Below are 57,671 nucleotides of genomic sequence, written 5' to 3'. Positions count from 1 at the left end.
TCCAAAGAGTTATTTAAGCGTGTTGTTGAATACAATTCGTTTCAACTTAAAGAAAATGCCACTCTGCTGCTCACTCAAAACATGGTCCAAGCCATTGCCGCTGTTCTTGAGTGGGAGCGTGATTGGCATGAACTTCAAAACACATTTCCGGAGCATTATGTTGCGCATGTGTTTAAATTATTGGAGCCACAAACTCAATTAAGTGGTTTTTCATTCCTCATGTTACGAATAGCGACTATATGCTTGGAATTCACTGTTGCTTCCTTATTGGCTAAACTTTATATGCTCAGGCCATGGGCGCCAGCAACAGAGTCATTTGAAGCAATAACAATTTTTATGTTCATGATTATTAATATTGGTGCCATGACTTCAGAAATAAGCTTGTCTATGGTTCAGTATGGTGTTGGTTTAAGGATATACGATAAATATTTGAATTTAACCGATTCAAGCACCGATAAACTAAGGGCATTGGTGTTTCATTTACTTATGACGCCACTTTATTTCATTTATTATGACAGCACAATTTACCTTTCGATGATGCTGCCTGTAGTTGCAGTTATATTGGTAATAAACTTGTTCTGTTGGTGGAAGAATAAGCAACTATTTCATGATTGGGTTTCTGGCACAATAATGGTGAAATAAACCCCGCAAAGCTTGAGATTGTATAAGCAAACCATTAGAATACGCCCCACATCTGAGCTGTGCGACAGTCCGACGGCAGTTCGGTTTTATTAACGGGTTTAAATCATTGTATTGAGGCCCCTTCGACGAGCGTAATTATGATTACAGTTGAACAAAGACAAGAAATTATCAAAGACTACCAAACCGGTGACAACGATACCGGTTCACCAGAGGTCCAAGTGGCTTTATTGACTGCTCGAATCAACAACTTGACTGAGCACTTTAAATCACACAAAAAAGACAAGCATTCTAGACGTGGTTTAATCAAATTGATTAACCAACGCCGTAAATTATTGGCCTACACCAAGCGCAAAGACAACGAAAGGTATCAGAACCTGATCAAACGCCTTGGCCTACGCCGATAAGCCAAATAAAAAAACCCGCTGATTTGCGGGTTTTTTTTTAATTGTAATCTGCTGATGCTGACGCATTGATTGATCATTGGTAGAACAATCAGGGCACGTCCAAGGGGATGTGTCTGTAGGAAAGTAAGAAAATAACAGGCCAAATGGCCAGGAAAATATAAGTGAAAAAACAAGTAAAACAATTTCAATACGGTCAGCATACCGTAACTTTAGAAACCGGACAAATCGCTCGCCAAGCAACTGGTGCTGTAAAAGTGTCCATGGGCGACACCATGTTGTTGGTGACAGTGGTAGGTAAAAAAGAAGCCAAACCAGATGCCAGTTTCTTCCCATTAACGGTTAACTACCAAGAGAAATTTTATGCGGCAGGCGCCATTCCTGGCGGCTTTTTCAAACGAGAAGGCAGACCGACAGAAAAAGAAACACTGATATGTCGTTTGATTGATAGACCCATCAGACCCTTGTTCCCGAAAGGTTTCAAGAACGAAGTTCAAGTCATTGCTAATGTGATTTCATTCAGCAAAGAAATTGATTCTGATATTCCTGCTTTGTTGGGTGCCTCAGCGGCATTGGCCATTTCAGGTATACCTTTTGATGGTCCCATTGGTGCGGCCAGAATTGGTTATGCCGACGGTGAATATTTATTGAACCCTTCATTGGAAGCACTTGAGACATCGAAATTGGATTTGGTTGTTGCTGGTACTGATGAGGCGGTATTGATGGTTGAGTCTGAAGCTGATTTGTTGAGCGAAGATGTGATGTTAGGCGCCGTTAACTATGGACACGAGCAAATGCAAGTGGCCATTGAAGCAATCAAAGAGTTTGCTGCTGAAAATGGTAAACCACGTTGGGATTGGGAAGTTGAAGCGGTTAACGAAGAATTGTTAAATACCATCAACAGCGAATTCGGTGCTGACATTGAAGCGGCATTTGCCAACCAAGTCAAAGAAGACCGCTATGCGGCTTTGGATGCAATGCGCAACAAAGTGATGGCTCACTTCTTTCCAGAAGGTGAGGAAGAGCCCAAATATGATGCCAAAGAAATTTCGGCATTGATCAGTAAATTAGAAAAAGACCACGTGCGTGGTAAGATTATTTCTGGTGCGCCTCGTATTGATGGTCGTGACCCGACTCAAGTTCGTCCTATTTCAGTGGAAGTGGGCATCTTGCCTCGTGTGCATGGCTCAGCTTTGTTCACCCGTGGTGAAACCCAAGCCATTGTAGCAACTACATTGGGTACAGGCCGTGACGCACAATTGATTGATGGTATCGAAGGTGAAACCAAAGATGACTTCATGTTCCATTACAACTTCCCGCCATTCTGTGTCGGTGAAGCTGGCTTTATGGGTGGCCCTAAGCGTCGTGAAATTGGTCATGGTAGATTGGCCAAACGTGGTTTGATGGCAGTGGTTCCTTCAGAAGAGGAGTTCCCATACGTTAAACGCATCGTCTCTGAGATTACTGAATCAAATGGATCAAGTTCTATGGCTTCAGTTTGTGGTTCATCATTGTCTATGATGGACGCTGGTATTCCTTTGAAAGAACCAGTGGCAGGTATTGCCATGGGTTTGATTAAAGAAGGCGATAACTTTGCTGTATTGTCTGATATTCTGGGTGATGAAGATCATTTGGGTGACATGGACTTTAAAGTGGCTGGTACTGAAGGTGCCATCACTGCATTGCAAATGGACATCAAGATTCAAGGCATCACCCGTGAAATCATGGAGATTGCTCTGAAACAAGCCACAGCGGGTCGTCAATTCATCTTGGAAGAGATGAACAAAGTGATTTCAACGCCGCGCAAAGAAATGTCAGCATATGCGCCTCGATTAGAGACCATCAAAGTTAACCCTGATAAAATCCGTGACATCATTGGTAAAGGTGGTGCAACCATCCGCGCATTGACTGAGGAAACCAATACCACCATCGATATCAATGATGATGGTACGGTGACTATTGCGTCAATCAACCAAGAAGACGGTGATTTAGCTAAGAAACGCATCGAAGATTTGACTGCTGAAGTTGAAGTGGGTGCGACCTATGAAGGTAAAGTGGTAAAAATCATGGATTTTGGTGCTTTTGTGAATTTGTTACCAGGCCAAGACGGCATGGTTCACATTTCTGAGATTTGTCATGAACGTGTGGCTAAAGTCACTGACAAAATCAAAGAAGGTGAAGTGGTTAAAGTTAAAGTACTTGAAGTAGATAAGCAGGGCCGTGTGCGCTTATCAATGAAAGCGCTTGAACCCAAGCCGGAATAAATCACTGAAAGTGATAAATAAAAAAACCCGCTTTTTAAGGCGGGTTTTTTTGTGCTAAAGCATTTTTGTCTCTATGAGTCGTTAAATTTCCCAACCCAATTTTTTAGCCAGTTTGTTGGCTCTTTTCATTTCCTTTTTAGCTTTTTTTGGTTGGTTTTCAAGTGTATATAGTTGAGCCATGGTCTGGTGGTATTTCACTGACTTATCTCGTTGTTCAAGGTAATTATCTAAATAATCTTTGGCAGCGTTGATGGCTTTTTGACTCTGTTCTTTGAACAGCAAATGGTTGGCATAAGCCAATAGAGACTCTGGATCACCCGCTTCGGCGGCTTGCTTGAGCCACAGCTCAGGCGCGGTGTCAGAATGGTTTTCAAAAGATTGTTTACTGGCCAGTTTATAGGCTTGACGTGCTGATTTTGGGTGGCCATTATCCGCGGCTTGAACCAACCAATTAAAGCCTTTTTGTTTATCTATACCACACCCTTCTCTGCCATACATGATGTTAATGCCTAATTGGTATTGCGCATCGAGGTGTCCATTTTGAGCTGCTTTGAACAACCAATCGTTACTAGAAATATCAGTCATCGGAACGTAGTTGCTGATGACTGAATTGGAACTGGCTGCCAGTGCATAATAGTATTGCGCTTCTGGATGACCTGCATGGGCCGTTTGTTTTAATTCTTCTAAGTGTTGCTGAAACAGTTGGGTCATTTCAGACTGATCTGTTTTTCCCATTTCAAAAGTGATGGTTTGGATCCGTTGAATGGGGTAGGGTTCGATACCGTCTTTGAATTGGACATCAAATTTAAATTTGGCAACCGCATCAATGGTGGATTGATCAAATTCACCAACTGGCATTGAACTGATGACTTCGATGTCTCTGGTTGAACCATCTGGATGAATATAAAAACTTACAGTGCTCCAGCCTTGTAGTTTTTTTCTGTATTGTGCACGGGTGATTTGTGGTGGTGTTCGTTGGATAATATTCAGTTCATAATCATTGTTGTTCTGAGTTTTATCCGATTCGAGGGTGATGGGAGTGTATTTGTTTTCAATCGCCGCATGACCATACATTGATTCAAATTGTTCGGCCAATAATTGAGCTTGGGAAAAATCTTCGGTTGTGAGGTCTTTTGTAATGCGCTCAGTGAGGGTTGTTTTGCCTGAAGTGTCCTTAATCAAAGTGGACCAAGCGTAAGCTTTGATTAAATCTTTTTGCGTTCCCTCGCCATTGATGTGCATGTGAGTGAGGCGACGAATCGCTTGTTGATTGCCCAGTTGGGCCAGATCTTGATAGCTACTGAATGCTTGTGAAAATTGTTGTTGCTTGTAAGCCTTGTTGGCTTGATTGATATCAGCCCAACATACTGTGCTGATTGCCAACAGGCATGAAAATAATATGACAGGTAGTTGTGTGTGTGATTTCACTTTAATCTCCTTTAAAAGTAAATGTTTTGAGTTGTTAGTTTAACAAAAGTTCTGCTGAGTTGTTATTATTTGTACTTTAAGTGTTTTTTAATCACTCACTCATATCAAGAAATGCCTGAGTTAATTGTCAATTAGATGTTGAATTTTGACTGTTTTAACACAGCCAATTGCTATAATTTGTGATTTTAGTACATAATTACCTATGGCCAAAAAAGCAGTTGTTTTTACCCCATTACGCATCCTTTTAATTGTCAGTATCATCATATTTAACCTGTTGGGTGTTTTTACCATGATCAATGCTGAAGCCAGTTGGGCAGAGTTTGTCGGTGTCTTGTCAGTGGTCTTCATCATGTTGTTTGTTTTTGTGATTTTACTGGAATGGACATGGCTGCATCATCGGGGCAAATTGGTTGAAGATGCTAAAATCCGTTCCCAATATCAATTAGCTAAATGGATCTATGCGGTGTTATTTGTAATTGGTTTTGTTATCAGTTATGTGGTTTTGAGCTGATATAATTAATCTTGTTATGGTAAATTCATGCGACTGAAACGTTGAGGCTGGGCCCATAACGATTATTAATTAAACCGTGGAGCTGTATATGAAAAAGATTATTTTTGTTGGTGTTGTGTTGATGCTATCAGCCTGTGCCACCACACCCAGTGGTGACAGACGCTTGATTTTGGTCAGTACCGATCAAATGAGCCAAATGGGCGCAACGGCTTTCAGCCAGATGAAAACTTCACAGAAAATATCTACCAACACCCGCAAAAATGATTACGTCCAATGTGTTTCATGGGCCATCATCAATGCCTTGCCCGATGAGCACCGCAACCGCCAATGGGAAGTGGTGGTTTTTGAGGATGATTCTGCCAATGCCTTTGCGCTACCGGGTGGCAAAGTAGGCGTACACACTGGGTTGTTGGATGTGGCTGAAACACCTGATCAATTGGCCGCGGTGATAGGTCATGAAATTGCCCATGTGTTGTGGCGGCATGGGGCACAAAGGATGTCTGCTCAAATGCTGGCACAAGCCGGTTTACAAGTTGCTGATGTGGTCAGTCAGCAAACAATGGAAGGATCGGCTGGACGTCAAACGTTGATGACGGCATTGGGCTTGGGCGCTCAAGTAGGCGTGATGTTACCGTTTTCACGAGACCATGAGAAGGAAGCCGACCGTTTTGGTTTATTCTTTATGGCCGGCGCTGGTTTTGACCCCACTGAGAGTGTTAACTTGTGGCAAAACATGGCCGCTGCTTCTGCCGGTCAGCGTCCGCCAGAATTTTTATCGACACACCCAGAACCCGCCAATCGAATCGCTAAATTACAAAAATTCATGGGGCGGGCATTGGCCATTGAAAAAGAAGCGCAAGCCTTGGGCCTTAAGCCACAATGCGCCTTGTGATGTTTGTATGACTCCTGCTAAATCATTCTTCCGCAGCTTCTGCGACTTTACTGGTGTGTGATTGCCGGATGCTGTGTAGTTGCTCTAAACTGGTCTGAATCGCTGAATCAGCGAGGTTGGTTGATTGCCAGACATTTTGGTGTTGTATGAAATTTTCATCGGCAAAATTGAGCATGTCGACCAAGTTTTTCTGTGTTTGAAAAGCTGATCTAAAAAATTGCATGTCTACCAGCCTCTCTTGGCCATTGATGGCGGCATGTAACTTGGCATCCGCTGCCAACAAGTGTGGATAGAGACCTGTTGCCATGCGTTCGAGTAGTTTGCGATGTGTGATGAAGTCAAAAGTGGCTCTGGATAGGGCAGAGTCATTGCTGCGAGATATGTTGTTGGCGATTAATTTACGGTATATTTCTTGTTGTAGGTCATTGGCTTGTTGTAAAAAAGCGTCATTCAGTGTTGATCTCACCTCATTCATTTCATCAAAATAAACAAAATTATCTTGGCTGTTTTGAAGGCTGTTTAACCAGCTTTGCCAATTATTATCGATCACTGCATTGACATCAACTTTAGCTGCCGTTAAGAAAGTCAGTCGATTGGGTAATAAACCAAAAGTACCGCGGTCCAATGTGGTGTTGATTTGTTTACCAATAAGCTTCAACGGACAAGCCGTATCGAGCACTTCAGTGTTGTTCTCACCAAATAAGTAGATGTGACTTTGCTCACTGACGAATTGTTTGGTGAAGACATCTTTTTCTTGGTATTTACCAGTCAATTGTAAAGCCAACTGGCCAGAAAAATTGGCAATTTTGTTGTTATCTAGATGCGTGGGAGCCGTTTCCCTATTGACCCATTGCACTTCCTCATAGCAGATTGCTAACTTGCCGAGACCAAACTGCTCAGCCAGTTTTAAATGGTTTGGGAATAAGTTAAGTAATTCAATGCTTGGCTCAAGGGTTACGAAGGCCCCACAAGACTGAGCCACATCACATGGGCCAATGGTTAAATCTTCTGGCACATACTGGGTTACTTGATCGATTGATTTAAACAAGTCAACATCACTGTTGGGAGTCAAACGCTCAATCATGAATTGATTCACATGGGTTATGATTTCTTGTTTCAGTCGTTGCCATTTGTTCAAGACCACTTCGAATTGTGTCTGTAAGGGCGCATTGTCGGCAATGCAAGCTGAATAATCGAAAATGTTTTCCCCAGCACGTAGCATGGGTTCGAGTATTTGATTGGTTTGCTGAGTCGCCATTAAAGCTGGCCAACGGTCGTTGAACCATGCCAGTGTGGCTGCAGCCATCGACCATTCGACCCAATTACTTCTGTTTTTGGTTTGTTGCTTACAACTGACATCACCGGCTGCATGGATTGCGAGGTTGTTAATGATTTGTACAGCGGGTAATTCCACCGCTCGGTTGATACTGGCTGGGTTGTCTAATTTGATCAGGTTGCCGGCAAAATCAGCACTTTTAGATAAGTTACTGCCCCAATTAATGAACTCATCCAAACAAGATTCAAATTGACTGTCAGCAATTGGTAAAGGTGGTTCGGGTCTTTGTTGGGCGCTTAAGTTCAAACATACTTCTAAATTTTCTTGAATGTCTTGTCGCAATGGATGAGCGAAATATGTGTTGGGGTTTTGGATGCCAGTAATGAAAGAGAATATGGCATTATTAAGCCCTTGATCAGAATGATCAGGGTTTTTAAATTTATTCGGCAACGCGATAAAAACTTGATTCAATAAAGTGAACAAGTCAGGATTGATTAGGTTGATGTTTGCCTCATTGGATTGCCACTGTGTGGTGGTGCGTGACAGGATGTTGGCCAGTTGGTTTTGTTGCTCAGCGGTTAACAGACGAGGGCTGAGTTCTAGCAATTGATAAATCTCAATCCAGTCATAGGCCATTGCCAGTGGATGCGCTGTTTCATGGTGAAACTGTTGCCTGATAAGCGCCACAGCCAGTGGGTCTGCCTGCGCAGTTTGTAGGCTTAATTGATTGATGTTAGCTGCATCAATACTGTTCTCATCCAGCAATAAGTTCAATACCAAAGATACCGAATTGTTGTCTCCTTCAGATTTTGTGTCTGCTGTTTTTTTGTTGCTTTCATTTAAGCTTGCTGTTTCAACCACCCATGGGTTCCATGAGGCTATCTTGGCTCTTTTGTCGTTCATTAAATACTGCCAATGGGCATTCAAATTGAGCCATGTGGTGAAGGTGTCAGTGTCTGGTTTGAATTGTTGAGGCTTGTTAAAGCGCATTTGAGTGGGTATATTGATTTGACGCCAACGGTTCAACGTCATGCCATTGGTGTGCTGGATCAGACTTTGAACCATCAGGGCATGTGAGTTGATGCGGGCGAAATTCAGTGGTTCTGCAACAGTTAATTCCAGCGCTTGCAGCCATTGTTGTTGCAGTTGTTCTTTGGATGCAAAGGATTCACTTAATTGCTCAGCCAATTGCGTCAGATAAACAGCTTTGGCAATGCCATATTCGCTGCGCAGGTGGGCGGCTATTTGGTTGCCATTGTCAAAGCTTAACACTTCAGTTGCGGTTTCAGCTGCGGTTTCAGCTGCGATTTCTTGGGCAATGCTCGGTGCTGTTTGGGCCAACAAAAACAGGCTTAAAAGAAAATATCTCATGTCGACATTGTAACAAAATCAACAGCAAATGCTTAATGCTGATTTCAATGAAGTTTGTGGGGCGCATAAGGCGCACGTAAATAAATCAACACAGTCAGAATCAGCACAATCAATGATGCCGTTAATAAAGTACGCCAAATACTGGTCATAGAATCAATGATACCAATTGCTTCAACCCAAATGGTTTCACAAGCCCCATTTCCGGTATCAGTCCTAACAACACTGGTGCCACGCTCACCACCTAATGGGTTGATGTAGTGCGCTAATTTGCCCTTGATGTGGATGACATCGCCTATGTTTATTTCATCAATTGTCTCGCGCAAATGCTCATCTACAGCCAATAAATGATTGTTTGAAATTTGGTTTTGGTTGAATGCCTCCCAAGCTTGGTTACTTTGGGTTTGAAAATTACAGGTAAACTGTCCATTGCTGAAGCTGAAGTGAGCCAGAATGGAGGCATCGGCAGATGCACCCCAAACCACACAATAATCAGCCACGTTGATGTGATCTTTATTTTGTGCATGAATCATCCAGCCGCCGTCAGAGTCATGCAGCCGATAAGAAACAACCAGGCCGAAAAGTTCATAGTCATATTTTGGCATGATGGTGAACGTCTCTTGCTGGTATTCAATGTTGTAAGGCTGTTGATTGATGGATTGTTGAATGGGTTCATGCTTCAGCAGGGGATGTGGCACAAAGTCAGCAGTGAAATCGTTGCGTTTGGTGAAGGAGACCATTGCCAGTAAAAAACTCAATACCAACAGATAATTATTAATTTTCAGCATAGTCTTATTATAACTGCTCAATTCACCCATAAAAGGCGCTAAAATAGGCACTGAAATAAATAATCAACAACATAATGAACAACTTAAAAATCATAACCACTGGTGGCACCATTGATAAATTGTACTTTGATGATTTGAGCGATTATCAAATCGGCAAACCCATCATTGGTGAATTATTGAACACTTACCACGTGGGCTTTGATTTTGAAGTGGTGCCGTTATTAAAAAAAGATTCCATTTACATCACAGATGAGGATCGCTCATTGATAAAAAGTGTGATTGAGAAATCAGATGAATCACATTTTTTAATCACCCATGGTACAGACACCATGGTGGAGACGGCTCAGTATCTGCAAAACATTCCAGGTAAAACCATCGTCATGACCGGTGCTTTGACACCCGCCAGGTTCAATGCCACTGATGCCATATTTAACATTGGCTGTGCTGTGGCAGCGGTGCAGACCCAACCCAATGGTGTTTGGGTGATCATGAATGGTTTGGTTTGGGATCCAGCGCATGTGCGTAAAAATCGCAAAGCCAACCGTTTTGAGGAAGTTTGATTATGGCTAATATCCTGCGGGTACATCCCGATAATCCACAAGCCAGATCAATCAAGGCAGCGATTGATACTTTGAGGAATGGTGGCTTGATTATTTACCCGACTGATTCTGGCTACGCCATCGGCTGGAGCTTAGATAACTTAAAAGCACCCAAAGTGGTGGCACAGATCAAACAAATAGATGCACAACATCATTTCACCATGATGTGTCAAAACATCTCACAAATGACTGATTTTGTATTGGTGGATAACGTTGCTTTCCGTTTGATAAAACAACACACACCTGGTGCATACACTTTTATTATGCCAGCTACCAGAAGGGTGCCGAAAAAGCTACAACACCAAAAACGCAAAACCATTGGGGTGCGAATTGCTGATCATGCGGTGGTTGATGCTTTGCTGGAAGAGTTAGGTGAACCCATGATGACCTCGACCTTAGAGTTTCCGGACATTGATATGTATGAACTGGATGTGGATGATATAGAATTGCGCGTGGGTAATCGAGTGAATTCGATCATTGATGCTGGATACTGTGCACAAGAACCTTCCACGGTGGTTGATTTATCGATGGGCGAAGTTGATATCATCCGACAAGGCAAAGGAGTGATTGACTTTGTCTGAACAAGAAGTCAAATCCAACCCGGTGGTCAAACAGGCTGAGATGCCTTTTGCGGTGGTTGAGGGTAAACCTTTCACCAGCATGCCAACTGACTTGTATATCCCGCCAGATGCATTGGAAGTGATCTTAGAGGCATTTGAGGGACCACTGGACTTGTTGTTGTATCTGATTCGACGTCAGAACCTGGATATTTTAAACATCCCCATCTATGACATCACCAAGCAATACGTCGAGTACATTGAGCTGATGCACAAAATGAATTTTGAATTGGCTGCAGAGTATTTGGTGATGGCAGCGATGTTGGCCGAAATTAAATCCAGGATGTTGTTACCTAAAACACATGATGATGAGGACTCGGAGGAAGACCCGAGGGCAGAACTGATCAGGCGCCTACAAGAGTATGAAAGATTTAAACAAGCAGCAGAGGACATTGATGGCCTACCGCGGGTTGGCAGAGAAGTCTGGGTGGCACATGCTTATTTAGACAAACAAGCAGACATTGAAAGCATTGTCGACATCACTGTCAAAGACTTGGTGATGGCATTCAAGGAAGTCATGATGCGTGCAGACTTAAAAGTTTCTCATGCCATTGAACGTGAGGTTTTAAGTGTACGTGATCGGATGACGGTGGTGCTTGACAGCTTATTAAAAGCCAAAACCGTGAACTTCAAATCACTGTTCAGTAAAACTGAAGGCAAGCAGGGCGCCTTGGTGACTTTTTTGGCGGTACTTGAACTGTTGAAAGCACACACCATCGAGCTGGTACAAAGTGCCCCTTTTGCAGACATCTACCTACAATCAAGTATGAGTGAGGGATAAACTGTGGAATTAAAACAAGTAAGGAATGTGGTGGAGGCCGCTTTGATGGCCTTTGATGAGCCAATGAGCATGAAAGCTTTGGTAGGTCTATTCCCAGATGAGGAAATAACCGCCAATGATATCAATCAGGTCTTGAACGATTTAGATGCGAGTTACCAAGACCGTGGCATTGAATTAAAAAAATTATCCAAGGGTTACCGCTTACAAACCCGTGAATCAGTTCAACCTTGGCTACAAAACATGTGGCAACAAAAGCCCAAAAAATTGTCCAGGGCCTTGTTAGAGACATTGGCACTGATTGCTTATCGACAGCCCATCACCCGAGGTGAGATTGAAGACATCCGTGGCGTGGCTGTATCCAGTAAAATCATCCATTACATGATGGACAAAGAATGGATCAGAATTTTAGGGTACCGCGACGTGCCAGGAAAACCAGCTATGTTAGGTACCACCAAAGAATTTTTAGATTATTTTAATTTGGCTTCACTTCAAGACTTACCTTCTTTGGCAGAAATCAAAGACATTGAGACTTTAGAGCAGGAACTGCAATTCGGCGAAGCCAATAATGAAAACACCAACGAGGCTGCTGCAGCAGACTCACAATCAAAAGAAGTACAAAATAATGAGTAAAGAAACATTTGAAGTTCAGCCCACTGAGCGCATCCAAAAAACTTTGGCCCGCTGTGGACTGGGTTCAAGAAGACAAATTGAAGCAGCCATCAAACTGGGCCAAATAAGTATCAACCGCAAACCGGTCGTGTTGGGTCAGAAGTTACAAGCTGGCGACAAAATCACCTGGAAAAATCGTGCTTGGGTGGTAGAGACCGAGCATGTTACGCCAAAGGTTTTGATGTACAACAAGCCACTGAGTGAGGTGACCACCCGCCAAGATGAAAAAGGGCGAAAGACAGTGTTTGATTCATTACCAAGAATCAAAGGCCAAAAATGGTTGAACATAGGTCGCTTAGACATCAACACCACAGGCTTGCTATTGTTCACCACTGATGGTGATTTTGCCAACCACTTGATGCACCCCAGTGCCAATATTGATCGTGAATATGCCTGTCGGGTTTTTGGCGAGGTAACCCCTGAGGTGATTGAGAACTTGCTCAATGGTGTGGAATTGGAAGATGGCATGGCCAAATTTTCAGACATCCAAGCAGCGGGTGATGAGGATCGTGGCTCCAACAGTTGGTTTCATGTCGCCATTATGGAAGGTAAGAACCGCGAGGTCAGGCGCCTGTGGGAATCACAAAACATCCAAGTCAGTCGCTTGAAAAGGGTGCGCTATGGGCCTGTGTTTTTGCCCAAGAGTTTGCGCAAAGGTCAAATGAAAGAACTCAACGCCAAAGAGCTGGATATTTTATTCAAAGACACCCAGTACGAACCGGCAGTATCAACCTTGGTGGTTAAATCAGTGAAAAAAGGCCGCCGTTGATACAGGGCTTGTTTACCATTTAAAGGGTGGTTTTTTGCGCCAATATTGAATCAATAAAAAGCCCGTGATGGCGCCTCCCAAATGGGCAATATGAGCAATACCATCGTTATTGGCGCTGATGCTACTGAACAGGGCTATGCCGGCAAACAGGATAACAAAGTATTTTGCCTTCATCGGAATCGGTGGCAGTATCAATTGAATCGTGTGATTGGGCCACATCATACCGTAGGCAACCAGTAGTCCGTAGACTGCACCAGATATACCAATCGCTGGTGCGTTACTGAGCAGTGCATTGGCAATGCCAGAGCCAATGATACAAACAACTATAAAAATGCCGTATTTTTTTTCGCCCCAATAATGTTCTATTTGTGAGCCAAACATCCAAATGGCAAAGCCATTAAAAAACAAATGCATTAAATTACCGTGCAGCAGCGCATAAGTGATTAATTGCCAAGGATAGAAATACTGAGAATCAACGGGAAATAAAGCAAAATAACGTTGGATAAAGTAACCGCTGTTGGCGCCACCTAGAATTTGTTGAGCGATGAACATGACCACAATGGCAATCAAAACATTGCGGGTCACTGGAGGTATGTTGCTGAGCGGGTTGTTAGTTTGCATGTGGTATGTAAAAGTCAATGTATTGAGCAGGTAATTTGAGGCCATCTGCTGCAATTTCAAGGTGGTACTGTGCCACGCAAGCTGGTGAAAACGCCACTTGTTGACTGGTATTTAAATGTTTGGCAAGAAAACCCATGGTGGGGTTGTGACCCACCAGAATCAAGTTGCTCGCGTCAGATTTCTCAATAATAACATCACACCATTGGCCCACTCTGGCTTCGTAAAAAGCGCGGTCTTGGTACAAGTCAGCGCTGGGCTGGTGATCACTTATGATTTGTGCGGTTTGACAGGTTCTCAATGCACTGGATGCAACGATCAAGCTTCGCTCAGACTGGGTGTTTTGTTGGATGTAAGCAGCGCTCAGTTGGGCTTGTTTTTTGCCCAGTTCTGAAAGTGGTCGATTGTAATCGTCACTGCTGGTGAAGCTGGCATCTGCATGTCTCACCAAAAACAAACGCATCATTGAGTGGCCAGCTCTCGGGCTTTTTTGAGGAACTTGGCCTTGATACTTTCAGCAGATAACAATGGATCTTGTTGGTTGATGTAGGCAGATAGTGCCAATAATTTGTTTTTGTTGTTTTGTTTTTTAGGCTCGAACAAGTCCAGGGTGATTTTGGCATTGAACTGCTGCTGATCAAAGAAATAAATTTTTTGTTGTTCGCCAAAAAATTGATGTGCCGAAGTTTCGACATTTTGATGGGATTTCAATTCGTCAAAGATAGCCACAGCCGATTGGGCAAATTCAGCCAAGTTCAAGCTGACGTTGGCGGTATCAATGTCGCAGGCCAACAAAACCAATTGCTCGTCATTTTTATTCGGTAGACTTAACTGCTGCAGCAGGTGTTTGGCTAAATTTCCTTGGAAAAAATTCTGACTTCTTTTACCACCGGAACCAAAAGTGCTGCCCTCTATCATGGTTCTGAGTAACAACATGTGGTGTTCATTCCACAAAGAGTCAGCACCTGTCATGGCAATGATTCTTGCTGCCTCAGCAAAGCTTGCCGCTTCGTTGGCGCCCACCAAGGAAGTCGGATTGGAGGTGTTTCTGGGCTCGTCCTGACGCAGGTCGTGACAAGCCGCAAAAAAACTCAAAATGGCCAGGCCATTTGGGTTGATTTGTGTTTTGTATTGTTCGGCACAGTAGAATATTCTGGTCAATAAATCATCAATGTGCCGTTCGTTGTGGTAGCTTCTGGGGTGTTCACTTAAGGCGCCATTGCGCAGTGTCATTCTGGCGTAAGCAATTATCATGGACTGGTTGAGTGCTTGTTGCCATGGCTGTTCTGCAAACACCTCATCTGACCAACGCAGCCATGGGCTCAGTTGTTGGTGGTCGGATGGCAGCTGCGCCAAAACTGCTTGCGCGGCCTTGAAGCTGTCAATCCGTTCTTCTGTTTGGTCTGTGGAACCGACCTCAACCATCTGTTTGCTGTTGTTGATAAGTGTCTTTCAGTTTAACATAATGCTTGGCTGAATATTCTAAGGATTGGCGCTGAGATTGTGACAAATCTTTAACTTTTTTTGCTGGGTTACCTACCCATAATTCACCTGTTTTGATGATTTTACCTGGTGGTAAAACACTGCCCGCACCCAACATGCTGTGGTGTTCCATTTGTGCTTTATCTAGCACCGTAGAACCCATCCCAACCAAGCAATAATCACCGATGTCACAAGCATGCAATATTGCGCCATGGCCCACTGTGACGCCTTGGCCAATTGTTAACGGTCCTCCGTCTGGGTCGGCATCATTGCGGTGTGTGACATGTAAAATGCTGCCATCCTGGATGTTGGTGCTTGCTCCGATATTGATGCGATGCACATCGCCTCTGATCACCACCATGGGCCAGATTGAAACATCATCACCCAGTGTGACTTCACCAATAACCACGGCAAAGGGGTCAATAAAAACCCGCGCTCCAATCTGTGGGAAGTGATTGTTAAAAACTCTGATGTTAGACATGTTTTCCTCTTTATCTTGGACATTAAAAAGCCCCAGATCTTATCGACTGGGGCTGTTGAGAAGCTGGCTGGTATCAGTAAGTGTAATTGACATTGGTGGTGAAGCCTTGTTCAGTGAAGCTGATGGCCATTTCTTGAGATTTCCAATACATCATGCTCATGTATAAATCTTTTTGCATGGCCAAATCTTTTCTGACTTGCGCCGGCAGTTGTGGCATATCAGCCATCGCAAAAACCTGTTCCATGATGGCTTTATAGCCTTCTAGATTCATGCTGGATGACATGAGAATGGCATCACCTTCGGCTTGTACTTTGGTTTCTAAACCACCACCACCTTCGTGGCCCATTGAGAATCCAATGGTGTTATTTGAAACTGCAGCATACAAATTAGCCAGGTCAATGGGGATGTCACTGCCACCAAGCAGCGGTGCTGTGTCAGCCAAGGTGATCAATGATCCATCTGTTTTGATGTCCATGCCTTGTAGTTGAGGCACCATCATTTGGGCCATCCCCAATAACGCTTGGGTCTCATCCACAGCCAAGAAAACTTGTGTTTTCAAAGATTCAATGATGTCTTTCGCATTGGGGTTCTCTGCCTGCGCAGCAGCCATATTCAACTTCAACTCATCCAAAGAAAAGTTGAAACCTTTGAAGTTGCCAACAAAAGGTGGAATGGGCTGGCTTAATTTGGCTTGTATGTCTTGTAACTGGGCATTGAATGGTGCCAAGTGTTCGCAGTTGTAAGGCTCAGCAACAGCAGCATCAACATATTTGCTGGCCAAGTTTTTAGCTGCCAACAAATCAAAGCTCATACCAAATGAGATGGCGGCATCGGCATTGCCTTGCGGTATGCGACCTGCCATCAATGACATGTCATTGGCCAATTCTGCATCCATTTCCCAGACAAAGGCTGCCTCAATGGTGTCGTTGGTCATGACTTTTGAACCAGCGACCATGCGTGGGGCTTTGGCAATCATGGCTGAAAATTCTGCTTTGCATGCCGCTGATAACATGTTGTCGTCAATTTGCATGAAATTAACCATCGCTGAGTTGTATTTGCTGGGATTGATAAAGTGATCGGCAATTTTAGCCACATCAATCAACAACAAATCATCCATCACAAAACCATGTTTGTTTTTCACAGCTTCTATCGCTGCTGTGTTTTGTGCCATAGACTGAACAGGTTTATCGAGTCCTAACAGCTGGTTGAACATTTGGTCTTTGATTACAGCAGGTGTTGCTGTGATGACTAAGTAGTTGTCATCTGTACTGATTAAGAGCGAAACTTTGTCATTTTGAATTTCGCGGATTTGTTTGCCATCCACTTCAGATTTAACAAATGATAACTCAAAATCTTGTTCTAAATCATTCATGAATGCATTCAATTGATTATCGCTGCTTAATTTCATCCGCAACACCGGGAACAAATCAACCATGTAAACAGCAAATTGGGTTTCACCCATCTTGATTCCCAACTTATCCATGGCATCGTCAGTCATCCATTTGTCTGCAAAGCTTTGTATTTTGGCTTTCATTTCAGCAGCTGCTGGGTCTGTATCTTCAGTGATGACTTCTTCACCATTTTCATCTATTGTGGTGACGTAGTTGACGACTTCTTCTTTATTCAGTTCACTTTCCAGTACCACTTTCAAGTATTTAACAACGCCATCCATGTTGCCTTGCATCACCTCTAAATACCTGTCTGGGTACTGTTCTGGGTACAAGCCAGAGGTCATCAACATCGGTGTGTCAGCCGGGATGTAATTAAGAATTTCTGCGGTGGCTTGTTTTGCTTCCGGCGGTGTCGGGCTGGTTGTTGCTTTGTCTTCACCACAACCAACCAGAAAGGCAGCGATGATCAAAATCGGTAGTAATTTGTTCATGATTTATTTATCTCCAAGTATTTTTACAATTAATATGGTGCCGTCGATGTCCACCACTTTTACAGTGGTATCCAGTGGCGCATCATCGCCCCTGACTTTCCAAGTAGAATCATCGACATTTATTTTGCCCACGCCATTGATGATGGGGTGGCTGAGTTGAAATGTTCTTCCAATGTATTGGTGACCGCGTTTGTTTAAATTGGGTCTGGTGCTGGTTTTGTCGCGTTTGAGGTCGTATAGGTACCAAGCAATCACTGACATCACGGATATGGCTGAAAACAACACCATTTGGCTGCCCCAACTGATGCCGAACATCCACTGAATTATGGCCACTAAGAATGCGGCAAAGCTGACCCACAACAAGTAATAAGACCCAACCACCATTTCAATCACCAACAAAAACACCGCAGCCGTGAGCCAATGCCAGGGTGTTAGGTCTAATAAGAACCCCATGATCATGATTCTTTATCCTGTGTGAGGTCTTTGGCCAGTTCTGTGATGCCTGCCAGGGATCCTAAAATTTGGGTTGCTTCCATCGGTAGGATCATGGTTTTTTGGTTGGGTGAATCAGCAAACTTACCAAACTGATCCAGGTATTTCTGTGCCACAAAGTAGTTAATCGCGTTGACGTCGCCGGCTGCGATGGCCTTTGATACCATGTGAGTTGCTTTGGCTTCAGCTTCGGCTTCACGTTCGCGCGCTTCGGCCTCGCGGAAGGCGGCCTCTTTCAAGCCCTCTGCCTCCAAGATGGCGGCTTGCTTTTTACCTTCGGCTTGTAAAATGTCCGATTGGCGTGAACCTTCAGCTTCAAGAATCTGTGCTCTTTTTTCACGCTCGGCTTTCATTTGTCTGGCCATTGATGCCACCAGATCGTGCGGCGGTTTGATGTCTTTGATTTCAATCCGCGTGACTTTCACGCCCCAAGGTGAGGTGGCCTCATCGACCACAGCCAATAATCGGTGATTAATTTCATCTCTTTTAGACAAGGATTCATCCAAATCCATGGCGCCCAAGACCGTACGGATGTTGGTCATGGTTAAGTTCAATATGGCATATTCCAAACGATTGACTTCATAGGCTGCTTTGACTGAATCAAGAATTTGATAAAAAACCACACCATCGACAGTAACCACAGCATTGTCACGTGTAATGACTTCCTGTGAAGGTACGTTGGCGACTTGTTCCATCATGTTTATTTTGCGGCCAATCCTTTCAACGAAAGGCATTTTTAAACCCAGTCCGGGGGGAAATACCCGACGAAATTCGCCAAACCGTTCTACCGTATACTCAAAACCCTGCGGCACGATCACAAAGACGCTTCTGAGAAATATAATCCCAAAAACTCCCAATATTATATAGAAAATGGTATCTTCCATTGTCACTCCTCCAATTGCTTAAATATTAATTTTACATGAAAAGGGCTGTTTTTTCATGTGCCACAAGTGATACCAGATTGTATGAGCAGATGGGTTGTGGTTCACGATAATAATGACAGCGATATGCTTTTATGCGACGCTGTTCACTATTTGTTCTTGAGTTAAAGGCTTGTTGAGTACCTGGTCGAATCCCAGTGTCTCCAGTTCATGGCGTTTTTGTTTGGTGGGGTTGGCGGTCATTATGACCACTCTGGCAACTTGAGATTTAAGTTTTTGATGTATTTGATCGACTGAACCATCGGTTAAATTCAAATCTGTTAATACCACATCAAAATCCTTTTCAGCCAGTTTTTGTTCGATGCTCTGGATGGAGTGGGCCGTGGTGACTTCGTGACCGGCTTCGGTCAAATAGAAATCAAACAAACTCAAACAATCAGCATCATCATCCACCAACAAAATACGTTGGGCGTTCAATGCTTGGTGGTAGGTCACTGAAAACCTGAAGCGACTGCCATGCTGATTACTTGAATGTAAGATCAGATCACCACCAATTTGTTCGGCCAGCATTTTCGAAATGACTAGGCCAATGCCGTTGCCGGCCGATTGACTTTTTTTCTCGCGACTCCATGCAGTGAACAATTTGCTTTGAAAAGCTGGACTCATGCCACAGCCCGTATCAATGGTATCAATATGTAACAAACCATCTTCAAGCTGAGATTTCACTGTGATGCTGCCTTTTTCGGTGTACTTGATGGCATTGCTGATGAGATTGGTGAATATTTGTGACCACTTGGTTTGGTTGGTTTTGATGATGACTTCTGGGTCGACTTGATTGATTAGTTTGAGGCCTTTGTTACTGGCTTGGATGCTGAAGTCATTGAATAATTGATCAATTACCTGTGCTGGTGCCAGTTGTCGGCTGTATTGGGTGTTGTATTGTTGATCATAATCCAAGGTCTGGGTGATGATTTGTTGGATCTTCTCGATGTTGTTTTGAAATACTTTAGTGGCAGCTTCTTGTTCTATGGCGCCTTCCATTAATAGCTGGTTATAACCTTTGATGGCAGTGATTGGGTTGCCAATTTCATGCGACAAGGCAGAGATGTAAAATGATTTGGCTGAATTGGCCTTTTTGAGTTCTTCGTGTGCACCCTCAAGGGCAACAAATAAACCCTCTAGTCTTAATTTTTCAATCTCTTGTTCGTGGGCTATTTGTTGTCTGGATTGGACTTGTTTATGGAGCATGTCGATGGGTACCATAATGAGGTGTTTGTAGTCACCCTCAATCAGAAAGTGCACATCAAAAACCTTTTCATTGTGGTTAAAAAAAGGCAGCATGAACTCTTCGTCCAATGATTCTGCAGCCAGCAGAGGAATCACATCGCGGATGTTATTTTGCTGATGGCTTAGTGCAAAAGCTGTTTCAGCATTGCGGTTGAAGTTTTTGACGGTGTTTTTACGATCCAGTGTAATTAAGCACCAGTCTGAAGCTTGGTAATGATCATAGACGCGATTAAAAATGCCCTGGGGGATTTTCACAACAATAAATGGGCCAAAGTCTCAAACCCGTGTGCCACGTTTTCGCCAGATTTGGCGCTGGTCCAAAAGTTTTGTTTGGAGATGGCACGAACTTGTTCGGTGAATGCATCTTGCCACTTAATGTCATCGACTAAGTCGGCTTTGTTGATAAAGCAAACAGCTGGCAATTCCAATAATTCAGGTGAATCTTTGATGATGTCATTGAGTGTATGCAGCGATTCTGGTTCGGTGGCATCAACAACATATATGATGGCATGGGCACCGCGTAAATAAGGTTTATAATGACTGTCTTGTTCGAAGCCAGCGATGTCCCAGATGACAAATTTAGTTGATGGGTCGATGATTTTGGTGGCAATCGAAACACCAACAGTGGTTTGGTATTTTTCGGAAAAGTGATTTTTTACAAAGCGATCGACTAATGAAGTTTTTCCAACCGCAAAGCGCCCTATCATGCAGACTTTTTTTGAAATCATTGAACCACCTCAAACCAGACGCCGATTTTTCTGGCATCTATTACACTGTTACTGTTCTCGCAGGCACTGATTTTGGGCCTCAAAGTAGCTGCCTTCAAACCGTTCTCAGATAAATAAGCACTGACTGTGTTAACACGCATCTGACTGAACTTGTTGCTTTGCTTAGCTGAACCTTGGCAATCACTTTTACCGATCAGCATTATACCTACTCCGGGTTGTAAGTTAATTAATTTCTGAAACTGTTCAATCAACGCATTTAACTGGTTTTGTTGAGGCTGATTCAATGCAGCTGGGTTAGTCATAATGAGCGGAGTTTGCTTGATGCTTTGTTTTATTTCATCCAGTACAACCAGCTCAACTTTTTGGGCGTCAATACCACCGTACTTCTTGAGTTCTGCGGTTAACTCATCCAACATGCTTTTGGTGGCATAGCCGGATAATTCAATGATGCCAGCATTTTCAGTGGCTTTTATGCTTGGCGGCAGACTATTCTGTTGTAAAAAGCCGGCTAAATCAGCTTTGGGCTGGTGGCTTACCCTGTCATCAACAGAATTGATTCCAGGCTGGCTTTTTAACTGTAACAGTTTTTGCTTGTAAGCCTCATCATTATTGTGCTCTCCGGTGATTATCATCACGCCGTTGTTGACTTCAACGTGCAGTGAATCATCTGAAAGGATTTGTTCAGCCCGTTTGCGCAGAATTGGGTCTTCTAAAGAAATAAAAGGGGTACTGTTGATGGTCAGTTCGACGTCTTGGGGCGCGATCTCAGCCATTGGATCCTGCAGTCCCTCAACCGTGTATTGGCCATTGGAATGGCTGAGATTCGTTAAAACGAAACCCGGTGTGTTGCGCAATGAATCAAGTAGTTTTTGCTCAGTTTGGTGTTGTTGATAAGTTGACCAACCCCACCACAGCAATAAGCCAGCGATTACCATGACCCAAGGCCAATAATTGATGCCTTTTGGGCTTTCCTCATCATCTGATTGGGACTTAGTCAGCAACAACTTCTCAAGTTCGCTTTCCAGTTCGTGGTTGTTTTCCCACAGCTCTTGAGAATCTAGTTCCTGATAAAACTCGATGTGAATATCTTCTGAGGCAGCCAACATGCGTTCACGCAGCCGCTGTGTCGGTGCGCCTTTGATGATGGCTGCTATTTGCGCTTTGTTACCGGCTGTAATCCACAAGATGTCATCGTCAATTTCCGCTGCTGCTAAACCTGAGCCACCTGAGTTAACTGAGTCTTTGACAAAATCTTGAATCGCTGTAAGCATGGCGGACATGGCGTCTTTGTCCTGTAACAGGTACTCCTCATGACCAGCGTATGCAATCAATAAACCGCTGTTGTTGTCAATCAAGAAGACTTGTTGGACTTGGTATTCAATGGTGTTATTAAACACAATTTCAGCAAAAGGCACGCCGGTTCTGAAAGCTTTCCAGCGCCATTTCAGGGCCTGTATAGAAAACCCCATTTCAACGGCTCGGTTGACATCGGAAACAAAACGCCTGATGGCTGATGTAACTGATTTCCTGATCATCGGACCAATGATGGGCAACAAGGCATCAATGAAGGTTTGTTTGTTGGCCTTGATGGCTCTGACGTAGGCCTTTGAATCTATTTTGGAGAATTTTTTTTGAAATTTTGGGTTTTTGGCGATGGCCAAATCTGTGGCCGGATCAATGACCTCGGATATTTTTTCAGTCAGTGCTTGTTTGTCATTGAGTAATTTTTGTAATGCCTTGATTTGCGCAATTTCCTCATTCAGCAACAATGCTTTGAGTTTTTCGCGATCGTTGCTCATTTTGAAATTACTCTGAAATCTGATCAGCCATTTTTCTTAGCAGCTCAGATAAGTCATTGCGGTGGGTCAATCTGTGATCTAAATCGTTCGATTTCTCTTGTAACTCACCGAGGATGCTGGCTTCTGTTTCTATGATGCGGTTTTTTAATTCCTGCTCAATCGCTTGCATGCGGTCGCTGTGATCTGCCTGTAGATTATCAAGGCTCTTGTTGTTGGCATTTTCCATGCTTTTCATGTTGGCGCTGAGTTGTTTATTGATGGCTTCCAATTGCTTTTTCAGTGCATTGAATTGGCTGTTGATGTCAGCCTCCATTTTGGCGAATTTTTTTTCTATGTTTTTGGTTTGTTCACCAAACAAAATGTCTCTTATTTGATCGACAGAATCATTGTTTTTATCTGACATTTTAGATTGCTCCTGTTGTTTTATTCTGTTTTGACTTCAATCAAACGATAACCTTTGTGATAGACCGAGACCAGCTTCCAACCGGTTGAACCATCCAAAGCCAGTTTTTTTCTTAACCGGCTGATGTGGGTATCAACGGTTCTGGTGGTGATTGAGGCGCTTTTGGTCCAAATGGTCTCAAGCAGGTAGTCTCGTGAAATCAAACGGTCTTGGTTACTGAAAAAATAATTAGCCAATTGAAATTCTTTGGCTGTGAGTTTAACTTCATTGCCGTTAAAAGAGATGGTGCCTTCTTTGTGGTTAAAGGTGAAAGGCTCAATTGATACCAGTTTATTTTGTGCTTGGTTGTGGCGACGATACAGCGCATGAGATCGAGCAATCAGTTCACTTTGTTTGATTGGTTTGACCAAATAATCGTCAGCACCTTGGTCCAAAGCCCTGACCAAGTCATCTTCGTGGTTGCGGGTGGTCACAAAGATCACCGGTAAATCACTGTACTCACTGGAACGCACCCAGTTCAATACCTCTAGCCCACTGATGCCGGGTAAGTTCCAATCTAAAACCAACAAATCTGGTTGTTCATAGGGTACTTTCGCAATGAAGTCACGGCCGTTGGTGAATGATTGGCATTCATGATTTTTTTCTTGCAGCCAATGACTGATCAATTCAGCCTGATCGACATCATCCTCTAATATAAATATTTTCATCCTGCCATGTCCCAATTATTATTGTGCTTATAAATCCATTTTAACCCAGAACTGGCTGATTTAACAAACTGCGATTCATGCGATTTTTCTCAGCGATTAATCATGGCGATGAATTTTTCTTTAAATTGTGTGATGGGCGCTCTGACCATGTCATTGAAGTTGATTTTTGATTGGTAATAAACTGATTTCATGTGGCTCATTGAAACAAAGCCTTGGTAACCATGGTAGCTGCCCATGCCACTGTGGCCAATTCCACCAAAAGGCAGACCTTTCTGCGCGAAATGTACCAAGGTTTCATTGATTGATAAGGAGCCTGATTGCGTTTGTTCTTTGATAGTTTTTATGGTTTCGCGGCGATTACTGAATAGGTATAGCGTCAATGGTTTGTCTCTGGCGTTAATGAAATCTATAGACTCAGATAAGTTTTCAGTGGTGATGATGGGAAGGATGGGGCCAAATATTTCGTTTTGCATCAGCGGGTGAGAGGTGGGTGGATTGACCACCAAGGTGGGTGCCATTTTACGACTGTCACCGGCCTTACCCAGTTGGTAAATTTGTTGTTCATCGATACCATCGAGCAAATCCGTGAGCCTCTGGTGATGTCTGGGGTTCACTACACAGCTGTAGTCCGGGTTGTCATCGGGTTTTGGGAAAGCCTTGTTGATGTGTTTTTTTAAGTGTTCGATGAGTTCATCTTGCCTTGCTGCATCAATCAAAATGTAATCAGGTGCCAAACAAGTTTGTCCGGCATTGAACCATTTACCAGCAACAATGCTTTTGGCTGCTTTGTCGATGTTGTAATCATCGCCAATCAATACCGGTGATTTACCACCTAATTCCAACGTCAAAGGTGTGAGGTTTTCGCTGGCGTTGCGCATGATGATTTTACCCACTTGGGTTGAGCCAGTGAATAAAATATGATCTAGTGGTAAGCCACTGAATTCATTGGCCACCTCGGCACCACCCAAAACCACATAGACTTCATCTGCTGAAAATACCTCAGCCATCAGTGTTTGTGTCAAACTTGCTGTTTTAGGAGTGATTTCTGAGGGTTTTATCATCACTCGATTACCTGCGGCGATGGCAGCAATCAATGGTCCAACCACTAAATTAAACGGGTAATTCCATGGTGCCATGATGCCTACCACGCCTTTGGGTTGTGGAGTGATTGAGCACTTTGATGGAAAAAACTTCCAGTCAGCATGCCAAGTTTTGGCCCTGACCCATTGTTTGATCTGTTTGAGGGTGTAATTTATTTCATCCAGGCAGACCATAACCTCTGCCAGCAATGACTCATGCTCAGAGCGGTGACTGAAGTCTTCGCTGATGGTGCTGATGATTTCTGCTTGCCTTTGTTTGATGACTTTGGAAAGATTTTTTAAATGTGTGATTCTCTCGTTCAGAGTGAAAGGAGGCAGTGCCTGCATGCTTTTCAGTTGAGTTTTCATGTTTGGTTGTTTTTTTATCTTTACTTAAAAATCATCAAGCCAAAGGCAGCTTGATTTCGATGATGGCACCTTCGTGGTGATTCCTTACTTCAATTGTACCACCGTGTTCTTCAACTATTTTTTTGACAATGGCTAAACCCAAACCAGAACCTCCTTGTTTGGTGGTTTCATAGGGTTCGAAGACATGTTCAATGATGTCAGGACTGAAACCGCTGCCGTTGTCTTTGATACTAAGAACCAAATGATTGGCCAATACTTCTGTACTTATGTTTATTTTAACATGCCTTTGGTTGGCACTTTCTTGGGTGTTTTTTATCAAGTTGGTTAACAGTTGAGTCATGCGCCCACGGTCCAATAACAGCCGAGGCTCAGGATCTGTTAACTCGGTAGTAAATTGTATACTTGGGTGCGATAAACTGAATAAATCCACAGTTTCATTGATCAGTCTGTTCAGTCCACCCAATTCTTTTTTCAATTCGGGTGGCTTGGCATAATCTGAGAAGGCGTTGACTAATGTCTTTAAGTTTTCGACTTGAGCAACGATGGTCTGGGTGGCTCTGTTCAGAATTTCATCTTCTTCTTTGCCCAATTTACCACTGAGTCTCATGTGAATCCGTTCGGCTGAGAGTTGAATCGGGGTCAAAGGATTTTTAACTTCATGTGCTAACCTCCTGGCCACTTCACTCCAGGCAGCATCGCGTTGGGCTTGGTTGATGATGGTTTGGTCGTCAAACACAATCACATGACCACCACCTTCCATCTCAGAGTCGGTGATTTGGCTGCCTCTTACCAATAAAACACGTCGCAATGAGTCCTCTGCTATCAACACTTCCTGTTGCCAGAAATTGGTTTTTTCCGCTACTTTCTGCTTAATGATATCAATCAGAGGCAATAAGGTTGGGTTCTTCATTGCCAAGTAATCAATATTTTGGTTAATCAAAGAACGTTTGCCCAGGTGCAGGATTTTGTGGGTTGATTCATTGCTGAGTCGAATCAAAAAATCATTATCAATACTGATTACACCGCTGGTCAAATGTGACATCACACTTTCTAGATATGCCCTTTGGTTTTCTGCTTCGCTTTGGGCACGATGCGCCAACGCACTGGAGGTTGCTATCTGTGTGGACATAGAGTTGAATGATTTTACCAATAAACCAAGTTCATCATCGGTTTCAACCGGAATGACTTTGCTGAAATTTCCTTGGGTGATGGCATCGGTGGCTTCTGACAGCATTTTAATGGGTTCAACCAAGCGCCGAGCAGAAGAGAACGCGCGCAACATCGCTAACAACACACTGATCAAAAGTACAACGGTTAAAATGATCATGAAAGTACTTTTCAACTGTTGGCGCTGGAAGTTTTGTTTGTCGTATTCGTGAAATTGGGTTTCAATATTGATGGCTAAATTGCGGTATTCTTCAGGGATTGAAAACAGCCCTTGCAGAATTCGACTTTGTCCCAGATTGATGGAGCGGTTTGAGCTGATAGGAACCACCACACGCACTTGCATCCTTTCGCTGCCTGTGGGCTCGACTCGGGCATAATTTCTGCCATTACTGACCTCTCTTATGGTGTTTTGTGGCAAGTTGGGTGCGATAAATTTCAGTGGGTCAATTGATGCTGAGGTGATCAGTTGACCATCTGTGTCGTATATACCCAATGACGATGCTTTAGAATTTTCTAGCAATCGATCCAAATAGATGCCTTGATTCAACGGATCGTATTCTGCCAGTTCACTGGCGATGTCCTTGCCGGTATTCAAGTGAGTGACCGTTTGGGTCTCAAGGAATATATTACCCAATGAAATGGCATCGTTGAGGGCAGCATCAGTGGCCACATCAAACCATGAATCAACGTACTGATTGACCAACATGGTGGCAAATAGATACAGGATAATCACCGGCGGTAAAGACAAACCAGTGAACATTAAGACCATGCGTGTTGTTAGTTGAATGCCGGGTTCTTTCTTTTTGCGTTTTAAAACCAACCAAACTATTCTCTGGATGATGATTAAGGTCAGTATCACCACAGCCAATACCGATGCAGCAAATAGCCAAATGTATATGCGGTTAAACTGTTCAGCACTTTGCACCGCTGTACCCAATAAGTACAATGCGCTCAATAGCGCCACCACCAAAAATAATAGCGGGATGTTTTTATTGAGAATCATGGTTTTGGCTTTCATGGTTTTTCAGTCGGTGCAGGTGCAAGATCAAAACGTTGCCAGTCAGAGTTGAAGTTCCAGTCTTGGTCAAACACATTGGGTAGTTGCATGATGGAGGGCAAAGCCTGTTTATCCAAGAAAATGCGGGTTTCAAAGTAGTCGACACTGGGGCTGAGCTGAAATTGGAAATTGATTTCTTGGCCCAGGTGATTCAGTAGTTCATCCAGCGAGACAAAACTGAGTTTTTCATCGGTTTTGATGTTGTGTAATTGATACAAACCACCCAGAGAAAAGTATCGCACTTGAAACGTTTTAATACCAGCACTGATGACTGTATCAAACCACCAATCAATGCCTTGGTACAGCTTAACTTGCATAACGAATGTGATGACAATGCCGTTATCGATTGCTTCCACCACTTTATCGGAAATGGGCAATTGGTAAATGGGTTTGATGATGAGTTGTTGGCCCTGAATGCTTTGTTCAGCCCTGATGATGTTGGCCGCTTGGCTGTTGTGTAACCATGTCAATAGCATAGCCAGAACCACCGATGTCAGTATTTTTTTCATGCGGTGCGACTCATCAAACAATAATAAAACCCATCCATGTTGTCGGTACCTGTGATTATTTGTTGGCCGAAGGCACAAGGCTCAGCAGCGGTTATGTCCATGGGCACTGTTGTAAAATTATTGTTGTTTTTGAGGAATTTTTTGATTTGTCGCTCATTTTCAGAACGAAAGACAGAGCATGTGACATACAAAATATGACCACCCACTTTCAGTAATTGAGCGATGTTTTGCAGGATTTGTTGTTGTAATTGTGTCAACTGTTTTAAATGTTCGGGGGCTCTGAGTAGTTTAATGTCTGGGTTGCGCCTGACCACACCAGCAGCACTGCAAGGCACATCCAACAATATTTTGTCATACTTCGGCGATTGAAACCAATCATTTGGACAGGTGGCATCGCCCAAAATCACTCTGGCTGCTTTGAGGTTCAAACGATCGAGGTTTTCATTCACCAGTTTGAGCCGGCTGGGCTCTTTCTCAAGTACATCCAGTTCAATGTCTTGATTGAGCTCCAGTAAGTGACAGCTTTTTCCTCCTGGTGCCGCGCAGGCATCGAGAATTTTCTCACCGGTTTGTGGTTTTAATAACAGTGCAGCATATTGGGCTGCGGCATCTTGCACTGAAAACTTACCCGCTTTGAGGGATTCGCCCAGTGAGGCCTTTTCGTCATCCAGCAACCAGGCTGATGCAATGGTATTGTGTTGTTTTCCGGCAGGTTCTGTCTGGGTGTCGTTGGTTCTGATCCACAGCGGTGGCTTTTGGTTATTGGCTTGGATGATTTGTTGCCAGTGATCAGGCCAGTCCTTGCGCAACAAATCAATCCACCATTGAGCGTGGTTGTAAATAATGGGTTCACTTTCTGCGGCAAACTCTTGGTCAGTAATGGTTAATTTAAGGACCTTATTAATCAAACCAGTGGCCCAATGTTTCTTTAGTTTTTTGGCTGCTTTTATGGCTTCATTAACAATCGCGTGGTCTGGTGTATTCAGAATGATTTTTTGTGCCACACTCAATGTAAGTAATTCGGCTAGCAGGGCATCTTTGACAGGCTTTGGAGTGAATTTTTGCCAACGAGCCGTCAAATTCTGGTGGTGCCTGATGGTCTGGTAGCATAAGTTTTGAATCCAAGCCTTGTCTTGCGAGGCAATCTGTTGAGGCAGGGTGTTTTTGATGGCAGCTTTCAAGTGTACTTGTTTGTGGAGTACCTGATACATGACTTGCGCCGCCCAATAGCGGGTGTTAACGACTTGAGTCATGCCGTAAACCAAGCTGACTTCGACGCCATAAAGGCGGCGATTGGCATGCGCTTTTTACCGGCTTTTTGCACTTCCTCCAAACTCAAGCAGCCATCACCACATTGGATAATAAGGGTTGATTTATCCGCCATCACCACGGTACCTGGTTCTTGCGCTTGGTTAGTTTCGCAGGCTATTACTTTAGCTGCCCAAACCTTTAAGCTCATATCATTAACAGAACCTTGTGAGCCAGGCCATGGGTTGAATGCCCTGATTTGTTGTTCAATATGTTGTGCTGATTGGTGCCAATCAATGTGCGATTCTGATTTTTCGAGTTTGTGGGCATAAATGGCTTCGGCTTCATTTTGTGCTTGAGCGGCAGGCAGGGTGCCGGCTTTTAGTTGTTGCACACAACTGACAATGGCTTCGCCACCCATCAAGCTCAGGCGGTCGTGTAACGTTTGTCCAGTATCATCATCACGAATGGTGGTTGGGTACATGTTGAAAACTGGCCCTGTATCCAGTCCTGCTTCCATTTGCATGATGGCAATACCGGTTTCTTTGTCCCCAGTCAAAATAGCACGGTGGATCGGTGCCGCGCCGCGCCATCGTGGTAACAAAGAGGCATGGATGTTCCAGCAGCCCCATTTGGGTATGTCTAAGATGTTTTGCGGTATGATCAAACCATACGCCACCACCACCATCAGATCAGGCTTCATGTCAGATATCAAAGAAGCCACATCTGGCGTTTTCAAACTGACGGGTTGATACACTGGGATGTGGTGTTTTTCTGCTTCAATTTTTACTGCAGTTTTTTGCACCTGTTGGCCACGGCCTTTGCGTCGGTCGGGTTGGGTGAAGACGGCTTTGACATTGAAACCGGCCGCCACCAAGTCGGCCAAGGGTGGAACAGAAAACTCAGGGGTGCCACAAAAAATAATATCCAATTACATGTACTCCATATTAAATGTCATCCAAGGGCAGCGAAATTTGTGAGGGTTTGATGCTGCCTTGGTCATGAAAGATGCGCTTGTATTCAGCCCGCGAAACAGACACATACCTCTCGTTACCACCTACTTGGATTTGAGCGCCTGATTTTATGGCTTTACCGCTGTCATCGATCCTGACCACCATGGTGGCTTTGCGACCGGTGTGACAAATGGTTTTTAACTCTCTTAATTCATCAGCCCAAGCCAGTAAATATTGGGAGCCTTCGAACAACTCACCCTGAAAATCAGTGCGCAAACCATAAGCCAAAACTGGTATGTTCATTTTATCGACAATTTCTGTTAATTGATAAACTTGTGGTTTGCTCAAAAATTGTACTTCATCGACCAGCACGCAATCGACTGGGTCTTGCGCCAAGACCAAATCATATAAATTTTCACTTTGGTTGAAAACGATGGACGGTGATTCAATGCCAATTCTGGATTTCACGATTCCTTGGCCAAAACGATCATCAATTGATGATGACAAGATTAATGTCTGCATACCACGCTCTCGATAATTATGACTCGATTGCAACAAGTGTGTGGTTTTTCCAGCGTTCATAGCGGAATAATAGAAATACAATTTGGCCATGCGGGGGTGTGTTTTACAAAGCGATATATTTTAACAGAATAAGACCATGCTGTGACTCTCACAGCTGGTCAAAAATGTCGATAATTGACCGAAAACTTCGATATATTATGCGTTGCGTTAAAAAAATGTTATTATGATTGGGGGGTGAAGATAATAATAACATGTCGTTTGATAACACAGTATATCCACACAGGCCATTGATTTTGGCGGTTTCTGCCGGCATTCTGCTGTCGATTGCGATTTTCTCTGTTTACTACCTTTACATGCACTCAACCAGTCAAGCCGTTCATGTCATGATTGGAATTGCTGCTTTGTTGTTGTCCACAGGAGCCTTGGTTGGGTTGCTTTGGTTCTGGACTTTTCGGCAAGCACAACAACATTGGTTGAAGCTATTAAAGGTTGCCAACCGAGATCAACTCACCGGTTTACCCAATCAGCAAAAACTGCTTCGTGATTTAGAAAAAAGCGAACACACCAATTTGGCATTCATGAAAATCACCAATTACAACAGCATCCTCAACAGCTACGGTCCCGCTGTGACCGATGATGTGATGAAGCAAGTTGCCAGTGTTTTAACCAGGTTTGAACACGAATTGGCACGTAAAACCCAACATTACTACATCCAGCCAGGGGTGTTTTCAACCTTGGAAGACCAATTCGCCAGTTACGACACCATTGCTCAAATCACCAAAGCACTGGTTAAGAAGTTGATGAGTACCCAGTACCAAGTGGGTGATGGCGACTACATTGCCATCAATGTCACAATGGGTGCGGTGCGACAGAAAGAGGATGCCTACATCTTGGCTAACATGGCATTGCAAGAGGCTGAGCACAACAAGTTACAGTTTTATTTGATAGACAACCGCCAAAGCCAGCTGCCAGCCACCTATAAAAAGGAGTTGCGTTTAACCCAAACGCTGTTACAAGGGATTCACGAGCGACGCGTTGTGGCTTATTTTCAACCCATATTTCATGCCGACTCCTTGACTGTGGCCAAATATGAATGTTTATCGAGGTTGGTCGATGAACAAGGTAATGTGATTTCTATGCCTGGTGTTTTTATGCCCTTGGCACACCGAGCCAATGTGTATTATTTATTGTCACAAATCATGGTCAAACACGCGGTTGACTTTGCCTCTAAGCACAATGTCATTGTAACCATCAATTTCAGCATCACTGACATCAATAACAAAAGAACCTGTGATTATTTGTTTCAAAAAATAAAAAAATCTGGAGTGGGACACTTGATTCAATTTGAATTATTGGAAAATGAGGTGGTTATTGATGCCAGGGTAATCACCAAGTTTATTTTGCAGTTGCACGAATTGGGCTGTCAGGTGGGCATGGATGATTTAGGCAAAGGCTATTCCAACATCGAACGCTTGTTCAGTTTGCCTATAGATTTTGTCAAAATTGATCGAACCATCATGGAAAACATCAGTCACAACAAAGAAATGCGTAAATTGGCCAGAGGCATAGTCAAAATGGCCCAAAACAAAAACTTAGAAGTGGTTGCTGAATACTGTTCTGATGCAGAATTAACTGACTTAGCCATCAAGTTGGGTGTTAATTATCTGCAAGGGTTTTATCTGGGCCGTCCGAAGCCTCACTTGTTTGAGCAGCCCGTTGAGGAGGCCTTGGCGCAAGAGCGTTGAAAACCTTTCACCAAGTTTTTGTTACAATCCACAACTCTTTTATAAAATTATTTGTATGAATCAGGAAGCCATACAGGTCTTTGTCAGTTGTGAATCATCGCAACAAGCTAAAAAGCTGGTTGATTCTTTGTTGAATGACCAGATAATTGCTTGCGCACAAATGCTGAAAGGGGTGGAATCTTTTTATCGTTGGCAGGGTCAAATCACCCAGTCAAATGAAGTGTTGTTGGTGTTAAAAACCACTGCCAATCATTTCAAAGCGATTGAAACAAGCATTAAAAAATTACACAGTTACGACGTACCCGAAATTTTAGCCATTCCAGTGTTGGAAGGCTCAACCGATTATTTGAAGTGGATTAATGAACAAGTTTGATTTTAAAACCAACAACATCACTTTGGCTTTGCTATTGTGCCTGATGTCATTGTTAAGTCTGGGGGTAGCTGCTGCAGCGATGACCATCCCACCGCCGCCCGATCAGGCGATGAAGGTCTCATATCGAATCAGCAACGAACAAACCATCACCGTTGATTTTGATCTGATTGAAGATGTATATTTGTATAAACATGCGTTCAGTTTTCAAGGCACCGACTTGACCGTGTCTGAAGATTCACTGGTCATTCCGAAGGGTAAAGAAAAAGATGATCCGGCTTTTGGTTTGGTTGAGGTTTACTATGGCAGCTTGAGTATCGATGTGCCGATCACTGCTGTGGGCAATGCACCTGAATTAATGGTTAAATACCAAGGCTGTGTGGAAGATTTCATCTGTTACCCGCCACAAAGAAAAACCTTTGATCTGACGGGTCAATTACAGCCCATCATAAAGCAAGAGCCAGTACCTGCCAGCAGCGCTTTGGGTGGTGGTTTATTCAGTAACACGCCAGCCAACGGTTTTTTCAATGACAGCCAACAGTTGCTGCCAGTTGATCAAGCCTTTCAATTTGAAACCATTGCATTGGATGCCAATCAATTGATGGCGCGTTTTACCATGGCGCCCAATATTTACTTGTATAAAGATCAGGTGTTGTTTACCTCCTTTACGCCTGGCGTTGAGTTGGGCGAACCTGAGTTTCCACCAGCCCAATTGAAAGATGATCCCGAATTTGGCTTGGTTGATGTTTACTATGATATTGCTGAGGTCATCATCCCAATCAGTCGCACCCAAGCAGGTGTCAGCCAAATGGACATTGATGCATCCTTTCAGGGTTGTGAAGATGGCAAAGTCTGTTATCCACCCACTTCACAACTGGTCACGGTAGATTTACCGCCAGCGTCCCAACTCAGCGAACCGAAAGCAGCCATTGATCTGAACACAACAGTCAAAGCAGCAACTGCAACACCCAAATCTGAAACAGACAAAATCATTGACGGTTTTGGCGGCTCGATATGGTGGGTGGTGTTACAGTTCTTTGGCTTTGGTTTGTTGTTGTCGCTAACGCCTTGTGTATTTCCCATGATACCGATACTTTCAGGTCTGATTGTGGGTCAAAAAGACCCATCAACCGCCAAAGCATTCAGCTTGTCGATGATCTATGTTTTGGCTATGGCACTGACTTACACCGCAGTGGGTGTGTTGGCTGGTTTGGCCGGGACTAACTTGCAAGCCTTGTTTCAAACCCCTTGGATCATCATCAGTTTCAGTATTGTATTTGTGCTGTTGGCCCTGTCGATGTTTGGCTTTTATGACCTTCAACTGCCTGCCAGTTGGCAAAACAAATTATCCAGCATTTCAAACCGCCAGAAAGGTGGCTCCTGGCTTGGGGTAGCGGTAATGGGGTTGTTGTCGGCTTTAATTGTGGGTCCTTGTGTGGCGCCCCCTTTGGCAGCCGCGGTGATTTATATTTCATCGGCTGATGGTGGGCCAGTGGTTGGTGGCTTGGCTTTGTTCGCCATGTCCATGGGCATGGGTGTGCCGTTGATTGCCATTGGTACTTCGGCGGGTAAATGGATGCCGAATTCTGGTGGTTGGATGAACGTGGTCAAATCTTTCTTTGGTGTGTTGTTGATTGGTATGGCCATTTGGTTCCTCTCTCGAATCATGTCAGAAAACATCATTCTGATGATGTGGGGTTTACTTTCTATCGCCACCGCAGTGATGTGGCACCGTCACGCCAAGGACAATGGTTTATCTGGCTGGGTGATGTCAATGTTCGATGCCATCAAAGTGACTTTGTTGGTGGTTGGTGTGGCTCAATTAATCGGCGCGATGGCCGGACAAAGTGATCCGCTGCGACCCTTGAAAGGGGTTTTCGCTGGTGGTGGTGCGGTGGTTGAACAAAAAGTTGAATTCACGCCGATTAAATCATTGGCCGATTTGGAACAACAAATCGATGAAAGTAGTAAGCCAGTTTTCCTCGACTTTTATGCCGACTGGTGTATCGAATGCAAGCGCATGGAGCGCACCACATTTAAAGACCCTGAAATTGTCGCATTGAGTCAACAAATGACGGTATTAAAAGCCGATGTCACGGCCAACGATGAGGTGGATGCGGCATTGATGAAACATTTCGGCATTGTAGGTCCACCGGCGAGCTTGTTTTTTGCTGCTGATGGCACCCCTTTGTTGCAACACAACTTCTTCGGATACAAGTCAGCAGGCGACTTAAAACAAACGTTTGAAAATATAGTTAAATAAGCAACTTTCTGGACATTCGCTGCCAGTTGATGCACAATCGCAGCACTTAGAAGCGAAATTTGAATTCTTCAATGCGTGAAATTGCCATCATCAATGGTCCAAACCTAAACCTTTTGGGGGTCAGAGAACCTGAGGTTTATGGCACAGAAACCTTACAAGACATCAATGACAGCATGCTGGACTTATCCAAACAGTTGGGTTTGTCTTTGCGGTTCAAACAAGCCAACGCAGAACATGAGCTGGTGGATTTCATTCATCAGTGCTTTCATGATCAAATTTCAGGTATCATCATCAATCCAGCGGCATTCACCCACACCAGTGTGGCGATACGCGATGCGCTCTTAGGCACACAAATTCCTTTTATAGAGGTGCACTTATCTAATGTGCATGCCCGCGAAGATTTTCGCAGCAAGTCTTGGTTATCTGATGTAGCAATCGGCACCATCACAGGTTTGGGATCCAAGGGTTATGAGATGGCACTGCGTTATTGGGCTTCAGAAAACTAATTAAAACAACACAGTTAAACAACACAATCAAACACGGGACATAATCAATGGACATCAGAAAAATAAAAAAACTCATTGAACTGTTGGAACAATCTTCCTTAACAGAAATGGAAATCACCGAGGGTGAGGAAACGGTTAAATTATCACGCACCAGCCAAGCGGCTCCAGCGCCAGCACCCCAGGTCTACCAGGCAGCGCCAGTTACAGCGCCAGCGCCAAGCAGCAATGCCCCTGCCAGTAATGAACCAGCGGTAGAAGAACCGGCGGGATTATTGGTCAGAAGTCCCATGGTGGGGACCTTTTACGCCTCGCCTTCACCTGATGCTGAACCTTTTGTTAAAGTCGGCCAAAGCGTCAACGTCGGCGACACTTTATGTATGGTTGAAGCGATGAAAATGTTCAATCAGATTGAATCAGAGCACAAAGGCAAAATCAAACGCATATTGGTTGAAAACGGACAGCCAGTAGAATTTGATGAACCATTGTTCGAAATAGAGTAAGCACAGCCATGTTCAGTAAAATTGTTATTGCGAATCGTGGTGAGATTGCTTTGCGCATCTTGCGTGCTTGTCAGACCATGGGGGTTAAGACTGTGGCGGTTCATTCGACGATAGACCGCAACCAAAAACACGTTGGTATGGCTGATGAATCGGTGTGTATCGGCCCACCTTCTTCCTTGGAATCTTATTTAGATATCCCTAAAATCATTGCGGCTGCTGAAGTGACAGACGCCGAAGCCATTCATCCCGGTTATGGGTTTTTGGCTGAGAATGCTGCATTTGCGGAGAGCATTGAGGAATCTGGCTTTAAATTCATTGGTCCACGGGCAGAAACCATTCGTTTGATGGGTGATAAAGTGGCCGCCATTGAAGCCATGAAAGCGGCAGGTGTGCCCTGTGTACCGGGTTCTGATGGTCCGTTGAACAACGATGCAGAACGCAATTTAAGCATTGCCAAAAAAATTGGCTATCCAATCATTGTTAAAGCAGCAGCAGGCGGTGGTGGACGTGGTATGCGTGTGGTGCACACTGAGGCCGCATTGAACAATGCCATCATGACCACCAAAACTGAAGCCAAAGCGGCTTTCGGTGATGACACAGTTTATATGGAAAAATACTTGGAAAATCCACGACATGTAGAAATCCAAGTGCTCTCAGACATGCACGGCAATGCCATCCACTTGGGTGAGCGCGATTGCTCGATGCAACGCCGCCACCAAAAGGTGGTTGAAGAGGGGCCGGCACCCGGCTTGACTGAAGCAGCGCGCCAAGAAATTGGTGAAGTTTGTGTTGCTGCTTGTAAGCGCATCAAATATGAAGGCGCTGGTACCTTTGAGTTTTTGTATGATGGTGGACGTTTTTACTTCATTGAGATGAACACCCGAATTCAAGTCGAGCATCCTGTTACTGAACTGATCACTGGGGTGGATTTGATCAAACAACAATTACTGATAGCCAGTGGGGAGCCACTTAAAATCAAACAATCAGACATCAAACTCACCGGCCATGCCATTGAATGTCGCATCAATGCAGAAGATCCAGACACTTTCATGCCTTCTCCTGGCACCATAGATATTTTTCATGCACCAGGTGGGCCCGGCGTGCGGGTCGATTCGCATGTGTATGACGGCTATAAAGTGCCGCCTAATTATGATTCAATGATTGGTAAAATCATCACCTACGGCGAGGATCGCATCACGGCCATACGCCGTATGCGGTTGGCATTATCAGAGACAGTGGTTTCAGGTATAAAAACCAACAAATCACTGCAATTGAGAATCATGAATGATCCGGGTTTTGTTGAGGGTTCAAAAAACATCCATTACCTAGAAAAACGTTTGAACGAGAAAAAATAAATACCCAAGAGAGATGTGGTTCGGTGCTGGCTTTTGCTGCATGAACCTTATTCACTGGGCGTTTTAATTAAGTATTTGGCAATGGCGCAGAACAATGGCATTTTACGAAATAACCATTCAGCTTAATCAGGCTGAAGTTGCAGCAGTTGATGAACAACTGCAATCAAATGGTGCAGTTGGTGTCACATATGTAGATGCCAAAGACAGCCCAATTTATGAACCCAAGCCAGGTGAAATGCCGCTTTGGAGTCAAATTAAATTGATTGGTTTGTTTGACGATGAGCAGCAAATGCAATACGCCAGCCAGCAACTACAACAAGCTTATCCACAGCTCAGCCAACAACACACCCAATTAAAAGACCAGGTTTGGGAGCGACTGTGGATGGATCATTTTAAGCCGATGCAATTTGGTCAAAACAGTTGGGTGATTCCTGATGGTTATGAGGTGGTTGACCCGGCTGCCCATAACCTGATTTTAGACCCCGGATTGGCTTTTGGTACAGGGACCCACTCTACCACCGCCTTGTGTTTGGCATGGTTGGATGCGCATGACGTAAGGGGTAAGTATTTGGTTGATTTTGGCTGTGGCTCGGGTGTTTTAGCAGTCATGGCATTGCTGCAAGGTGCGCAGCAAGTGATTTGTGTGGATATCGATGATCAAGCGATCCAAGCTACCCAACAAAATGCGGCAAAAAACGGCGTGTTATCCGGCATCAAAGTGGTGGCACCTGAAAAAGCTGGCAGCATAAAAAACCAAGACGGTATCCTGGCCAATATTTTGGCCGAACCACTGATGGCTTTTTGCGATGATTTTCATGCCATGTTGAATGATGGCGGTTTCATCGTGCTCAGTGGTATCCTCAGCGAACAGAAAGACATGATTTGTGCCAAATATAGTTCGCGATTTGTTGACATTAAGACAGAAATTGACCAAGATTGGGTGCGTGTGAGTGCCACCAAGACAGTCGAAACATAAAAGGACATCGACAGCAGCATCAATAGATTGCATGCACAGCCTTTTTGAAAGTCATTTGATGTGTGGATTTTAGTTGTGTTAACCAACCAGTCAGAGAGTTAATTTGTATACCCAGTGTAGAGGATGCGGTGAAGTTTTTGTGATCGAAGTCGAACACTTAACTCATGCGCGCGGACAAGTGCGATGTAATTTATGTGGCACGGTGTTCGATGGAATGGAAACCTTAAGTGCCACCAAGCCACATGAAGATGAAGACTTGTTGTTGCACGAATTCGATAACGCCCCACCGTTACTGACCCAAGCCTATCACACCTTGCAAGTGGCTGATGCCGTTGAGGAGGGTCTAGAAGGTGATTTGACGGTTGTTGATGAGGGCGATCTGGAAGCTGAATTGGATGAAATCATTGCCGATGCACAAATGAATGACAGTCAGCTGGATGAGGAAGCGTTACCAAGTTTTGTTGCTGAGGATGACAATTTAAGCGGGCCATTTGTGGCTGAGAAAAAAGTCCAGCCTGAAAATAAAAGCTCCAGCTGGTTGTTCTCAGCTTTGGCCGTGGCCATGTTAATCGGTCTGTTTTGGCAAGCCCAAGCCGCTATAAGTAAAGGACAATTGGTCTTACCCGAACACCCGATGAGTGAGAAACTGTGTGAATTCATCAATTGTGCACAAAATAAAGTAGCGGTTGATTTGAACGCTATATCACTGGTTTCACGCAATATCAGACCGCACCCTGGGCGCGATGAAGCGTTGATTATTTCTGCCAGCATGATCAATGCCAACGAAGCCAACCAACAGTTCCCAGCTTTAGAAATAAAACTCTCAGACCTCAACGGACAAATAGTCGCTATGCGCCGTTTCATTGCTGATGAATATGTGCCAGCCGATGTGCTCAGAGCAGGGTTTTTACCGAATACCTTGATTCCAATTAACTTAGAAATCGTCAGTCCTGGCCAAGATGCTGTGGCGTTCGAAATCAGGTTTGTGCAACCATGAGTAAAAAATCAGAACATAACAGTCACAGCCAAAAGAACATGACCCGCGAATCGGTTCGCGTTTACCTAGAATCACTCAACGGCCACAGCACCAACCGCTTGTATGATTTGGTGATTGAAGAAACCGAAAAGGGCATGATCCTAGAAGTACTCAAATGGTGCAAAGGCAACCGCTCCAAAGCCGCAGACACCCTTGGTATCACCCGCACCACCCTGCGCAACAAAATGCGCAAATTGAAAATAAGCGGTTGATTGATTTTTTGGGGTGCTTGTACTTGTTAGGTTTAATAAGAAAAAAGCCTTCATTGCAAGGGAGATACATGAAGCCTGAAAGGTTTAAAATCAAAAACTACGACCCTACTGTTATCTAAAAGATGAGCTAAAAAAATCTCATCACTGAATCGGTTTTCTTTGGTGGTATTTTACTTAAATGTCATATTTTTGTACCAACGAGAAGACAACTGTAAAATTTATGTCATCGTTAACTGATTTGAATCTTTTTCTGGCAGAAAAAAAATGAAAAGAATCAATCATTGCTCGCGCAAGCACCGGATTTATGGGTTCACCATCTATCATGGGATTACTGATATTGGTAACGATGCCTTGTGACTCAATTTTCAATTTTGAAGTAAACACAAAATCAATTGATAAATATGGTATTGCTTTAGATTTAGCTACATAGGTAGGGATAACCTCTGCTGGTTGGTTTTTTGCTATACGTAACTTGAAAACGGGGTTGTAATAACCACTGAAATTATCATAGATATATTGAGCTCTATAAATTACACTTTCAATTACTTCATTGACATTTACTTCGCTCATCACGTCACCAATTGTGTTGTTTGTCACTGATCCTTCAAAAGGTCTGCCGTTTTCATCAGGGTAGATAGTAATATCTAACTCCCTTAGAGATTCTCTATGTGTTTTAATCGATGATTCTGTCTTTATAGATTTAATTAAAATAGTCACATCATCTGGCAGTTTAAGTGTCTCATTCTGAAGAACACCAGTTGCCTTAGATGCAACATCAACAGCTACCATAAGACCTAATAGTTTTTTTCCGAGAACAGGAACACTTTCTGGTAATTTGAATTCAAGGACTTGATTTACTCTTTGTGCAATTGGCTTTCCATCCTTCAGCTTTGGTGAAAATTTAAAATCCCTCAATGTCTCAATTGCGGCTCCTGCAAATATATCAAGGGGGTATGAATCAATAATTTGAAAGTCTGTGGTGTTGCCATCTTCAGTAATTGTAAAACCAATTTTCGCCCAGCCCTCAGTAGCTTTATACATTGGTATTGTTGGAAACTTTAATGTTGGTGCATGAATCACTTCGACTTCACGATTAAGTAAAACATTTTCAGAGGCCTTAATTGACTTGAAAGGAAATTCACAAAAATTAAAAATAAGTAAAAACTGGATATATCTATTAATCATATATTTATAAAATGAAGCAAATAGTAATGAGTGTACAGTACATTTTGATGAAATGGTTTTCAAGACAATAGTGCATCAAAATGAATGACGCTTTTAGAGACATAGTTGTGCGGCGTGAGCTGGAAGCTTAAGCTCATCAACATCAAGCCAAAATTGCAGTCGTCGCTTTCATTTTGAGCAGCAAAATGAATGAAGACCCATGAACATTCATATATAATGTCGCCTTCCTTGGCACTTATGAGCAATCATGGCACAAAATCGTGTACCCATCAGGCGCGTATTGATCAGCGTTTCTGATAAAACCAACATTGAAATGTTGGCCTCAGGCTTATCCCGTTTAGGGGTAGAAATCTTATCCACTGGCGGCACTGCAAAAATGCTGGAAAATGCTGGGCTGGTGGTCACTGAAATTTCAGAGTACACCGAGTTTCCTGAAATGATGGATGGCAGAATCAAGACCCTACACCCTCGGGTTCATGGTGCTTTGTTGGGAAGAAACGGTATTGACGATGAAGTCATGCAAAAACATGGCATTGAAGGCATTGATTTGTTGGTGGTGAATTTATACCCGTTTGAATCGACCATCAAAAAAGCTGATGCGACATTGGAGCAGGCCATTGAAAACATCGACATTGGCGGTCCAGCGATGATTCGTGCAGCGGCCAAAAACCATGATCGCGTTACGGTTATGGTGAATCCTGATGATTATGAAGAGATGTTGGATGAGTTGACCACTTATGGTGGTATTTCGCATGCCAATCGTCATATTCTGGCGGCCAAAGCCTTTGCGCACACAGCCAGGTACGATGGTTTGATTGCAAATTATTTAAGTGCCATCAATGACACTGAGGAAAAGACCGACTTCCCCAGATACTTCACCAATCAATTTGAGCACCGCTCGGAACTGCGATACGGTGAAAACCCACACCAAAAAGCCGCCTTCTACACCGAACAAAATCCGCCGGCAGGCACCGTTGGACACTCTTGGCAAATCCAAGGTAAAGCGCTTTCTTATAATAACATTGCTGATGCCGATGCGGCATTATCGTGTGTGAAAGAATTCAAAGACATACCAGCCTGTGTCATTGTGAAGCATGCCAATCCATGCGGGGTGGCCTTGGAATCTAATTTAACTTTGGCTTATTTGAAGGCTTTTGCCACCGACCCCACTTCGGCTTTCGGTGGTGTGTTGGCTTTTAATGGTGAAGTTTCAGCTAAAACGGCTGAAACGATTTTGGATAAACAATTCGCTGAAGTCATCATCGCGCCAGCCTACGAGAAGGCGGCTTTGAAAGTGTTTGCAACGAAGAAAAATTTGCGGGTCATTTGTTGTGGTGACTTGCCTGAATCCAACCAGCCTTGGATGATGTATAAACGTGTGAGCGGTGGCTTGTTGGTGCAAGATGCCGACACGGCGATGATTGATTTGAATGATGCACAAGTGGTTACCAAAAGAAAACCAAAACCGGCAGAATTGAGTGACATGGGTTTTGCTTGGAAAGTCGGTAAATGGGTGAAATCAAATGCCATCGTTTATGCCAAAGATGCCCAAACCATTGGTGTCGGTGCGGGTCAAATGAGTCGTGTGGTTTCGGCCAGGATCGCATCAATCAAAGCAGACGATGCGGGTTTGAAAGTGACCGGATCGGTGATGGCATCAGATGCTTTTTTCCCCTTCCGTGACGGCATTGATGCTGCAGCACAAGCGGGCATCACGGCAGTAATTCAGCCGGGCGGTTCAATCCGCGATGAAGAGGTCATTCAAGCCGCCAATGAACACGATATGGCGATGATTTTCACCGGTATGAGACATTTCAATCACTGATCACTTAGATCGACTAGAGGTTATTTATGAATAAGGTATTGGTCATTGGCTCAGGTGGCAGAGAACATGCTTTGGCATGGCGTTTGTCACAGTCTACAACGGTTGAAAAAACCTATGTGGCTCCTGGTAATGCAGGCACCGAATTGGAAGCTGACATTGAAAATGTTAGCTTGGATCCGACAGATTTTGCACAAGTGGTGGCGTTTTGTCAGCAGCACCAAGTCAGCTTGGTGGTCGTTGGACCAGAACAACCACTGGTTGATGGCATGGTTGATGCCTTGTCGCAGGCTGGTATTAATTGTTTTGGACCCAGCGCAAAAGCCGCACAACTTGAGGGTTCAAAAGCGTTTGCCAAAGAGTTTTTGCAACGCCACAGTATTCCAACCGCCACCTACGGTGAGTTCACTGATGTGGCTGCGGCTTATGACTACCTCAATACCCAATCCTTTCCTGTTGTGATCAAAGCAGATGGCCTGGCCGCCGGTAAAGGTGTGGTGATTGCAACCGATTTAGCCGAAGCCCAAGCCACCGTTGATGACATGTTGGCGGGTAATAAATTTGGTGATGCAGGCAGTCGCATCATCATCGAAGAATTTTTGGTGGGTGAGGAGGCTTCATACATTGTGATAGCCGATGGCAAAAACTTTATTTCCATGGCCACCTCGCAAGACCACAAAGCCAGAGACAATGGCGATGTGGGCCCCAATACCGGCGGTATGGGCGCCTATTCACCGGCACCGGTGGTGACGCCTGCCATTGATCAACAAGTGGCTGAAAAAGTTATCCAAGCCACGCTTGATGGCATGGCCAAAGATGGTGCGCCATTCACGGGTTTCCTCTATGCCGGATTGATGATTGATGCCAACGGTCAAGCCAAGGTGTTGGAGTTTAACGTGCGTTTTGGTGACCCAGAAACACAACCCATCATGTTGCGCTTACAAAGCAACTTGGATGAATTGTGTTTGGCTGCCATCAAAGGACAGTTAGCCGGCATGCGCTGTGAATGGGATCAACGCTTTGCGCTGGGTGTGGTGATGGCTGAAGATGGTTATCCATTCAGTTATGCCAAGGGCAATAGAGTCGACGGTTTAGATGCTGTTGTTGGCGATACCAAAGTGTTTCATGCCGGCACAGCGATTAAAAATGAGCAAGTGGTCACCAGCGGTGGTCGGGTGTTATGTGTTTGTGCTTTGGCTGATGATTTAAAACAGGCTCAAAGCAAGGCCTATGAAAGAGTTAAGCAAATCAATTGGGGCAGTGAATACTACCGCACCGACATTGGCTTTAAGGCGCTTTAAGGTTGCCATTGAATGTCAACCAAACCGGTTAAGTTTTACCCTGCCAATGAAGAACGCATAAACATATTATCGCATGCCTTGGGCCTTGGACTGAGCGTGCTGGGACTGATTATCCTGACGCTGAAAGGAATCCAGTCAAGTCAATGGCAGACAATTGTCGCTTATGCTGTATATGGCATCAGTATGGTGCTGTTATTTGCAGCTTCAACTTTTTATCACTTGGCCAAACTGCCTGCAGTAAGGGCACGCATGCGGGTGTTGGATCATGCTGCCATCTATGTGCTTATTGCTGGCACTTACACCCCTTTTATGCTGCTTACCATTCCTGGACCTTTGGGTTATGGCATTTTGATTGCGGCTTGGTCAATGGCCGTTATTGGCATCACAATTAAGCTGTTTTATACCGGACATTTTGAGCTGCTATCTACCTTACTTTATTTGTTTATGGGCTGGGCCATAGTGTTTGCTATTAAACCTTTGGCAGCGAAGTTGTCAGCTGAGGGATTGCAGTGGTTAATTTTGGGCGGTGCGGCCTACACTGTTGGTGCCATTTTGTACGCGATTAAAAAAATCCCCTATAACCATGCCATTTTTCACCTGTTTGTGCTGCTGGGTAGCTGCAGTCACTTCATCGCCATCTATTGCTTTATTTAGTCAATAGCTTGGCAGTTGATTGTTAAGTTTTCTAAGCGCTCTGACATGGCTTTTGTGGCCCTACAACGGTGATTCTCATCGATGATTAAGGCGTATTTAATGTTCATTTGTTTCGCCATCTGTCGCCAATCGTCACCAGCAACCACCAAAGCGGTGGCAGCGGCATCAGCTAAGAGACCGTTATTGGCCAAAACCGTAGCAGCAACGATGTTCTTAACTGGCATACCGGTGCCAGGGTCGATGATGTGGGCATAGCGTTGGCCATCAAATTCTTTATAGCGTTGGTAATTGCCTGAAGTGAAAATGGCCTCGCCTTCTTGCATCTGTACCTCCGCCAACATGCTCCAGTCTTTGGGTGACTGAATGGCCACTCGCCATGCTTGTTTGGGTTTGTGGCCCAAGCTGCGAATGTCACCACCGGCATTAACAATGGCGTTTTGGATGTTGTTATTTTGTAGAATCTCAATGGCTTGATCCACAGCATAGCCCTTGGCAATACCCCCAAAATCCAGCCAGATGTTGAGATTTTTACTGCTCAATGTTGCTCTATTCAGGACCAAATCGTTGACAGTGATTTGTTGGTCAATCAATGTGTTGATTGCAGGCTTGCTTGGCGGTGGTGTGGTGATTGGGTATTCATCGCTGTGAAAACCCCACAGGTTAATCAGTTCACCGATTGCTGGATTGAAGCGGTGGTTGGATTGTTGTGCTAAGTTGATGGTTCGCCTGATGAAAATAATTTCATCAGGTTCAAGTTTGACTGTGTTGCCTGACCTGAGCAGTTGGTTGATTTGTTGTAATCGACCTGGTTTCCAGGCGTGCCATTGTTGATGTATGTATTTGAATTCATTGTTTATTTCATCAATAGTATGTTGCACCTCTGCAGGCTTGTCGTGCCAAATATTAATCTCTACCATGGTGCCAAAGACATATATTTGATGCACCGATGGTTTTTGAGGGGTGCAAGAAGCCAACAGCATAAGTATCAAAAAAATGAGCAACATTTTGGTGTTATGAGCATGCATGTTATTTGTCAGTTGTTTTCAAATAATTAATTATTTTGAAATTTTGCTTTTGATGTTTTGTAACACTTGGTTTAAGTGCGTCAAGCCCTTTTGATTATCGATTTTGTTGTTGCTGTATCTGGTTTTTAAATACACATCAACGAAATGTTTTACTTGTTGTTTGGTATATGGGTATTGTGCCATAAATGCATCGGCGTAGGCTTCAATACCCAATGTGTGTTGCCTATAAAGTTCTGGTTGGTTTTTGCCCAGGCGAACGAACTTGAGGTAAAGCTTTTGTAGGTTGTGGTAGCGGGTTCTTTTCATCCACCAAAGCGGTATCAGGCTTAACAATGCGGTGACGAACAGTACGCCTATTAAGATCAGAGCCAAAGATTTACCATCTCGGTGTTCAATGCCAATGGCTCTGAATAAGGCTTCTTGTTTGCTGACATTGAAATCCCTGACCCAACGGTTCCACTGATAACGGTACTTATCAAGGGAATCTCTGGCGCCCTTCAGCCATTCAAAATCAAAGGCAGTGCGTTTATCGTCCATGATTTCTCGGGCACCTCGATCTACCCGCTCAGGGGCAACCATTGAGGTGGGGTCAACACGAAGCCAATAGCCTACACTTTGTTCTTGTTGGATGTAAACTTCAGCCCAAGCATGGGCATCTGATTGTTTGACCAGCAGGTATTCGCCATTATCGACACCGCCTTGATAACCTGTCACCACCCGAGCTGGAACACCAGCCATGCGCATCATAATAACAAATGAAGAAGCATAATGTTCGCAAAATCCGCGCCGGGTACCAAACAAGAATTCATCAATCACTTCATCACCCAAAGGGGGCGGGGAGAATGAATAGAAAAACTGTTCTTGGTTAAACCATCTCAATGCCCTGTTGACAATGCTGATTTGGTTTGGGGCCTCTTGTTGCCAGGTTTGCATTAACTGCAGTGTTTGTAGGTTCTGATTTTTTGGGTAGTCGAGTAACAATTCAAGGTCTTCATCAGATATGGGCTGGTGGAATCGGTCCAACAACAATGACTTCATATCGTAATGTCTGAGTTGATTGATTTTTGAGGGTGAATACAGCACGGAGTCAGGCAACAAAAAGGCTTTTTCTGGTGCAGCAATGACGTAGTCCAAGCCGAACATATAATTCTGGCCGGTATTCTCCATTTCAACTTGATAAGCTATGGCTTCATCATTTGAATAAGGTTTTATGGTTTTTCGCACCGAGCGGTGTTTCTTCCTGCTCCATGTGCGACCATCAAAGTTCCACAACACCGGCCCTCGCCAATACAGTTGGTTGTTCTCAGGAATGATTCCTTCATCAAATGTGATCCGCATAGCGGGAGAATCATCCATAAATAACTCAATGATGGAACCAGGGCTCATGGTGTCACTGATGCCAGTTTTGCCTTCACCAAAAATATCAGGTGAGCCCCAAATAGGCGAACCCAGTCGCGGAAAAACCAAAAAGAATAACACGGCAAATGGAATGGCCAAAGCCAGGGTAGAAAAAGTCGAGCGCAATTGTTTTCTATCGAACCATTGGTTATTCCTTTCATAGTTCAATAAAGACAAAGCATGTGTGGTGATGTAAGCTGATGTAAATAGATAAAATATCAACAACATGTCTTGTGAATACAAGAACCGTGTCATGGTGACAAAATAGCACAACATCACGATCAGTAGTGCATCTCGCATGGCGTAGGTTTCCAACAACTTCAGCACAGTCATGGTGATGAGTATGGTGACGCTGATTTCTCGTGATAAGCCAAAGCCTTGGCTGTACACCACCAACAGCAACACCAGCACTGCTATCATCATCAGTACCAAGTTATAAGCGCGCTTGATTTGATTGGCTTGGGCATAAAAGCGGTAGCCAACCACAACAAGGGTCATGGGCAGAAACCACAAAGGCAAACGGTACAGTTGGGGTAAAACCGCGACCAACACCGCGAATGTGATCCAAAACAATTGTTTGGTACTGAGTTGGGACTTGATTCTGGCTATGACACACCTCCTGATTTTGGTATGAAATCATACAGTGCCAAAGATTTGAGGCATTGGTGTTTGTGTACATCGCCTGATGACATGCCAGAATCAAAACCTGGCATCAACAGTTGGTAATCAGCTCCTTGGTTCTCGGCCTCCAGAATCCAAGCGGTTAATCTCGATAGCTTGGCCTCGGTATTGCTCATGGCCATTTGGGCAAAATCAAACAGCAAATGTTGGCCTTGGGTTTGGTGAAAATCTTTGACCCAGGTTTGGTTACTTTGGGCAGTTTTTTTCCAAGCAATATCTCGGATGGGGTCACCTTGTTGATAGGCCCTGATACTGCTCAACTCTTCACCTTTTACCGGTGTGCTTTTTTCTCCGTCTTGTCCGCCGTGTTGTGGAAAGGGTGGGCATGGCGATTCTGGTTTTGGATAGACCAAAACTTGGGCCTTGGGGGTGCAATACACCCAGCATGTAAACAAGCCCATAGGATAGCGAGATAAAAACTTAATCCTACCCGGTGAATGCCATCCACGGTGCTGACTTTCAATCATCGACTTCAGCTGGGTGACTTCTTGGGTGATGTTGTCGATGTCGGAACTTAGCTTGTTTTCAGTGCGTATTTGCCATTTTTCGTTATCGGCCCCAATTTGTATGTGTAAAACAATGGCATCACCCATAAAAACAGGTTCAGCGCTGACTTGTTCCAAGCGCAGGTTGCGTATGTTAAAAAAAGTTTGGTGCAAAACCACCTGAGCCAGACCAAACAACAAAAACACCAACATCAATGTCATGTTGTTGTTGAAGTTCAAGCCAGCCAACATCATCAGAAACCAAATCGTTGCGAAGAACAGCCCCGCTTTGCTTGGGAGTACATAAATACGTCGCCAATCAAATACGACGGGCAGGGGTTCAATGCCACGTCGATTAAAAAACTGGTTGAGTTTTTGTTTAAATAATTGGCGTATCATTGAGGATGTTTTCAATAAGCTCAATGTCTGTTCTGCCTTCGTGGGTAATCAGACGGTGTCGACAAACAGGGAAAAACGCTTGTTGGATATCAGCTGGAGTGATGAAGTTGCGATCATCAATCAAAGCAAAACTCTGTGCTAACTTGAACATTGATAATCCAGCACGAGGAGAAAGACCATGCTGAATATCACTGTGTGTGCGGGTTTTATTGACCAGGCTTTGGAGGTAGTCTAGCACTTCAGCACTGGCATGCACTTGACTGGCTTGGTGTTGCCAAGATTTAAGCTGATCTGGTGAGCTGATGGCAGCAATGGGCTGGTTGATCTGGTTGATGTAACTGCTTTCATAGAGCTTTCGCTCACTGTCAGAATTTGGGTAACCCAGTGAAAGACTAACCAAAAAGCGGTCTAGCTGGGATTGAGGCAGGGCGTATGTGCCAGCTTCGTCAATTGGGTTTTGTGTGGCCATCACGAAAAAAACATCATCCAAGCGGTAGGTTTTACCATCCATGCTGACTTGGTTTTCGGCCATGGCTTCTAACAAAGCGCTTTGTGTTTTTGGCGTGGCACGGTTCAGTTCGTCAGCCAATAAAAACTGCGTGAAAACTGGCCCTTTGTGGTAGCTGAAGGTTTGAGATTTGGCATCATAAATACTGACACCCAGCACATCACTGGGCATCATGTCTGAAGTCAGTTGAATGCGCTTGTAGTCCATGCCGAAAACTTGTGCAACAGCTGTAGCAAGTGTGGTTTTACCCAAACCAGGCAGATCTTCTAACAGTACATGTCCACCAGCAATTAAAGCAGCTATCACTGTCTCTATGGCATCGTTTTTATCTAATATTTTCATACCAACAGCCGCAATGACTTGCTTGATTACTTCGGCATCTTTGGATTCTGTGGAAAAAGGTTTGGCTGTGTTTTTAGACATCTTTGGTTGACCGGGTTTGAATGGTAGACTGTTTCTGTATTTTATTAAGTCACTATGATACCACTGAGGTGAGTGGTAATTTTGTGAAATTTGGACTCATAAACTGCTGATAATTGAAAGTATGAGGGTAGCCAATTTGTGCTGCTACAATCAATCAGTAGCATGCTGCAATGATGCCATTTTTGGTACAACTTAAAATTGAATTGAAGTATTCACTCAAGCAAGTGTTTCTACCCGAATCAAATTGGTGGTGCCAGAGAAGCCAAAGGGCACACCCGCAGTGATGACAAATTGATCACCTGGTTGCGCCATTTTGTGCTCGGTAATGACACGGTTGGCAATTTCAACCATCTCATCGGTGCTGGTTGCATCATTGCTGAGCACCGGATTGATGCCCCATGAGACCGTTAACTGATGACATGATTTGGTCGAGGGTGAGATGGCAATCACATCAGTATGTATGCGATTACGAGCCACCCGCAAAGCGGTGGCCCCAGAACTGGAGAAACAACACATGACTTCTGCTGCCAGCGTACGAGCAATATGACAGGCTGCTGAAGACACCGCATCAGGGGTGTTCTTCTCAGCTTTGAATTTACGCTCAATCATGCGCTTGCGATAGTCATTATCGGTTTCTACCGTTGCTGCAATGCTGTCCATAGTCTTGACCGCTTCAATTGGGAAACTACCCATAGCTGTCTCAGCCGATAACATCACCGCATCGGTGCCATCAAAAATGGCATTGGCCACGTCGTTGGCTTCAGCTCTAGTTGGTATCGCTTGATCTATCATGGACTCAAGCATTTGAGTCGCTGTGATTACGGGTTTGCCTTTCTGACGGGCTTTTCTGATCAAGCGTTTTTGCAGCATTGGCACTTTTTCAGCTGATAATTCAACGCCCAAGTCGCCACGAGCAACCATGATGCCATCGGCTTCCCTGAGTATTTCTTTGTAGTTCCTTACCGCACCTGGCTTTTCAATTTTTGCCATTAATTTGGCATTTGAGTTGTTTAATGCCAGGTGGTGCTTGGCCAATAGCAAGTCATTGCGGTTGCGCACAAAGCTCAAGGCCACCCAGTCGACATCAAGTTCAGCGCCGATTGCAATATCGGCAATGTCTTTCTCGGTGACAGCAGCTATACTTAAATCGGCTCCGGGCACATTGATGCCTTTGTTGTTGCTCAATTCGCCGCCTCTTTTAACCTTGGTATGAATGATTTCATCGACCACTGCTGTGACCACTAAAACCAACTTGCCGTCATCCAACAACAGCAAATCCTTGGCTTGAACATCGCGGTGTAAATTGTTATAGCTGATGCCGACCCCCGCTTCGTCTCCCGCATAATCATTGTCAGCATGTAAGGCAAAATTTTGGCCCATTTGTAATTTGATTGGGCCGTTGGTAAAAGTACCTACCCTGATTTTTGGGCCCTGGAGGTCTTGTAGGATACCAACTATTTGCCCCAGTTCCTTTGCCACCGTTCTGATGTTGTCGACATTGCGTTTGTGGTCAGCTGCAGTGCCGTGCGAGAAATTCAGTCGAAACACATTGACCCCTGCTTCGATCAAGGCTTTGATTTGTTCGGGGGCTTGGCTTGCAGGGCCCATGGTGGCGACAATTTTGGTTTTTCTTTTCATGGTTTTGTGGTTGTTGTATCAAGCTATGATAATCATTCTTGATGAATATTTCATGTAGGAATTGTTATAATTCATGAAAAAATATTCCCATAGGAGTTGTTATGGCTTTAATTAATTGTCCAGCTTGTCGCACTAAGATTTCATCTGTGGCCAAAGTCTGCCCGAGTTGTGGTTACAGCAAAGACCCAGAGGCGCAAGCCGATCCGGAACAAATTAAACTGTTTCAACGTCGTCTGTTTCGTGATCGCATGTACAAACTTCGCATGTTCAGCTATGTTGCCATGACCATCACCATGATTGGTGCCCTACCCATGCTGTGGGACTATATCAAAGGCATCGAATCCGCTGTGCCTATCGTGTTATTAGATCACTGGGGTATTTATGCCATTGCTGTTGGCTTCATCATGTACGTTGCCATCCGTGTATTCATGACTTTGGTCAGAAGAAATTTTCGCGCCAACTTACCTGATGAGGTGCAAAGGACGCCACCCATACAATAAAACTTCATTCAACTGATTAAACTGTTATTCAGAAGTTTTTATCCAAAACGTGCTGTTCGACAGCATCTAAAATCTTGAATGCTTTGCTGTCGTTGGTGTTTTCTCTCAATTGATTCAGGTGATTGAACCACAACTCAAATGCTTCACCGAAACGGGTCTCTAAACGCTGTTCTGCATCTGCCCTCCACATGTTTTGTTGTTCTGTGTTGAGTGATTCTGGGAAATTACGTGCTTTGTAGCGTTGAATTAATGTGGCAGCACGGGGATCACTGAAATCGTCTGTCTCCCAGGGTATGTCATCAACCGCTGATTGTCTGATTGATTCCAGTCTGGCTCGTTCTTTGAAACTGAAAAAACCTGAGTAAATCATTTCATCCACATCATCGATGGCCGAATCAAATGGCTGGTCAAATACTGCTGCGGCTTTTTGTGCCAAACCGCTGCTTGCTTTGATTTGTTCCAAGTGTTTTTGGCAGCGTTCATAGTCAAAACCAATGCGCGCCAAGTCAACCCCCTTTAACACAGAGATGGGTGAAACAAATGGTGCTTTGTTGAGGTGTATGGTTTTTAAGTGAACCCGTTCTAGCCCTTCAGGTAAATCTGCTTTGGGTGTATACAAGCGATCTTGAATCTCGTCAACGTCAAGATGCAATAAGTCAGTTGGATCATGGTATAAATCATAACAAATGATGCCGTTTTTATTGTGTGGATGAATCGCCAAAGGCACCATCAAGGCCAGACAGCCGCGCTCAGCAGGAATCTTATTGGAAACGTGAACGACAGGTTGTAATAACTGCCAATTCAATAAACTACGAACGGTGTCTTTGTGACGCATTTTCAGTGCAAATTCAAACAGTTTGGGTTGTTTATCCTTAATCAACTTGGCCATTTGTATGGTGGCCTCTACATCAGACAAAGCATCGTGTGCCGCCTGGTGAGACAGGCCATTGGCTTGGGTCAATTGCTCCAGTCTGAAACTGGGCTTGCCGGGTTCGTGCATGGGCCATTCGATGCCATCTGGGCGCAGGGCATAAGTGGCTCTGACGGTGTCAATCAAATCCCAGCGGCTGTTGCCATTCAGGTATTCGCGTTGGTATGGGTCGTATAAATTGCGGTAAAACAATGAGCGCACGCACTCATCATCAAAGCGGATGCTGTTATAACCCACGCCACAGGTTTTTTCGGTACTCAAAATTTCATGCACTTTGGCGGCGAATTCAAACTCTGGCAAGCCTTTTTGCTGACACAATTGTGGTGTGATGCCAGTGACCAAACAACTCGATGGGTCAGGTAAATAGTCATAAGTGGGCTGACAATAAAACATGTCAGCTTCACCAATGGGATTCAGTTGTTCATCGGTGCGGATACCAGCAAATTGTGCAATGCGGTCGTAACGGGTGTTGATGCCAAAAGTTTCTAAGTCATACCAGTAAAATGTTTTCAATCTGTCCCTCTATTAAATTGGTGAACTTTGATTATTATAATGAAAGCTCACCCTACTTGAATGACATTTTAAATACAATCAACCTGGTTAATTAGGCTGATCTCAATTAGTATGATTTGTGTCATTCAATGATATTGGCTTGAATCAAGATTTTGTGATGACCCACTTATCTCCATCGGGGTTCAATTCAAATCCGTTAACCAACAACAACGCCACCGCAAACTCAACTGTATCAACACAATTTGCTGATGATGAGACTTTCTTCCCTTGCAGTAATTCCATGCCTTTGATTTCTTTAGAAGCAGCATTACCGACAAGCATCATCACTGATGCCAGGTCTATGTCATTGAAGTGGTAACTGACCAGTTGATCGCCTTCGCCTGCATCATCACAGACGGGATTTTCAGGTATTTCAGCCATAGTTGAATAACTGGCGATTAAACCAAGAGTTAACAAGCTTGTTTTGATGTTTAGGTTTTTAAATGTTTTTAGCATAAAAGATACTCCTTGATTGAGTGAGATATAAATAATTGAAAAGACTTATGTTGTTGAAAACCGCCAGTCTTTGCCATCGCGAGTGACTTTTATTTGGTGGTCTTTCAGTAGTTGATCGAAGAAGTCAAAAGCATAAACTTGATCAGCTTTCGCTGTAATTGTTATGCCATTGAGCAAGTTCAAATTTTGAAAATTTTCTACCCCTCCAGATGCATCTGCTAGCAAAAAAGCTATCGATGTAAGCGGTATTTCCTTGAACTCATAACTGATTAATTGTCCATTGGTTTCAGAGCTTTTGTCTGTAAATGACACATTTGTTTCAGTCAATGTGAGATAAGCGATTAAGGTAATAATAATGAGGCCTGAGAGAGAAATAAACAGGCTGTTCTTATGTTTTGACAACATAATGAATCGTTCATGTTTGTGATTAAAAAATGTTAACGAATTCGGTGTTAGCAGGGCGCTGAGGCCCTTGCATAAAGTTTGACCATAAGCGATGCGAGTCTGGCTGTCTGCATGTTTTAAGACTTGGTGGTCACAGGCCATCTCTTGATCTTGCTGAAATTTATGCCATGCAATGTGTACCAGTGGATTAAACCAGAATATGGTTTTAAACATTTCAGCCATGAACTGCGCCCATAAATCCTTTCTCTTGGCATGTGTTAATTCGTGTTGAAGAATGTGTAGACGTTGTTGTTCATCATAAATGTGGAAAAAGTCCTTCGGTAAATAGATAGTTGGCTTAACTAAACCAGTAATTAAGGGACCTTCGATCGCTGCACAATGCTTGAATTGTATGTCGTTGCTGAGGTTTTTTAACAAGTCAGTTGTAAGCAAATCCTTAACTGATATGTTATCAGCGTATTCATGTAACAGGGATTTGAACTTGATGTTTTGAATTAACTTAAACAACCCCCACATGCACATGCCTGTGAGCCAGATAACTGCCAACATATCTATTTGAATGTCGCTGGGTTGAATTGGACTGGTGTAAGTAGGTATGAGGTCATCTGTTTCAGGTACATTTAAGTACTTGGTAATGACTTCAGGGCGTTCAAACTTATTTGAAAAGATAATCCGCAGCAAAGGCAATGACCACAACCAATAGCTGACGTGTGCCCCCAACAAACGCCTGACAGGATTTCTGATCAATAAAATGATGACGATCAAAATACTGATGTCTAATGTACTTTCATAAAGCCAATCAATCATTTTTCTTCATCTTATCAAGGATTTGTTCAATCTCAGCAATGTCTTGCTCGCTGATATTTTCCTTTTCAGCAAAGTGAGCAACGAGAGGAGAAAGCTTGCCGCCAAAAAATCTGTCAAGCAGGGAATTTGATGCTTGCGTGACCACTTGTTCTTGCTGGATGATGGGCGAATAGAAAAACTGTTTACCGTCTTTGACACGTCCAACCAGTGCTTTTTTAAACAGCCGGGTCACTATGGTTTTGATGGTATTTTCGTGCCATTCATTGTTTTGTTGGGCACGACTGATGATCTGTCCAATGGTCAAAGGGGATTCTGACCACAGTATTTTGAGGATGATTAATTCAGTATCTGCAACTTTCATGGCAACATTTATTGAGAAATTGCCTATAGACTACATCAGTAGTCTTTAAGTAGTCAAATGTAAATTGAATTATTTTTTTTGATCAAGTTTAAATAACAGCCAAACCAAAACACCGGCCAATACCATCAATAACAATGACAGGGCCAGTTGCGGTTCAGGGTGATTCAATGGTGAAATTTTAATGGCTGCAACGTGCCAGGGCCAGACCCTGAATAAGGTGCCCAGCATCAAACCTGCCAGGGTGAACATGGTGGCCTTATAATGACGTGCCAACAACCATTTCAACAACCTAGAAAAAATCAACAAACCAACCAGACAACCCAGGGCGAACAACAACAAAGTACTCCATTCCCTGGCTTCGACTGCGCTAACCAATGTCACGTACTTACCCAATAAAATAAGTATCAAAGAACCAGAAATGCCCGGTAGAATCATCGCACAAATAGCAATACAACCAGCCAAAAATATGCCGATGTGTCCAGCAGGTAGGGCGCCCAAGTTTTGCGTGCTGAGCACATAACCAAGCGCCACACCGATGACCAAAAAGATGCTGTTGGCCCAATGGCTTGGGTGATTTTGTTTGATCAGTAACAAGGCCGAAACCAAAATTAAACCGAAGAAGAATGACCAAGTCAAAACAGCATGTGAGGCCAGTAAATACTTAATTAAACCAGCGAATAGAAAAATTGCACTGATGATGCCGATAAAAACAGCCAGCAAAAACCAGCCGTCAATCTGTTGCCAAGCTTTTTTAAAATTGCCTGATAAAACCAACTTAAGGTTGGCTAAATTGACCGCAGCAATGGCATTGATCAAGCGTTGGTAAATGCCAGTTATCAGCGCGATGGTGCCACCGGAAACGCCTGGTACCAAATCAGCAATGCCCATCAGCATGCCTTTGAAATATGTAATTATCAAGACCATGTGGTTGTGATTCCCTTAATATATGTTCACTTTGAAACGATGAAAAAATATCTTCAATAAAAATGTTTATCTGTGTTAACCAGTGCATGATAGCAGAAACTCAAGTTTAATCGATGTTGGACTGCAGCTCAGAGACTATCAATGTTAGGCTATAATTCCAGCCAGTTCATGACCAAATCACTGATGACAAACACCTTTAACTCAGATCAATACATTCAATGGCTGCAACAAAAAAAATATAAAAAGGCCCAAATAGCGCTTAAACGTGTGATATCAGACCGCCCTGATGAGGCTGAAGCGCATGAATTGTTGGGACTGTCATATCAGCTCGCTGGTGATTCAGCTGAGTCTTTAGCGCCTTTGGCCAAAGCCATTTCACTCTGTCCCAATGACGTCAGGTACATGAGTAATTATGCTGAGGCTTTGAGGCAGGTAGGTCGTTTTGATGAGGCCGTGGAGTTACTGCAGCAAGCGGTTCATATCAGTCCACGTTATCAGCCTGCTCATTACAATTTGGCTTGTGCTCAAATGTCCCTCAAACGTTATCGACAGGCCTTCAAAGTTTTGAAAAAACTGCTTAAAGAAGATGTCACACAGCCTGAGTACCACTTGGCCATGGCAGATTGTTTGCGACAGATGGGTCAGCAAAAACCAGCCATAAGCCACTATCAAAAAGCGCTTGAGATTAAACCTGATTATGTGGCAGCTCACTGCAACCTGGGCCCTTTGTTGTTGGCCTCTGGCGACATTAATCAGTCTCTGATTCATTGTCGCAAGGCGGTAGAATTGGACAGACAGAATGGTTTGTCATGGCTTAATTATGGTCGTTGTCTGTCTGAACTGGAACATTATGATGATGCGATGGATGCTTTTGCTGATGCTTTGGAGCTGATGCCTGATGATGTCACATTATTGGTCAGTATAGGGGAAAATTGGCTCAAGGTCAGTGATTACACTCAGGCCGAATTCTGGTATTTAAAAGCACTTGATGTCGATGCCAACAACGAATCGGCACAGATTGGTTTGGCGCACACTTACAAAGAAGCTGGGTTGACTGATAAAGCATTGGAGTTGCTAGATCAAGTGCTTGATGAGGCTCCTCATTCCATCAAGGCCAAGCGTTTCAGGGCGCTGGTTTTGATGGACATGGGACAAATGCAGGCCTGTTATCAAGATTACGAAAACATCATCAAAGCGGTGCCACAACAGGCCAGTTTTCATGCTGCCTACGGCAATGCGCTTGAAACTGGTGGAGAATTGGCCCAGGCTGAACACCAATTCAATTTGGCTTTAAAAAAAAACCCCAACTGTGTGCCTGCCTTGACTGGCTTGGCCACACTGCTCAAAGGACGCCTTTCAGAGTCTTTGGCTCAGCACATCAAGAACTTGATTGAGCACAAAGAACTGAGGGATGGTGCCAAATCATCCCTTAACAGTGCTTTGTCATATTATTATGATGGTCAAGGTGCCTACAACCAGGCTGCGATCCACATCCGTGCAGCCAATGAATTTAAGTGGCGGCAGAAAAGCAAACAAGGCTGGGATTATCAAAACTCCGCTTATCAACAGTTTGTTGATGATGTT

Annotated in this window: 55 protein-coding genes and 1 pseudogene (2 of these 56 running past the window's edge); 24 read left to right on the top strand and 32 right to left on the bottom strand. The window is 43.9% G+C overall.

Annotation, left to right across the window (positions count from 1 at the left end):
• The 3 genes from QNI24_RS06260 to pnp form a co-directional block, all read left to right on the top strand.
• A protein-coding gene (locus QNI24_RS06260) for a J domain-containing protein (protein ID WP_267175329.1) crosses the window boundary here: on the top strand, positions 1–642 show its 3' portion. 495 nt of this gene lie to the left of the window's left edge; 642 of the gene's 1,137 nt are visible here — the last part of the coding sequence; the start codon falls outside the window, past its left edge; its stop codon occupies positions 640–642.
• Positions 643–779: 137 nt separating this feature from the next.
• Complete coding sequence (rpsO, locus tag QNI24_RS06255; protein WP_410174822.1) at positions 780–1,046, top strand: 30S ribosomal protein S15; 267 nt, start codon at positions 780–782, stop codon at positions 1,044–1,046.
• A 161-nt stretch (positions 1,047–1,207) separates the two neighbouring features.
• Complete coding sequence (pnp, locus tag QNI24_RS06250) at positions 1,208–3,307, top strand: polyribonucleotide nucleotidyltransferase (RefSeq protein ID WP_267175330.1); 2,100 nt, start codon at positions 1,208–1,210, stop codon at positions 3,305–3,307.
• Between the two features lie 81 nt (positions 3,308–3,388).
• Here the strand turns inward: pnp and QNI24_RS06245 are convergent, their stop codons facing one another.
• Entirely contained in the window at positions 3,389–4,735 is a 1,347-nt protein-coding gene (locus QNI24_RS06245; protein ID WP_267175331.1) for a TonB family protein, read from the bottom strand.
• A gap of 202 nt (positions 4,736–4,937) precedes the next feature.
• On the opposite strand from QNI24_RS06245, the gene QNI24_RS06240 reads away from it, so the two are divergent.
• Both QNI24_RS06240 and QNI24_RS06235 read left to right on the top strand, forming a co-directional pair.
• Positions 4,938–5,246, top strand: coding sequence for a hypothetical protein (locus QNI24_RS06240; protein ID WP_267175332.1), 309 nt, complete (start codon positions 4,938–4,940; stop codon positions 5,244–5,246).
• A gap of 88 nt (positions 5,247–5,334) precedes the next feature.
• Positions 5,335–6,138 carry a M48 family metallopeptidase gene (locus tag QNI24_RS06235; RefSeq protein WP_267175333.1) on the top strand — a complete coding sequence of 268 codons (804 nt, stop codon included), beginning with the start codon at positions 5,335–5,337 and terminating at the stop codon, positions 6,136–6,138.
• 22 nt (positions 6,139–6,160) lie between these two features.
• Here QNI24_RS06235 and QNI24_RS06230 read toward each other — a convergent pair whose 3' ends face one another.
• Complete coding sequence (locus QNI24_RS06230) at positions 6,161–8,785, bottom strand: hypothetical protein (RefSeq protein ID WP_283708579.1); 2,625 nt, start codon at positions 8,783–8,785, stop codon at positions 6,161–6,163.
• A gap of 44 nt (positions 8,786–8,829) precedes the next feature.
• Entirely contained in the window at positions 8,830–9,570 is a 741-nt protein-coding gene (locus QNI24_RS06225) for a hypothetical protein (RefSeq protein ID WP_267175335.1), read from the bottom strand.
• Between the two features lie 74 nt (positions 9,571–9,644).
• On the opposite strand from QNI24_RS06225, the gene QNI24_RS06220 reads away from it, so the two are divergent.
• The 5 genes and pseudogenes from QNI24_RS06220 (at position 9,645) to QNI24_RS06200 (ending at position 13,005) form a co-directional block, all read left to right on the top strand.
• Entirely contained in the window at positions 9,645–10,130 is a 486-nt protein-coding gene (locus QNI24_RS06220) for an asparaginase domain-containing protein (RefSeq protein ID WP_267175336.1), read from the top strand.
• Between the two features lie 2 nt (positions 10,131–10,132).
• A complete protein-coding gene (locus QNI24_RS06215; protein ID WP_267175337.1) occupies positions 10,133–10,750 on the top strand; it encodes an L-threonylcarbamoyladenylate synthase in 618 nt (205 codons plus the stop codon).
• A 40-nt stretch (positions 10,751–10,790) separates the two neighbouring features.
• Positions 10,791–11,549 (top strand): annotated as a pseudogene (locus QNI24_RS06210) (segregation and condensation protein A); the annotation flags it as partial.
• A gap of 21 nt (positions 11,550–11,570) precedes the next feature.
• Positions 11,571–12,197, top strand: a complete 627-nt coding sequence (scpB, locus tag QNI24_RS06205) for an SMC-Scp complex subunit ScpB (RefSeq protein WP_267175339.1) — start codon at positions 11,571–11,573, stop codon at positions 12,195–12,197.
• On the top strand, positions 12,190–13,005 hold the full coding sequence (locus QNI24_RS06200) for a pseudouridine synthase (RefSeq protein WP_267175340.1): 816 nt from the start codon (positions 12,190–12,192) through the stop codon (positions 13,003–13,005). Before scpB ends, QNI24_RS06200 begins: the two co-directional genes overlap by 8 nt.
• A gap of 12 nt (positions 13,006–13,017) precedes the next feature.
• Here QNI24_RS06200 and QNI24_RS06195 read toward each other — a convergent pair whose 3' ends face one another.
• From QNI24_RS06195 to QNI24_RS06110, 18 genes are all read right to left on the bottom strand, one after another.
• A complete protein-coding gene (locus QNI24_RS06195; protein ID WP_267175341.1) occupies positions 13,018–13,626 on the bottom strand; it encodes a rhomboid family intramembrane serine protease in 609 nt (202 codons plus the stop codon).
• Positions 13,616–14,089 (bottom strand): SixA phosphatase family protein, encoded by a 474-nt coding sequence (locus QNI24_RS06190; protein WP_267175342.1) that lies wholly within the window; start codon positions 14,087–14,089, stop codon positions 13,616–13,618. Before QNI24_RS06190 ends, QNI24_RS06195 begins: the two co-directional genes overlap by 11 nt.
• Entirely contained in the window at positions 14,086–15,048 is a 963-nt protein-coding gene (locus tag QNI24_RS06185; protein WP_267175343.1) for a hypothetical protein, read from the bottom strand. Before QNI24_RS06185 ends, QNI24_RS06190 begins: the two co-directional genes overlap by 4 nt.
• Positions 15,041–15,586, bottom strand: coding sequence for a gamma carbonic anhydrase family protein (locus tag QNI24_RS06180; protein WP_267175344.1), 546 nt, complete (start codon positions 15,584–15,586; stop codon positions 15,041–15,043). The genes QNI24_RS06185 and QNI24_RS06180 overlap by 8 nt, the downstream gene beginning before the upstream one ends.
• 73 nt (positions 15,587–15,659) lie before the next feature.
• Complete coding sequence (locus QNI24_RS06175; RefSeq protein WP_267175345.1) at positions 15,660–17,468, bottom strand: hypothetical protein; 1,809 nt, start codon at positions 17,466–17,468, stop codon at positions 15,660–15,662.
• A 3-nt stretch (positions 17,469–17,471) separates the two neighbouring features.
• Positions 17,472–17,921, bottom strand: coding sequence for an NfeD family protein (locus QNI24_RS06170; RefSeq protein WP_267175346.1), 450 nt, complete (start codon positions 17,919–17,921; stop codon positions 17,472–17,474).
• 2 nt (positions 17,922–17,923) lie between these two features.
• The gene (locus QNI24_RS06165; RefSeq protein WP_267175347.1) at positions 17,924–18,844 is read right to left on the bottom strand and encodes an SPFH domain-containing protein; all 921 of its coding nucleotides are present in this window, start codon (positions 18,842–18,844) and stop codon (positions 17,924–17,926) included.
• A 129-nt stretch (positions 18,845–18,973) separates the two neighbouring features.
• Positions 18,974–20,383, bottom strand: a complete 1,410-nt coding sequence (locus tag QNI24_RS06160) for an ATP-binding response regulator (RefSeq protein WP_283708578.1) — start codon at positions 20,381–20,383, stop codon at positions 18,974–18,976.
• Entirely contained in the window at positions 20,380–20,856 is a 477-nt protein-coding gene (locus QNI24_RS06155; RefSeq protein ID WP_267175349.1) for a Rab family GTPase, read from the bottom strand. Before QNI24_RS06155 ends, QNI24_RS06160 begins: the two co-directional genes overlap by 4 nt.
• Complete coding sequence (locus QNI24_RS06150; RefSeq protein ID WP_267175350.1) at positions 20,853–22,655, bottom strand: hypothetical protein; 1,803 nt, start codon at positions 22,653–22,655, stop codon at positions 20,853–20,855. Before QNI24_RS06150 ends, QNI24_RS06155 begins: the two co-directional genes overlap by 4 nt.
• Positions 22,656–22,662: 7 nt before the next feature.
• Positions 22,663–23,058 (bottom strand): hypothetical protein, encoded by a 396-nt coding sequence (locus tag QNI24_RS06145; protein WP_267175351.1) that lies wholly within the window; start codon positions 23,056–23,058, stop codon positions 22,663–22,665.
• Between the two features lie 20 nt (positions 23,059–23,078).
• Positions 23,079–23,765 carry a response regulator transcription factor gene (locus QNI24_RS06140; RefSeq protein ID WP_267175352.1) on the bottom strand — a complete coding sequence of 229 codons (687 nt, stop codon included), beginning with the start codon at positions 23,763–23,765 and terminating at the stop codon, positions 23,079–23,081.
• Positions 23,766–23,854: 89 nt separating this feature from the next.
• A complete protein-coding gene (locus QNI24_RS06135; RefSeq protein ID WP_267175353.1) occupies positions 23,855–25,213 on the bottom strand; it encodes a coniferyl aldehyde dehydrogenase in 1,359 nt (452 codons plus the stop codon).
• A gap of 34 nt (positions 25,214–25,247) precedes the next feature.
• A complete protein-coding gene (locus QNI24_RS06130; RefSeq protein WP_283708577.1) occupies positions 25,248–27,398 on the bottom strand; it encodes a sensor histidine kinase in 2,151 nt (716 codons plus the stop codon).
• Complete coding sequence (locus QNI24_RS06125; RefSeq protein ID WP_267175355.1) at positions 27,395–27,946, bottom strand: DUF4390 domain-containing protein; 552 nt, start codon at positions 27,944–27,946, stop codon at positions 27,395–27,397. The genes QNI24_RS06130 and QNI24_RS06125 overlap by 4 nt, the downstream gene beginning before the upstream one ends.
• Positions 27,943–29,199 (bottom strand): 16S rRNA (cytosine(967)-C(5))-methyltransferase RsmB, encoded by a 1,257-nt coding sequence (gene rsmB, locus QNI24_RS06120; RefSeq protein WP_267175356.1) that lies wholly within the window; start codon positions 29,197–29,199, stop codon positions 27,943–27,945. The genes QNI24_RS06125 and rsmB overlap by 4 nt, the downstream gene beginning before the upstream one ends.
• Positions 29,196–30,125: a methionyl-tRNA formyltransferase gene (gene fmt / locus QNI24_RS06115; RefSeq protein WP_267175357.1), complete on the bottom strand. Its 930-nt coding sequence runs from the start codon at positions 30,123–30,125 to the stop codon at positions 29,196–29,198. Before fmt ends, rsmB begins: the two co-directional genes overlap by 4 nt.
• Positions 30,126–30,141: 16 nt before the next feature.
• A complete protein-coding gene (locus tag QNI24_RS06110) occupies positions 30,142–30,759 on the bottom strand; it encodes a thymidine kinase (protein WP_267175358.1) in 618 nt (205 codons plus the stop codon).
• A 161-nt stretch (positions 30,760–30,920) separates the two neighbouring features.
• Here QNI24_RS06110 and QNI24_RS06105 point away from each other — a divergent pair, with 161 nt between their 5' ends.
• From QNI24_RS06105 to QNI24_RS06065, 9 genes are all read left to right on the top strand, one after another.
• Positions 30,921–32,414, top strand: coding sequence for an EAL domain-containing protein (locus QNI24_RS06105; RefSeq protein ID WP_267175359.1), 1,494 nt, complete (start codon positions 30,921–30,923; stop codon positions 32,412–32,414).
• A gap of 55 nt (positions 32,415–32,469) precedes the next feature.
• The gene (cutA, locus tag QNI24_RS06100) at positions 32,470–32,787 is read left to right on the top strand and encodes a divalent-cation tolerance protein CutA (RefSeq protein ID WP_267175360.1); all 318 of its coding nucleotides are present in this window, start codon (positions 32,470–32,472) and stop codon (positions 32,785–32,787) included.
• Positions 32,774–35,047 (top strand): protein-disulfide reductase DsbD, encoded by a 2,274-nt coding sequence (locus tag QNI24_RS06095; RefSeq protein ID WP_267175361.1) that lies wholly within the window; start codon positions 32,774–32,776, stop codon positions 35,045–35,047. The genes cutA and QNI24_RS06095 overlap by 14 nt, the downstream gene beginning before the upstream one ends.
• 71 nt (positions 35,048–35,118) lie before the next feature.
• The gene (aroQ, locus tag QNI24_RS06090) at positions 35,119–35,553 is read left to right on the top strand and encodes a type II 3-dehydroquinate dehydratase (protein WP_267175362.1); all 435 of its coding nucleotides are present in this window, start codon (positions 35,119–35,121) and stop codon (positions 35,551–35,553) included.
• A gap of 47 nt (positions 35,554–35,600) precedes the next feature.
• A complete protein-coding gene (gene accB / locus QNI24_RS06085) occupies positions 35,601–36,053 on the top strand; it encodes an acetyl-CoA carboxylase biotin carboxyl carrier protein (protein ID WP_267175363.1) in 453 nt (150 codons plus the stop codon).
• A gap of 8 nt (positions 36,054–36,061) precedes the next feature.
• Positions 36,062–37,408 (top strand): acetyl-CoA carboxylase biotin carboxylase subunit, encoded by a 1,347-nt coding sequence (accC, locus tag QNI24_RS06080; RefSeq protein ID WP_267175364.1) that lies wholly within the window; start codon positions 36,062–36,064, stop codon positions 37,406–37,408.
• Between the two features lie 94 nt (positions 37,409–37,502).
• Entirely contained in the window at positions 37,503–38,384 is an 882-nt protein-coding gene (gene prmA, locus QNI24_RS06075; protein WP_267175365.1) for a 50S ribosomal protein L11 methyltransferase, read from the top strand.
• A 103-nt stretch (positions 38,385–38,487) separates the two neighbouring features.
• Positions 38,488–39,381 (top strand): zinc-ribbon and DUF3426 domain-containing protein, encoded by an 894-nt coding sequence (locus tag QNI24_RS06070; protein WP_267175366.1) that lies wholly within the window; start codon positions 38,488–38,490, stop codon positions 39,379–39,381.
• Positions 39,378–39,632, top strand: a complete 255-nt coding sequence (locus QNI24_RS06065; protein WP_267175367.1) for a helix-turn-helix domain-containing protein — start codon at positions 39,378–39,380, stop codon at positions 39,630–39,632. Before QNI24_RS06070 ends, QNI24_RS06065 begins: the two co-directional genes overlap by 4 nt.
• Before the next feature lie 174 nt (positions 39,633–39,806).
• Here QNI24_RS06065 and QNI24_RS06060 read toward each other — a convergent pair whose 3' ends face one another.
• Positions 39,807–40,880, bottom strand: a complete 1,074-nt coding sequence (locus QNI24_RS06060) for an energy transducer TonB (protein WP_283708576.1) — start codon at positions 40,878–40,880, stop codon at positions 39,807–39,809.
• A gap of 184 nt (positions 40,881–41,064) precedes the next feature.
• Between QNI24_RS06060 and purH the strand changes: the two genes are divergently transcribed.
• Genes purH through trhA form a run of 3 tightly spaced genes read left to right on the top strand, consistent with a single transcriptional unit; the run spans position 41,065 to position 44,594 of the window.
• Positions 41,065–42,642, top strand: coding sequence for a bifunctional phosphoribosylaminoimidazolecarboxamide formyltransferase/IMP cyclohydrolase (gene purH, locus QNI24_RS06055; RefSeq protein WP_267175369.1), 1,578 nt, complete (start codon positions 41,065–41,067; stop codon positions 42,640–42,642).
• 26 nt (positions 42,643–42,668) lie between these two features.
• Complete coding sequence (purD, locus tag QNI24_RS06050) at positions 42,669–43,940, top strand: phosphoribosylamine--glycine ligase (RefSeq protein ID WP_267175370.1); 1,272 nt, start codon at positions 42,669–42,671, stop codon at positions 43,938–43,940.
• 12 nt (positions 43,941–43,952) lie between these two features.
• The gene (trhA, locus tag QNI24_RS06045) at positions 43,953–44,594 is read left to right on the top strand and encodes a PAQR family membrane homeostasis protein TrhA (RefSeq protein ID WP_267175371.1); all 642 of its coding nucleotides are present in this window, start codon (positions 43,953–43,955) and stop codon (positions 44,592–44,594) included.
• Here the strand turns inward: trhA and QNI24_RS06040 are convergent.
• The 5 genes from QNI24_RS06040 to pyk all read right to left on the bottom strand — a co-directional run bounded on the left by QNI24_RS06040 (position 44,591) and on the right by pyk (position 51,151).
• On the bottom strand, positions 44,591–45,619 hold the full coding sequence (locus tag QNI24_RS06040) for an FAD:protein FMN transferase (RefSeq protein ID WP_283708575.1): 1,029 nt from the start codon (positions 45,617–45,619) through the stop codon (positions 44,591–44,593). The genes trhA and QNI24_RS06040 overlap by 4 nt on opposite strands.
• 30 nt (positions 45,620–45,649) lie before the next feature.
• Entirely contained in the window at positions 45,650–47,590 is a 1,941-nt protein-coding gene (locus tag QNI24_RS06035; protein WP_267175373.1) for a transglutaminase TgpA family protein, read from the bottom strand.
• Positions 47,591–47,622: 32 nt separating this feature from the next.
• Positions 47,623–48,582 (bottom strand): DUF58 domain-containing protein, encoded by a 960-nt coding sequence (locus tag QNI24_RS06030; protein WP_267175374.1) that lies wholly within the window; start codon positions 48,580–48,582, stop codon positions 47,623–47,625.
• On the bottom strand, positions 48,563–49,513 hold the full coding sequence (locus QNI24_RS06025; RefSeq protein ID WP_267175375.1) for an AAA family ATPase: 951 nt from the start codon (positions 49,511–49,513) through the stop codon (positions 48,563–48,565). Before QNI24_RS06025 ends, QNI24_RS06030 begins: the two co-directional genes overlap by 20 nt.
• A gap of 216 nt (positions 49,514–49,729) precedes the next feature.
• Positions 49,730–51,151, bottom strand: a complete 1,422-nt coding sequence (gene pyk, locus QNI24_RS06020; RefSeq protein WP_267175376.1) for a pyruvate kinase — start codon at positions 51,149–51,151, stop codon at positions 49,730–49,732.
• Positions 51,152–51,252: 101 nt separating this feature from the next.
• On the opposite strand from pyk, the gene QNI24_RS06015 reads away from it, so the two are divergent.
• The gene (locus QNI24_RS06015) at positions 51,253–51,651 is read left to right on the top strand and encodes a hypothetical protein (protein WP_267175377.1); all 399 of its coding nucleotides are present in this window, start codon (positions 51,253–51,255) and stop codon (positions 51,649–51,651) included.
• 28 nt (positions 51,652–51,679) lie between these two features.
• Here QNI24_RS06015 and sbcB read toward each other — a convergent pair whose 3' ends face one another.
• The 5 genes from sbcB to QNI24_RS05990 all read right to left on the bottom strand — a co-directional run bounded on the left by sbcB (position 51,680) and on the right by QNI24_RS05990 (position 56,081).
• Positions 51,680–53,095, bottom strand: a complete 1,416-nt coding sequence (gene sbcB / locus QNI24_RS06010) for an exodeoxyribonuclease I (protein WP_267175378.1) — start codon at positions 53,093–53,095, stop codon at positions 51,680–51,682.
• Between the two features lie 144 nt (positions 53,096–53,239).
• Positions 53,240–53,590, bottom strand: coding sequence for a hypothetical protein (locus QNI24_RS06005; RefSeq protein WP_267175379.1), 351 nt, complete (start codon positions 53,588–53,590; stop codon positions 53,240–53,242).
• 45 nt (positions 53,591–53,635) lie between these two features.
• Complete coding sequence (locus tag QNI24_RS06000; RefSeq protein ID WP_267175380.1) at positions 53,636–54,802, bottom strand: M56 family metallopeptidase; 1,167 nt, start codon at positions 54,800–54,802, stop codon at positions 53,636–53,638.
• Positions 54,795–55,163, bottom strand: coding sequence for a BlaI/MecI/CopY family transcriptional regulator (locus tag QNI24_RS05995; protein WP_267175381.1), 369 nt, complete (start codon positions 55,161–55,163; stop codon positions 54,795–54,797). The genes QNI24_RS06000 and QNI24_RS05995 overlap by 8 nt, the downstream gene beginning before the upstream one ends.
• A 69-nt stretch (positions 55,164–55,232) precedes the next feature.
• Entirely contained in the window at positions 55,233–56,081 is an 849-nt protein-coding gene (locus tag QNI24_RS05990; RefSeq protein WP_283708574.1) for a DUF368 domain-containing protein, read from the bottom strand.
• A gap of 189 nt (positions 56,082–56,270) precedes the next feature.
• Between QNI24_RS05990 and QNI24_RS05985 the strand changes: the two genes are divergently transcribed.
• Positions 56,271–57,671 carry the 5' portion of a tetratricopeptide repeat-containing sulfotransferase family protein gene (locus QNI24_RS05985; protein ID WP_267175383.1) on the top strand. Its footprint extends 813 nt past the window's final position, so 1,401 of the gene's 2,214 nt are visible here — the first part of the coding sequence; its start codon is at positions 56,271–56,273; its stop codon lies beyond the right edge, outside the window.

This window comes from Marinicella marina (genome assembly GCF_030065545.1).
Lineage (GTDB): Bacteria > Pseudomonadota > Gammaproteobacteria > Xanthomonadales > Marinicellaceae > Marinicella > Marinicella marina.
This window is presented reverse-complemented; position numbering and strand designations above follow the sequence as displayed.

Bases quoted from the DNA above. Each gene is read 5' to 3' on its own strand.
- pyk (WP_267175376.1), bottom strand. From the start codon at position 51,151: ATGAAAAGAAAAACCAAAATTGTCGCCACCATGGGCCCTGCAAGCCAA.
- QNI24_RS06095 (WP_267175361.1), top strand. From the start codon at position 32,774: ATGAACAAGTTTGATTTTAAAACCAACAACATCACTTTGGCTTTGCTA.
- QNI24_RS06000 (WP_267175380.1), bottom strand. From the start codon at position 54,802: ATGATTGATTGGCTTTATGAAAGTACATTAGACATCAGTATTTTGATC.
- QNI24_RS06130 (WP_283708577.1), bottom strand. From the start codon at position 27,398: ATGAAAGCCAAAACCATGATTCTCAATAAAAACATCCCGCTATTATTT.
- QNI24_RS06140 (WP_267175352.1), bottom strand. From the start codon at position 23,765: ATGAAAATATTTATATTAGAGGATGATGTCGATCAGGCTGAATTGATC.
- QNI24_RS06105 (WP_267175359.1), top strand. From the start codon at position 30,921: ATGTCGTTTGATAACACAGTATATCCACACAGGCCATTGATTTTGGCG.
- trhA (WP_267175371.1), top strand. From the start codon at position 43,953: ATGTCAACCAAACCGGTTAAGTTTTACCCTGCCAATGAAGAACGCATA.
- QNI24_RS06135 (WP_267175353.1), bottom strand. From the start codon at position 25,213: ATGAAAACTCAACTGAAAAGCATGCAGGCACTGCCTCCTTTCACTCTG.
- QNI24_RS06215 (WP_267175337.1), top strand. From the start codon at position 10,133: ATGGCTAATATCCTGCGGGTACATCCCGATAATCCACAAGCCAGATCA.
- QNI24_RS06200 (WP_267175340.1), top strand. From the start codon at position 12,190: ATGAGTAAAGAAACATTTGAAGTTCAGCCCACTGAGCGCATCCAAAAA.
- QNI24_RS06165 (WP_267175347.1), bottom strand. From the start codon at position 18,844: ATGGAAGATACCATTTTCTATATAATATTGGGAGTTTTTGGGATTATA.
- aroQ (WP_267175362.1), top strand. From the start codon at position 35,119: ATGCGTGAAATTGCCATCATCAATGGTCCAAACCTAAACCTTTTGGGG.
- QNI24_RS06040 (WP_283708575.1), bottom strand. From the start codon at position 45,619: ATGCATGCTCATAACACCAAAATGTTGCTCATTTTTTTGATACTTATG.
- QNI24_RS06190 (WP_267175342.1), bottom strand. From the start codon at position 14,089: ATGATGCGTTTGTTTTTGGTGAGACATGCAGATGCCAGCTTCACCAGC.
- purD (WP_267175370.1), top strand. From the start codon at position 42,669: ATGAATAAGGTATTGGTCATTGGCTCAGGTGGCAGAGAACATGCTTTG.
- QNI24_RS06230 (WP_283708579.1), bottom strand. From the start codon at position 8,785: ATGAGATATTTTCTTTTAAGCCTGTTTTTGTTGGCCCAAACAGCACCG.
- QNI24_RS06225 (WP_267175335.1), bottom strand. From the start codon at position 9,570: ATGCTGAAAATTAATAATTATCTGTTGGTATTGAGTTTTTTACTGGCA.
- QNI24_RS06110 (WP_267175358.1), bottom strand. From the start codon at position 30,759: ATGGCCAAATTGTATTTCTATTATTCCGCTATGAACGCTGGAAAAACC.
- QNI24_RS06145 (WP_267175351.1), bottom strand. From the start codon at position 23,058: ATGTCAGATAAAAACAATGATTCTGTCGATCAAATAAGAGACATTTTG.
- QNI24_RS06180 (WP_267175344.1), bottom strand. From the start codon at position 15,586: ATGTCTAACATCAGAGTTTTTAACAATCACTTCCCACAGATTGGAGCG.
- QNI24_RS06030 (WP_267175374.1), bottom strand. From the start codon at position 48,582: ATGATACGCCAATTATTTAAACAAAAACTCAACCAGTTTTTTAATCGA.
- QNI24_RS06185 (WP_267175343.1), bottom strand. From the start codon at position 15,048: ATGGTTGAGGTCGGTTCCACAGACCAAACAGAAGAACGGATTGACAGC.
- accB (WP_267175363.1), top strand. From the start codon at position 35,601: ATGGACATCAGAAAAATAAAAAAACTCATTGAACTGTTGGAACAATCT.
- accC (WP_267175364.1), top strand. From the start codon at position 36,062: ATGTTCAGTAAAATTGTTATTGCGAATCGTGGTGAGATTGCTTTGCGC.
- QNI24_RS06220 (WP_267175336.1), top strand. From the start codon at position 9,645: ATGAACAACTTAAAAATCATAACCACTGGTGGCACCATTGATAAATTG.
- purH (WP_267175369.1), top strand. From the start codon at position 41,065: ATGGCACAAAATCGTGTACCCATCAGGCGCGTATTGATCAGCGTTTCT.
- QNI24_RS06025 (WP_267175375.1), bottom strand. From the start codon at position 49,513: ATGTCTAAAAACACAGCCAAACCTTTTTCCACAGAATCCAAAGATGCC.
- QNI24_RS06065 (WP_267175367.1), top strand. From the start codon at position 39,378: ATGAGTAAAAAATCAGAACATAACAGTCACAGCCAAAAGAACATGACC.
- QNI24_RS06155 (WP_267175349.1), bottom strand. From the start codon at position 20,856: ATGATTTCAAAAAAAGTCTGCATGATAGGGCGCTTTGCGGTTGGAAAA.
- QNI24_RS06005 (WP_267175379.1), bottom strand. From the start codon at position 53,590: ATGCTAAAAACATTTAAAAACCTAAACATCAAAACAAGCTTGTTAACT.
- QNI24_RS06175 (WP_267175345.1), bottom strand. From the start codon at position 17,468: ATGAACAAATTACTACCGATTTTGATCATCGCTGCCTTTCTGGTTGGT.
- QNI24_RS06150 (WP_267175350.1), bottom strand. From the start codon at position 22,655: ATGAGCAACGATCGCGAAAAACTCAAAGCATTGTTGCTGAATGAGGAA.
- prmA (WP_267175365.1), top strand. From the start codon at position 37,503: ATGGCATTTTACGAAATAACCATTCAGCTTAATCAGGCTGAAGTTGCA.
- QNI24_RS06240 (WP_267175332.1), top strand. From the start codon at position 4,938: ATGGCCAAAAAAGCAGTTGTTTTTACCCCATTACGCATCCTTTTAATT.
- QNI24_RS06195 (WP_267175341.1), bottom strand. From the start codon at position 13,626: ATGCAAACTAACAACCCGCTCAGCAACATACCTCCAGTGACCCGCAAT.
- rpsO (WP_410174822.1), top strand. From the start codon at position 780: ATGATTACAGTTGAACAAAGACAAGAAATTATCAAAGACTACCAAACC.
- QNI24_RS06015 (WP_267175377.1), top strand. From the start codon at position 51,253: ATGGCTTTAATTAATTGTCCAGCTTGTCGCACTAAGATTTCATCTGTG.
- QNI24_RS05995 (WP_267175381.1), bottom strand. From the start codon at position 55,163: ATGAAAGTTGCAGATACTGAATTAATCATCCTCAAAATACTGTGGTCA.
- QNI24_RS06170 (WP_267175346.1), bottom strand. From the start codon at position 17,921: ATGGGGTTCTTATTAGACCTAACACCCTGGCATTGGCTCACGGCTGCG.
- cutA (WP_267175360.1), top strand. From the start codon at position 32,470: ATGAATCAGGAAGCCATACAGGTCTTTGTCAGTTGTGAATCATCGCAA.
- QNI24_RS06235 (WP_267175333.1), top strand. From the start codon at position 5,335: ATGAAAAAGATTATTTTTGTTGGTGTTGTGTTGATGCTATCAGCCTGT.
- QNI24_RS06125 (WP_267175355.1), bottom strand. From the start codon at position 27,946: ATGAAAAAAATACTGACATCGGTGGTTCTGGCTATGCTATTGACATGG.
- rsmB (WP_267175356.1), bottom strand. From the start codon at position 29,199: ATGACTCAAGTCGTTAACACCCGCTATTGGGCGGCGCAAGTCATGTAT.